Raw genomic sequence first — 56527 nt, forward strand, 5'->3', positions numbered from 1 at the left:
CTGCTGCCGCCCGACAACGCCACCGGCAATTTCACCAAGGTGGTGCAGCGGATTCCGGTCCGGATCCGGTTCGACAAGGGCCAGCCATTGCTCGAGCGGCTGCTGCCCGGCATGTCGGTCGTCACCCGCATCAACACCGGCGAGGCGGCCGCCAATGGCGGAAAGTGACGACCTCGATCGCGGCCCGGTCTCGCGCGGCGACGTTGCGCGCTATCCGCTGTTCGCCGTCGTCGCCGTGCTGCTCGGCGCATTCCTGGCGAATTTCGACAGCCGCCTGACCTCGGTCGGACTGCCCGATCTGCGTGGCGCGTTCTCGCTGACCTTCGACGAAGGCGCCTGGCTCTCGACGGCTGCGATCGGCTCGCAGATCTTCGTGGCGCCCGCGGTGGCCTGGCTCGCCACCGTGTTCGGGCTGCGCCGCGTGCTCGGGATCCCGAGCCTGCTCTACGCCGTGGTGTCGCTGGTCATCCCGTTCGTGCACGACTTCGCGCTGCTGATTCCCCTCAGCATCGTGCACGGCATGCTGCTCGGTACTTTCGTGCCGGCGACGCTGATGATCATCCTGCGCAACCTGCCGATCCGCTGGTGGTTGCCGGGGATCGCGATGTATTCGATCCGGGTCGGCTTCGCACTGGACTCGTCGAGCTCGCTGGTCGGGTTCTATGTCGAGCATCTCGGCTGGCAGTGGCTGTATTGGCAGGGCGTGGTGATCGCGCCGCTGATGGGCCTGATGGTCTATCTCGGCACCCCGAACGAGCCGGTCAATCGCGACCTGCTGCATCATGCCGATTGGGGTGGCATGCTGCTGCTCGGCGCCGGCGTGGCGATGGTCTATGCCGGCCTCGATCAGGGCAACCGGCTGGACTGGCTGTCGTCGGGCACCGTGATGGCGCTGTTGATCGGGGGCGGGCTGTTGATCATCGCCTTCATGATCAACGAGATGGTCGCGCCTCGGCCCTGGGCGCATTTCAACGTGCTGTTCTCGCGCAATGTCGGGCTCTCGCTGATCGTCATCCTGCTCTACACGCTGACCAGCCTGTCCAATTCGTCGCTGGTGCCGAATTTCCTCGGCACCGTCACCGCGCTGCGGCCGGAGCAATCGGGCGCGCTGCTGTTCATCTACGGCGCGCTGCCGATGTTCGTGCTGGTGCCGTTCTCGATCGTCCTGCTCCGGCATCTCGATCCGCGTGTCGTCGTCGTGCTCGGCTTCGCGGCATTCGCGGCGGCCAATCTCTGGGGCACCCAGCTGAGCCATGTCTGGGCGCGCGAGGACTTCGAAGGTATCGTGCTGCTGACATCGATCGGGCAGGCGTTCACGCTGCTGCCGATCATCGTGATGGCGTTGGCGAACGCCGATCCATCGCGGGCGACGGCTTTCGCGGCCTATATCCAGATCATGCGGCTCGGCGGCGCCGAGATCGGCATCGCGTTGATGGGGACCTGGCTGCGTGTCCGCGAGCAGATCCATTCGAACTATCTCGGACAGCATGTCCAGAACGGCGATGTCGATGTCGTCAACCTGCTGAAGCGGCTGGCGGGCGAGTTCTCCAGCCATGGCATGGGGACGGCAATGGGGCGCGCCGTCGGCATGCTCGCCGCGCTGGTGCAGCGCGAGGCCAATACGCTGGCCTATATCGACGGCTTCTGGCTGTGCTTCTGGTTCGCCATCCTGGCGCTGCTCCTGGTCGCCCTGATCACGCGCGCGCCGGAGGGCCCGCTGTCGCCGGTACCGCCTGGCGTCGTGAAGATCGTGATGCGCAGGCTCGGCCTCGCGTCGACCTGACGGCGCAAGTCCGCGCCGAGTCACCGCATCGAGATTTCCTGACGCCGGTTCGGTTCCATCAGTTCGCGGCGCGGGCCGGACAGCCGCTTGTACATGTGGACCATGAACGCCATGCCGAACAGCGGCGTCGCCAGGTTGACGATCGGGATCGAGACGAACGCTGCGATGAACAGGCCGGCGGTGAAGACCGTCGCCGCGTTCTCCTTGCGCATCGCCTTGGCATCATCAGGTGAGCGGAACCGCATCGCCGCGAGCTCGAAATATTCGCGGCCCAAGAGCCACGCGGTCGCGATGAAGAAGATGATGAAGCCCACGCCCGCGAACAGCACGAATGGCAGCGCAACCACGTAGACCAGGATCGTCAGCAGCGCCGTCTTGACGCCTTCGACGGTGGCGAGCGTGACCGGGAGCGCCACGCCGGGGTGGTCGGCCGGATAGTGCTCGCGCTCGACATGGTCGGCGACATCGTCGACAAACAGGCTCGCCACCAGCGAGGTGATCGCGGGCATCAGGAAGATGCCGCCGAGCACGACGCCGAGGCCCGCCGCGATCGAGATCACCCACGACAGCACATGCAGCATGGAATGGAAGCCGGGGCCGAGCATGCCCTCGGCCCAGACCTCGCCGGAGTCGGCAAACCAGCTCAGCAGCCGCTGCAATCCGATCGCCAGCACGGTGATCAGCACCAGCGCAAGCCCGATCGAGCGCCACAGGATGGTGCGCATCGGCGGCGACAGGATTTGCGAAAGCGCCTTGACGGCGGCGTCCAACATGATCGGGTTACCTCTAGCAAATGACGAGCGAGAGGTAGCCACCCAATATGGCTTCGGCAAGTGCCGTTTGTGCCGCGGTCAAAGCGTTTTCAACCGAAGCCTGTCCCGCACGTGATGCGGGACGGGCACCGGCTTCGCGCCAAGGAACGCGCGGGGGAACCTAGGCGTCGAGCGGCCTGCCGCGGACATTGGGTCCCCAGATGCCGATCGCCACGATCACGATGATCATTGCCGCGGTGATCAGGCCGAACACCCCGCCGACGCCGGCCTCCTTCAACATGAACGCCACGATGAAGCCGGAGAAGGTCGCGCTGAGCCGGCTCATCGAATAGACCAGCCCCGCCGCGCGCGCCCGGATCGCGGTCGGGAACACCTCGGTCTGGTAGGCGTGATAGGCGTAGGACAGCGTCATGTTGGCGCCGGTCACCAGCACGCCGCTCGCGATCAGCAGCACCGGCTCGGTGAGCTGCGCGAAGGCGAGGCCGAATACCGCGATCGCGGCGGCGGCGCCGCAGATGATCCATTTGCGCTCGAAGCGATCGGCGAAGGTTGCGGCCAACAGCGGTGCGAGCGGATAGGCGACCGCGATGATGAATGAGTATTGCAGGCTCTTGGTGACGTTGATGCCCTTCTCGACCAGCAACGCCGGAACCCAATTGGAGAAGCCGTAGACGCCGAACGCCTGGCAGAGATTGAAGATCATGAACAGCACGACGAGCGAGGCGTAGGGCGGCCTGAACAGGTCGGCATAGCCGGCCTCGGCCCGTGGGCGCGGCGGCGCCACCGCGGCCGCAACGATGGGGCGAGCCGCCGCGGGACCTGCGGCGGCTTCGAGCGTCCGCATGATCCTTTCGGCCTCGGCAGCGCGGCCATGACGAGCCAGCCAGAGCGGGCTCTCCGGCACGTAGAGCCGTAGCACCCAGATGATTATGCTGGCGGCCGCGCCGATCAGCACGACCCAGCGCCAGCCGTCGATGCCGTGCGGCGAGAGCGGCACCAGCCACCACGACAATGCGGCGACGATCGGCACCGCCGACAGCATCACCGCCTGGTTGATCGCAAAGGCCCGGCCGCGCATCCAGCTCGGCACCAGCTCGGTGATGTAGGCGTCGATGGTGATAACCTCGATGCCGATCCCGATTCCGGCGATGAAGCGCCACAGCAAGAGGCCGCTAGGGGTGGTCTGGCACGCCATGATGACCGACGCCGCGCTGTAGAACAGCAGCGACCAGGTGAACACCGCCTTGCGCCCGTAACGATCGGCGAGGAAGCCGAGGCAGAAGGTGCCGATGAACAGGCCGGCGAAGGTCGCCGCGACGAAGGCGCCGATCCCGGAGAAGCCGAAGAAGGCCTGGGTCGTCGTCGTCATCAGCCCGCTGCGGGCAAGGCCCGGCGCGATGTAACCGGTGAAGAACAGGTCGTAGATTTCGAAGCAGCCGCCGAGCGAGAGCAGGATCACCAGCCGCCAGACATAGGCGGATGCGGGCAGCGCCTCGAGCCGCCGTGAGATCTGGTCCGGTCCGCTGGTCGTGGTGGCGGGATCGGCAACCGAGCCGAGTTCGATGGCGCTCATGATGGTCCTCCCCGTGTGGTCCAGTGGCCGCCTTTCTTGCGAAGGCGTTCCGGTCGCGCATGTTTGGCAGCCGCAAGCCAGAAATCCAGACGAACATATCGAAGCAATCGTTCGATATTTTCGATCTCAGATCAGGAGCGTTGCTTCCCAGGCGCCGCGGCCGACCTGATCGGCGATCAGGGAGCGGATCAGCCGGCACATCTCCTCCATGACGTAGGTCATCGGGCGGTTGCGCAGGCGGCAGAGATAGAGCGTGCGGGTCAGTGTTGGCTCGACGACCTCGCGCGCGACCAGCAATCGCGCCTTCAACGGCTCGCTGACGAAATGCGTCGTCGCGATCGTGCAGCCGAGGCCCGCGGTCAGCGCGCCGATCATGCCGCTGGTCGAATTGAGATGCAGGATCGCATTGGCCTCCAGCCGCTTCAGCGGCACGGGATCATCCAGCAGCGCACGCGCCGACAGCCCGTGCCGCAACAGGATCAACGGCAGCCTTGCCACTTCCTCGAAGCTGATCGGGGCCTTCTTGCCGATCAGCTTCTCGGTGCCGACGCAGAACATCTGCTCTTCCAGCACCGGCTCGGCGATCAGGTCTTTTTCGGAAGGCGGATTGTAGACCAGCGCGAGGTCGACGTCGGAGCTCAGCAGGTGCAGCAGCGTCGCGCCCGACAGGCTCTCGGTCAGTGACAGTTTCAGGTTGGGATATTTGGTCAGCACGGTCCGCATCAGCGGCACGCCGATCGCCTTCATCCCGGAATTGGCCATGCCGATCGAGATGTCGCCCGCGATCTCGCTGCCGCCTTCCTTGATCTCGCGCTCGGCCGCTGCCATGGCGCGCAGGATGATGCGGGCATGCTCGTAGAGCCGCTCGCCCGCGGCGGTCGGTTCCATGCCGCGTGGCTTGCGCTCGAACAGCGGGGTGGCGAACTCAGCTTCGAGGTTGGCGATGTGGTGGCTGAGCGCGGATTGCGCGACATTGGCCTGGTCCGCCGCCCGCGACAGGTTGCGCTGCTCGTAGACGGCGATGAAATAGCGAAGCTGGCGCGAATCCATCGGGGTTCAGCGTTCTGGAATGACGAACACACTATTCGACAGATTATATTTTTCAGATAGCGTACGGAAGCCTAACCTGCGCCGATCAGGGAGCGTTTTCGCCCGACGAAAACGCGTCGAAGCCAGAGCGCAACGAGCACGGAGAAACCGATGACCGGGAGCGGACTGCCGCTGGAGGGCGTGAGGGTCGTCGAGATGACCCACATGGTGATGGGGCCGACCTGCGGCATGATCCTGGCGCAACTCGGCGCCGAGGTCATCAAGGTCGAACCTCCCGCCGGCGACAAGACGCGCTCGCTCGGCGGCATGGGCGTCTCGTTCTTTCCGCTGTTCAACCGTGGCAAGCGCAGCGTCGTGCTCGATCTGGCCAGGCCCGAGGATCGCGAGACGATGCACCTTCTGCTCGCCAGCGCCGATGTGTTCCTGGAGAATTTTCGCGACGGCCAGCTCGACAAGCAGGGGCTCGGGCCTGAAGAACTGCGCGCGAAATATCCGCATCTGATCATCGCCGGCCACAAGGGCTTTCTCTCCGGCCCCTATGATCATCGGCCGGCGCTCGACGAGGTCGTGCAGATGATGTCGGGGCTCGCCGCGATGACCGGCACGCGCGACAAGCCGCAGCGCGTCGGCTCCTCCGCCAACGACATCATGGGCGGCATGTTCGGGGTGATCTCGATCCTCGCCGCGCTCTATCAGAAGCGCGGCGGCAACCGGAACGGCGCCGATATCCGCATCGGCCTGTTCGAGAATTGCCTGTTCCTGGTCGCCCAGCACATGGTCGAATACGAGATGACCGGGCGCAAGCCGCGCTCGATGCCGGAGCGCGAGCATGCCTGGCCGATCTACGACATCTTCGATACCGCCGGCGGCGACCGCATCTTCATCGGCGTTGTCACCGAAGGTCACTGGCAGAGCTTCTGCCGCGAGTTTGGCCTGACCGAATTCGCCGACGATCCGACGCTGCGCACCACGACAGACCGCATCATGGCGCGCGACCGCATCATTCCGCGCGTCGCCGAGGTGATCAAGCGCTGGAACGTGGCCGACCTCTCGGCGCGGCTCGATGCGCTGAACATCTGCTTCTCGCCGATCAACCGGCCGGAGGATTTGTTGCAGGACCCGCACGTGCTGCGCCCCGGCGGGCTGGTCAACAATTTGAACGCCGACGGCAAGCCGTTCCGTGTCCCGGCGCTGCCGCTCGAATGGAACGGCCACAATATCGGCGAAGGCCTGAAGGTGCCGGTGCTCGGCGCCGATACCGAGGCGGTACGCGCCGAGCTCGACCAGCAGACCATTTCATCAACCGGCAACGCTGCGTGAGGCTGACATGACCCGCGTCCACGACATCTATCCCGACAACAGAGTGAGCCTGCGCGAGGTCGGCCTGCGCGACGGCCTGCAACTGGTGAAGAGTTTCCCGTCGACCGCGGCGAAGCAGCGCTGGGTGCGCGACGAATACGCCGCCGGCGTCCGGCATTTCGAGGTCGGCTCGTTCCTGCCGGCCAGGACCTTCCCGCAATTCGTCGATGTCCGCGACGTCGTCGCCACCATCGCGGCGCTGCCCAGCGCGCACGGCGTCGCGCTGGCGCTGAACGAGCGCGGCGTCAACGAGGCGCTGGCCTCCGGCGTCGCCGAGATCGCCTCGGTGGTGTCGGCGACCGAGGAGCACAGCCAGGCCAATGCCAACCGCTCGCGCGAATCGGCGATCGAGAACATCAAGCGGCTCTGCGAGCTGCGCGACGCCAGCGCGCACAAGCCGCTGGTCAATGCCGCGATCTCGATGGGGCTGGGTTGCTCGATCGTCGGTCCGGTCGATCCGAGCGAGGTGCTGCGCCTCACCGAGAAGCTCTACGAGGTCGGCGTCGACATGGTCGCGATCGCCGATACCGTCGGCTATGCCGGGCCGAAGGCGGTTGGCGAGCTGACGCGTGGTGCGGTGAAGATCGCGGGATCGAAGCCGGTCTGCGTCCATCTGCACGACACCCGCGGCATGGGCATCGCCAACGCCTCCGCCGCGCTCGATGAGGGCGCCCGCGTGCTCGACGGTTCGCTCGGCGGCCTCGGCGGCTGTCCGTTCGCGCCGGGCGCCACCGGCAATGTGGTGTTCGAGGATCTCGTCTTCCTGTGCGAAAGCAAGGGATTTCCGACCGGCATCGATCTCGACCGGTTGGTCGAGGTGCGATCGATCCTGAAAGCCGAGATGCCGGGCGAAGCGCTCTATGGCGGCCTCGCCCGTGCCGGCCTGCCGCGCGGCGCCAAAGCGAAGGCGGCGTGACTTTCTCCCTCGCCCCGCTCTTGTCCGCCGACGCCCGCCTTTGGGCGAAGGCGGATGCGGGGAGAGGTAGGCTTACTCAATCATGCGTATGTTTATGTCCCCGCTTGCGCGGCTTCTTGTCCGCCGCCGTCGGGATCATCACGACGCGGCCGTAACGCACGCCGCGCTCGGCGATGACATGGTCGGCGAGATGGCGGACCTCGCTGCTGGCGCCCTTCAGCGCGGTCACCTCCATGCAGCTGTCGTCGTCGAGATGGACATGCAGCGTGGCCAGTGACAGGTCGTGATGGCCGTGGAAACTCTGCACCAGGCGTTTCGACAGGTCGCGCGCGGCGTGATCATAGACATAGACCAGCGCTGCGACGCATTGCCCTGACGGGGTCGCCTCAGCGCCTTGCTGGAGACCGGCGCGCGTCAGGTCGCGGATGATCTCGGAGCGGTTCTGATAGCCGCGCGCTTCGGCGGCGGCGTCGATCTCCGCGAGCAGGTCATCCTCGATGGTGATGGTGATGCGTTGCATGGGCTATCCGTGTTGCTGAGCGCGAATATGATATATTTCTTGTAACGTCATACCGTGCTTGCTAGCGTTCGCTGGTCGGGATGGGTTGAAGCTGGTGCGGTCGTCGCGTGACTGTAACAGGTATCACGCGGGGGCATGGGTGTTGCGTCGTTCTGTATGGCGGATATTTCCCGCCGCCGCATCCATTGCAGCATTTGCACCGGCCGCCGAAGCGCAGACGGCTGCCGCCGCGCCCGGACAATTGCCACCGGTGACGGTGACGTCGCCCGATCAGACCTCGCCCAAGCGTGCCAGGCCATCGCAGCGCCCGCATCCTGTCGCCGCCCGCGTCCGCAGGCCGGCTGCGCCGCAAGCCAATCAATCCGCTTCTGCCGCCGGCGGCGTCACCGGCGGCTCTGCCACCATATCCGCCAATCTGCAACCGACCGCCGCGAGCGAGCGGCAGATCAGCGGCGAGGAATTGAATGCACGACCGGTGTCGCGCGTCGGCGAGGTTCTGGAGGCAGTGCCGGGCCTGATCGTTACCCAGCACTCCGGCGAGGGCAAAGCCAACCAGTATTTCCTGCGCGGCTTCAATCTCGATCACGGCACCGATCTCGCCATCACCGTCGACGGCATGCCGGTCAACATGCCGACCCATGGCCACGGCCAGGGCTATGCCGACATCAACTTCCTGATCCCCGAGCTGATCCAGTCGGTCGACGTCCGCAAGGGTCCGTATTTCGCGGACAAGGGCGATTTCGCATCCGCCGGCGCGGTCGACATCAACTATCTGAATGGGCTGCCGAAGAATATCGCCGAGATCACGGTCGGCAGCTTCGGCTATCAGCGCGCGATGGCCGCGGGCTCCACCAAGCTCGGCGACGGCACCTTGGTCGCGGCTTTCGAGGCCAACAAATACAACGGCCCGTGGGACGTGCCCGACAATATCCGCAAGCTGAACGGCGTGCTGCGGTACAGCCAGGGCACCGCGACCGACGGCTTCTCGCTGACCGCGATGGCCTACTCCAACGGCTGGAATTCGACCGACCAGGTGGCGCAGCGCGCGATCGACCAGGGTCTGATCGACCGCTACGGCTCGCTCGATCCGACCGACGGCGGCACCTCGAGCCGGTTCAGCCTGTCGGGCAATTGGGCGCAGTCGAGCGACTACGGCCAGACCAAGCTCAACGCCTATGTGATCCGCTCCTCGCTGCAACTCTACAACGACTTCACCTACTTCCTCGATGATCCCGTCAATGGCGACCAGTTCAGCCAGACCGACAGGCGTACCGTCTACGGTGTCGACGCCAGCCACGCCTTCGATGTCCGTGTTGCCGGGATCGATACCCAGACCCGGGTCGGCGTGCAGACCCGCTATGACGACATCAATGTCGGCCTGTTCAAGACCGCGCAGCGCGAGATCCTGTCCACCGTGCGCAACGATCAGGTGCAGGAGGGCAGCGTCGCGCTGTGGGCCGATACCACCGCGCGCTGGACCGACTGGCTGCGCACCACGGTCGGTATCCGCGAGGACTATTTCGCCGGGCATGTATTGAGCGACACGCCGCAGAATTCCGGCAACGCGCAGGCGGCGATGACGAGCCCGAAGGCCGGCATCGTGCTCGGTCCCTGGTACAAGACCGAGTTCTACGGCAATGCCGGCTTCGGCCTGCATTCCAACGATATCCGCGGTGCGACCATCACGGTCGATCCCAACGACAAGATCACGCCGCTCGAACGCGTGCCGCTATTGGTGCGCTCGAAGGGCGCCGAGCTCGGCATCCGCACCAAGGCGATCGACGGGCTGACCTCGTCGCTTGCCGTGTTCGTGCTCGACTTCGATTCCGAATTGCTGTTCGTCGGCGACGCCGGCACCACCGAGCCGAGCCGGCCGAGCCGGCGCGTCGGCGTCGAGTGGACCAACCAGTACAAGGTGCTGCCGTGGATGAGCTTCGATTTCGATCTCGCCTATACCCGCGCCCGCTTCACCGATTTTGATCCGGTCGGCAATTTCATTCCCGGTGCGCCGGCCTGGGTCGCCAGCGGCGGCGTCACCTTCGGCCGCGACACCGGCTGGTTCGGCAGCCTGCGCGCCCGCTATTTCGGTCCGCGCCCGCTGATCGAGGACGACAGCGTTCGCTCGCTGTCGTCATTCATCGTCAATGCCCGTGCCGGCTACAAATTCGACAACGGGATGCGGCTGCAACTCGACGTCCTCAATCTCTTCAACGCCCAGACCAACCAGATCGAATACTACTACCTGTCGCGGTTGCCGGGCGAGCCGATCGACGGCGTCGGCGACCGCCATGTGCATCCGGCCGAGCCGCTCGCCGTCCGGCTGACGCTGGCGGCGACGTTCTGATCAGTCATAGGCGCGACGGTTCGAGCTGAAATCCTCGACCTCGGGGTGGACGGCCGGCGTTGCGTCATACGGCGGCACGATCAGCATCACGACCCGTCGGGTCCGGCCGGGCCGGCCCAGCAGCATGGCCCGGGCATCGAACTCGGTGCGGATGACGTCGGTCGCGCGCAAGGTCGTGCGCGCCATCCAGCTCAGGCAATCCGGTTGGTCGGCGAAGCACAATGCGGCCCAGCCGCGATCGAGCGTGCTCTTGCGCGGCAAGCCCCAGGTGTATTGATAGGCAAACGGCCGCGAATAGAACGGATGGTCCGGACTGTAGAACGCAGCGGCGAAGGCCAGCGAATCGTCGCCGCTGACCGCCGTGAGCGGCGTTGTGGCGGCGTTGTGCCATCGTGTGGTGAGCTCCGCCGCGACGGCATGATAGAAGTCGCGGCCCTCGTCATAGCCGCGCGCGTTGCGATAGAGCGCGTGGAGCGGCGCTCCGACGACGACCGCGAGAACGGCGATCCCGGCGACCATCACCGTCAGGTTGACGACGTAGAAGCGCTCGATCGGATAGCTCGCTGCGCACACGATCAGAACGACGAACAGGAACAAGCCTTGCACCGCCCACAGCGATGGCAGGTCGGTGCCGACCACGAGCGAGACGAGGGCCGGAAACATGATGGTCCCGATCGCGATCAGCAGCAGCAGACGGAGCCCTGCATTCATCGCGCGAAAATCCGCCGGCCACCGCGCCAGTCGCGGGCCGGCAATGAACACCCAGGTCACCGCCGCGACCGAGAGCGCCGCGCTCAGTCCCATGATGAAGTAAGCGACCTCCCACAGCGCCGCGACGTGATCGGCGCCGGCATGCGCGAGTGCATAGTCGAATGTGGTCGCGCCCGTCGTGGCGAGCCAGTGCAGATGCGCTGCGAGCACGAGCGTCCCCGCCAGCGTCGAGATCCAGGGCGAGGCCGACAGCAAATAGCGGCGGCGGTCCGGATGCAGCATGGCGGCAAGGCCGAAGCTCGCGACCAGGAAGATCGAATAATACTTGCCGAGCATCGCGAGCGCGCAGGCCGCACCGGCCGCGATCGCCCAGCGCAGCTGCTTCGGCGCCTCGAACGCCCGCAGGAAGCAGTAGGTCGCCAGCGGCCAGGATGCCAGCAGCACCGTGTTGGCGTTGAAGCGCTGGGCGTGGAACTGATAGACCGGCAGCAGCATCAACAGCAGCAGCACGATCACCCGCTTCTCGCCGCGCACGAAGCGGCGCGAGATCAGGTCGACCGCCCAGAGCGCCACGGCTGCGTTGACCATCGCCATCAGTTGCAGCGACCAATCGGTCAGGGGGAAGATCGTGGTCCAGCCCCGCGCGATCCAGCCCATCAGCGGCGGATGCTTGGGATATCCCCATGCGAGGTGCCGGCCGAGCGTCCAGGTCTCGAGCACGTCGGGATGCAGGCCGGCGCCGAGATAGGCGATCACGAGATAGCCGGTCCAGATCGCGACGAAGAGCGCGAGCAGCAGCGGGATCGACCAGCCGGTCTCGATTCCCTCCAGCCATGTGATGAACGGACGGCGCCAGCGCGCCGGATCCTTGTCCGACGCCGCGGCCATCGCCGAGAAACTGATCAACGAAAACACCGTAAAACTACCGAAAGAAAATATGCCGAAGCGCGCGCACCCTAGTGATGCGTCCGCGAGAACTCAACGGCGAAGCCGGGCAATGAGACGGATTCCAGGCCGGGTTGACGGAACTGTCCGCATCGCGTGAGGGCCTTGCAGGCCTCTCGTTACGCCGGTGCGGTCTCGGCCGTCGTCACTTCTGTAGCCGGAAGCGCCGCCTCCTCGTCAATCGCTTCAGGAACAAGCGCCGGCGACTTGCATTCTGGAAACACACCGAATTCGCCGGCTACCTCCTGGAGCGGCTTCTGCTTGTCGGCCCAGTGCAGGGCCGTGTAGTCGAAACCGTGCACGATGGTGGGTTTGACGATTTCGAAATAGGGCGAGATGTCGAAATCGCGCGGCATGTAGAGCGAGGAATCGCGGATATGCAGGATCTCGCGGCGCGCCTTGCGGCTGGCGGCACGCGTGATCTTGGGCAGGATCGGATAACGCACGGCGTCGAACGCCTGCGCGATCAGCGCGGAGCAGATGATCTTGGTCGGATCGCCGGAGCCGAACGCGATCATGCGCCGCCGCCAGCGCTGCGGGATCGGCAGCGGAAACAGGTAGCGCGCCAGATCGACGATGTTCTTGGTGTCGTAACCGAAGCCGATGCGGTTGATGGCGTAGCGGCACACCGTGGTGCGGTCCTCGTAGGACAGCCCGACCGGCCGGCAGAGCCTGGTGTGATAGGTGAAATATTTCGACAGCGGCGCGGAGGTCACGCCTTCGCCGACATTGGCTTCGATCAGCACGTGCTGCTCGCCGTCAGGCTCGAATGCGCCATCGATCGGTCCGACGAACAGCGCGGCATGCGACCAGGTCGACTGCGTCAGGTATTTGATGATGCCGGAGATGCGGTTGTTGCCCTCGACCAGCAGGACATCGCCTTCCTGGATGATGCCACGCAGATGGTCGGGGTCGCTCGGCGTGAACGGCTCGTAGCCGGGCACTTCCTTCGACAAGTACCCCGCGATCCATTTACCGACGGTATCGAGCATTACGCCCATGGATTCCCCCCAGCGGTTCTATGACCGCTTGTCTTCACCTAATCATGGTCGCAAGCCGTTGCAATTTAGTTCATGCGATCGATCGATCAATCATGATTGATTTACCATGAGTGTTGCTGCGGTCGGTGAGATGCGGCACAGTTCGCGAAGCGTTCCCATTCCCTGCAAGTCCCCGGAAACCATGCCAGAAGCTATGTCATGCCAGTGACCCGCCGCGATTTCCTGTCGGCGTCCGCGGCTCTCGCGCTGGCGCCGGTGCTGGGCGGCCGGGCCGTTGCTGCGCCGCTGCCGCGCGAGGCCGACATCGTCGTGATCGGCGCAGGCGCCGCAGGCATCGCCGCGGCGCGACGGATCGCCGCCGCGAACCGCAAGGTGATCGTGGTGGAAGCGTCAAGCCAGCTCGGCGGCCGCTGCCAGACCGACGCAACGACATTCGACGTGCCGTTCGACCGCGGCGCGCGCTGGATGCACAATCCCGAAACCAATCCGATGATCCGGCTGGCACGCTCGGCGGGCCTCGACATCGTGACGGCGCCTGCGGGCCAGAAGATTCGCATCGGCCGGCGCTACGCCCGACCAGGCGAGACCGAGGAATTCCTGGCCGCCCTTGTGCGCGCCAATCGCGCCATCGACGATGCCTCGCGCAAGGCCGACATCGCCTGCGCCGCTGTCATGCCGAAAGACCTCGGCGATTGGGCCGGCACCGCCGAATTCCTGCTCGGCGCCAATTTCAGCGGCAAGGATCTGAAGGACCTCTCCGGCGTCGACAAGGTGCGCGCGCAGGATCGCAACTCCGCGATCGCCTGTCGGCAGGGCCTCGGCGCGCTGATCGCGAAGCTCGGCGAGGGGCTGCCGCTCGCGCTGTCGACGCCGGCGCAGCGCATCCTGTGGAGCAATCGCGACGTCACGGTCGAGACGGCCTCCGGCAAGATCGTCGCGCGCGCGGCCATCGTCACCGTGTCGAGCAACGTGCTGGCGAGCGGCAATCTCAAGTTTGCGCCCGAGCTTCCGAAGCGTTCGCTGGATGCCGCCGCCAAACTCAGCCTCGGCAGCTATGATCGCATCGCGCTGGAGATTCCCGGCAATCCGCTCGGGCTGTCGCGCGATGACGTCATCATCGAGCAGAGCAATTCGACCAAGACGGCACTGCTCTACGGCAACATCGCCGGCTCCTCGCTGTGCACGATCGACGTCGCGGGCTCGTTCGGCCGCGAGCTGTCGGCGCAGGGCGAGAAGGCGATGGCTGCGTTCGCGGTGGAATGGCTGACGCGGCTCTATGGCAGCGAGGTCGGTGCGTCCATCAAGAAGACCAGCGCGACGCGCTGGAATGCGTCGCCCTTCATCCTCGGTGCGATGTCGGCGGCGGCACCGGGCGCGCAGTTCTCCCGCCGGATCCTGACCGAGCCGATCGGCGCGATGTATCTCGCGGGCGAGGCCACCCACGAGACGCTGTGGGGGACGGTCGACGGCGCCTGGGAAAGCGGCGAGCGCGCCGCCGATGCTGCGCTGCGCAGGATCGGCGGGGCGAAGGAGGCTGCGCCGGAGACGCCGGCGCCTGCCGCCAAACACAAGCGCCGCACGCCGCGTCGATCGGCCGAGCCGATGAATTGAGCGTGGGGTGAAGTGACGTCCGAGCCGTGGTGTTCACAGCGATTGGTGTCAAGTGCTGTCGTATACTCGGGTGTCGTCCCGGCGAAGGACAGGACCCATACGCCGCAGCAGATGTTGCGATCGGGACCCGTCGTTCGAACGTCGTTCACCAATAACCGTCTGTGGTTATGGGTCCCTGCTTTCGCAGGGACGACATCGAATGTGTGGCATTGCCTGTGGCTCTTTCCTCCTCGTCATTCCGGAGCTCGCGAAGCGAGAGCCCGGAATCCATTTATCTACGATGCACGCGGCCCGATGGATTCCGGGCTCGACGCTACGCGTCGCCCCGGAATGACGTAGCAAGCCTCACACCGGCAGCTTCAGCTCCATCAGGTCCTTTGCCACCACGATGCGGCCCTTGAAGTTCGTCTTCACGTCCCGGGTCCAGTCGTCGTCAGTGACGTCGGGATCGTCGCCGGGAACGAAGTGGCTCAGCACCAGCGTCTTGACACCGGCGGCGGCTGCGATGCGGCCGACGTCCTCGGTCGAGGTGTGGCTGTCGAGCAGATGCTTCTTCAGCGTCGCGCCGTTCCTGGTCTTTGCCACCAGTCGATCGACCGCGGGGATATAGAGGCATTCGTGCACCAGCACGTCGGCTCCCTTGGCGAACTCGGCGAGCTTCGGATTGTAGGCGGTGTCGCTGGAGAACACGACGGTGCCATCCGGCGTCTCGAATTTGTAGGCAAAGTTGTCCGTGATCGGCGGATGCGGCGTGCGGAACGCGGTGACGGTGACGTCCGCTGTCTTCAGCACCACGCCATCGTCGGTGATGTCTTTCGCGACCAGGAGCTTGCGCGGGTCGGGGCGGCCTTCGTCCGCGATCCGGGTCTCGACGTCGAACTTGTTCAGCTCCCAATATTCCTTCGTCATCGCCTCGATGCCCTTGGGACCGAACGAATGGATCGGCGTCGAAAGGCCTGCTGCCCAGGCGTTGTAGAACAGATTGCCGTATTCGAGATTGTGATCGGAATGATGGTGGCTGATGAAGATGTACTTCACCGACGGGATCGGCACGCCGGCGTTGACCAGCTGCCGGCTGACGCCCATGCCGCAATCGATCACGATCGGCGTGTCGTTGACGACCAGCAGATTGGCCGGATTGGAAGCGCCGATGCCGACGCGCGGGCCACCCTTGGTGCCGAGGAACACGATGCGCGTGCGCGGCTTCGTGGCTTGCGCGTGCACGCTGGGCGCCGCGAACAAGGCGGCGCTGCCGAGCGCCAGTTTTAAGGTATTGCGGCGATCGATCATCGGTTCATCCCTGAACTCTTCGAGGCGACCCTACCCGCCACGCAAAATGCCATCAAGCGCCGGCAGGCCGACGATGACGGCGGCGGCGATCAGCGCGTAGCAGATCGCGCGAAACACCTGCTCGCTGGCCTTGCCGAACAGCGAGGCGCCGAACCAGACGCCGATGCCGTAGATCGGGCCTATGATCAGCGAGAACTTGACCGATTCGATCGTGATCAGTCCGGTGAACCAGTAGCTGACCAGCGAGAAGAAATCCGAGGCGCCGAAGAACAGCACGATGTTGGCGCGCGAGATCACCGACGAGATCGGGCGTCCCAGCCAGTAGGCGACGATCGGCGGGCCGCCGGTCTGCGCCAGGCCGCTGCAAAAGCCGGAGAGGCCGCCGACGCCGATCGAGAGCGCGGCGTGATCCTTGCCGTGGTAGCGCCAGCCCGACAGCAGCAGAACCAGCAGCGCCGCGACGAAGCCGGAGATGATCCAGCGTGTGGTCACCGGATCGAGCACGGTGAGGAAATAGGTGCCGATCGGAACGCCGACCAGCGCACCTGCGACCATGACAGCGGTCGCCTTGCGGTCGGCGTGGGTCCAGGCATTGGGCAGCATCGGCGTGGCCGCGATGAAATCGATGATCAGCAGCAGCGCCGCCACCAGCCGCGGCGCCGCGACGCTGCTCGCCAACGGCATGAAGATCAGCGCCGAGCCGAACCCGGAGAACCCGCGCGCGGTGCCCGACACGAAGGCGATCGCGCAGATCGCCAGCGCGATGTTGGTCGAGATGTCGGAGGGGATGAGGGAGAGGGAGGTCATGAGCGAGAATGTTCAATCAGTTAGCCGGCAAACGAGCTCAGGTCTTGAGACAAGCGCCCGCATCTCAGACCCGTCATCCTGAGGTGCGAGCGGAGCGAGCCTCGAAGGATGAATCGGCCACAGTCGGGCCGTCGACCCTTCGAGACGGCGGCTACGCGGCCTCCTCAGGGTGACGGTGACAAGCTTTCCCCCGCGAGCGAGAGGGCGAGCAGCGCATCGCGCGCGGCCCGATCACGCCCGCAGCGTGCCGCCGGTCTTCTTCGTCACTTCGGCGACGACCTTGGCCGCGACGGCGTCGATCTCCTGGTCGGTCATGGTCTTCTCGCGCGGCTGGATCGTCACCGCGATCGCGACCGACTTCTTGTCCGGATCGATGCCCTTGCCCTCGTAGACGTCGAACACGGTCACGTCGGTGATCAGCTTCTTGTCGATATTCTGGGCCGCGCGGACGATGTCGCCGGCCTTGACGCCGCGGTCGACGATGAAAGCGAAGTCACGCGACACCGGCTGGAACGCCGAGAGCTCCAGCACCGGCTTGGCGCGCGTCGCGCGCTGCTTGCCCTGCGGGATGCGATCGAGGATCACCTCGAACACGATCATCGGTCCGTCTGCGCCCAGCGCCTCGGCGGCGCGCGGATGCAACTCGCCGAACCAGCCGAGCACGTTCTGCGGACCGATCTGGATGGTGCCGGAACGTCCCGGGTGCAGCCACGCGGGGCCGCCCGGCACGATCTGGAGTGCCTGCATCGGCGCGCCGGCAGCCGCCAGCACGGCGAAGGCGTCGGCCTTGCCATCCATTGCATCCGCCGTCGTCGAGCCGGTCCAGTGCCGTCCGATGCCCTTCGACGACGCGTAGCCATGGCGCACGCCCGAAGCTGCAATGAGCTGGTCCTCGGGTCTGTCGCCGCGGAATACCTGGCCGACCTCGAACAGCGCCACGTCGGGCGTGCCGCGGTTGATATTGGCCTGCACGGCGCCGACCAGGCCGGGCAGCAGGCTCGGCCGCATGTCGGAGAGATCGGCCGCGATCGGATTGGCGAGCACCAGCTCGCTCTGGCCGCCGCCGAACAGTTTTGCTGCGTCGCTGGTGATGAACGACCAGGTCACGGCCTCCACCATGCCGCGCGCGCCGAGCCCGCGCTTGGCGCGGCGGGTGCGCAGCTGCATCGGTGTCAGCACCGGCTTGCGCGGCTCCTCGCCACGCTCGAACGGCGTCATCGGCACCTTGTCGACGCCGACGATGCGCACGATCTCCTCGACGATGTCGGCCTTGCCCTGCACGTCGGTGCGCCAGGACGGCACCGCGATCTTCACCACCGGGCCGTTGCCGGCCAGCATGAAGCCGAGCCGCGTGAGGATCAGCTTCACCTCGACCAACGGCACCTCGATGCCGGCGAGCCGCTTCACCTCGCTGAGCGGGAAGTCGATGATGCGATCCTCGCCGAACTGCTTGCCGACCACGACGTTCTCGGACGGCGTGCCGCCGCACAGCTCCAGCACCAGTCTGGTCGCGAGCTCGAGGCCCGGCACCATGAAGGCCGGATCGACGCCGCGCTCGAAGCGATAGCGCGCGTCCGAATTGATGCCGAGCTTGCGGCCGCTCTGCGCGATGTTGATCTCGTTCCACAGCGCCGATTCGATCAGCACGTCGGTGGTGTCCTCATCGCAACCCGAGGCCTCGCCGCCCATGATGCCGGCGAGTGATTCGACGCCGTGCTCGTCCGCGATCACGCAGACATTGCTGTCGAGCGTGTAGGTGCGGCCGTCGAGCGCGAGCAGGGTCTCGCCATCCTTCGCGCGACGTACGGTGAGGTTGCCCTTCACCTTCTTGGCGTCGAACACGTGCAGCGGGCGGGCGCGGTCATAGGTCATGAAGTTGGTGATGTCGACCAGCGCGTTGATCGGGCGCAGGCCGATCGAGGTCAGCCGCTTTTGCAGCCATTCCGGCGACGGCCCGTTCTTCACGCCGCGCACCAGCCGCAGCGCGAAGCCCGGGCACAGCGCGGCGTCCTCCACCGTCACCTGGACCGGGCAGGGGAATTCGCCCTTGATCTGCTTGATCCCGGGATCCTTGAACTTGCCCATGTCGGCGGCGGCGAGGTCGCGCGCGATGCCGTGCACGCCGGTGCAGTCCTGCCGGTTCGGCGTCAGGTTGATCTCGATCATGGGATCGCCGAGCCCGGCCCAGTCGGCATAGCCCTTGCCGAGCGGCGCATCGGCCGGCAGCTCCATGATGCCGTCATGGTCTTCCGAAATCTGCAACTCGGCCGCCGAGCACAGCATGCCGCGGCTCTCGACGCCGCGGATGGTGCCGATGCCGAGCGTGATGTCCTTGCCGGGGATATAGGTGCCGGGCGGCGAGAACACACTGATCAGGCCTGCGCGCGCGTTCGGCGCGCCGCACACCACCTGCACCGGCGCGCCACCGTCACCGGTGTCGACCATGCAGACGCGCAGCCGGTCGGCATTCGGATGCTGCTCGGCCGAGATCACGCGCGCGATGGTGAACGGCGAAAGCTGCTTCGCCTTGTCCTCGATATGCTCGACCTCGAGCCCGATCATGGTGAGCTTGTCGGCGAGCTTCTCGAGCGGTTCGTCGGTCTCGAGATGTTCCTTCAGCCAGGAGAGGGTGAACTTCATGACGCCAACCTATTGTCCAAAACTTCAATCAGACGGAAGCGCTCGCAGATCAGCAGCATGTCGTCGCTGAACTTGCCCTGCCGGCCGAAATAATCGCGGTGGGCGCGGCGCCAGTAGTCGAGGCTGCGGTCGCCTTCGCCTTCGCCTTCGTCGTGGGCGAAGCCCGCATCGACCTCGCCGAAACGACGGGCGGTTACCTCGGTGGTTTCGATCACGCAGGCCGGTGTGCCGCGGCCGTCGAGCACGACCCAGCGCTCGCCCGGCGCCGACAGGTTCGGCTCGTCCGGCGTGCAGCAGGTCGCGGTCTTGACACCGCGGATCACGAGATCGAGCAGCTCGTCGGCGAGCTCCGGCCCGTCGCCGAATGCGAATGACCGCAGGCCATGATATTTGCCGGGCACGGCAACCGAATTCACGAGCTCAATCCCCCTGCGATCGTCGGGATATCGAGCGGCTTGAAGCCGTAATGGTTGAGCCAGCGCACGTCGTTTTCAAATAGCTGGCGCAGATCGGCGATGCCGTATTTCAGCATCGTGATGCGGTCGAGGCCCATGCCCCAGGCGAAGCCCTGGTAGACGTCGGGATCGATGCCGCAGGCGCGCAGCACGTTCGGGTGCACCATGCCGCAGCCGAGGATCTCCATCCAGTCCTCGCCCTCGCCGAAGCGGATCTCGCCCTTGTCGCGGCGGCACTGGATGTCGACCTCGAGCGACGGCTCGGTGAACGGGAAGAACGACGGCCGAAACCGCATGTTGATGTGGTCGACCTCGAAGAACGCCTTGCAGAACTCGTGCAGGATCCATTTCAGGTGGCCGAGATGCGACCCCTTGTCGATCACGAGGCCTTCGACCTGGTGGAATTGCGGCGTATGCGTCGCATCGGAATCGATGCGATAGGTGCGGCCGGGGCAGATGATGCGGATCGGCGGCTTCTGGGTCAGCATCGTGCGCACCTGCACCGGCGAGGTGTGGGTGCGCAACAGCATGCGCGAACCATCGTCCTTCGGATTGAAGAAGAAGGTGTCGTGCATCTCCCGCGCCGGATGGCCTTCGGGGAAGTTCAGCTTGGTGAAGTTGTAATCGTCGGTCTCGATATCGGGACCTTCGGCGATCGCAAATCCCATGTCGGCGAAGATGGTGTTGACCTCATCGAACACCTGGCTCAGCGGATGGATGCGGCCGGTCTCCGCCGGCGCCTCGCGCAACGGCAGCGTGACGTCGATGGTCTCGGCGGCGAGGCGCGCATCGAGCGCGGCTGCCTTCAGCACGTCGCGCCTGGCCGCCAGCGCCTGCGTTACCGCATCCTTGGCGAGGTTGATCTTCGCGCCCTCGGTCTTGCGCTCGTCCGGCGACATCTTGCCGAGGGTGGCGAGCAAGGCCGAGATCGAGCCCTTCTTGCCGAGGGCCGAGACGCGCACGGCCTCGAGGGCAGCCTCGTCGGCGGCGGCGGCGATCTGGTCGAGGATGGACTTTTCGAGCGTTGCGAGGTCGGACACGGTCAATTCCTGCGCTTGAGCGGTGCCTGATCTGGCGGGAAGAACCGGGGCTCCCGTCGCGGACCATGCACCAAAAATGCGGCTGGGTTGTCGCCGCCCGAAGGCCGTAACGTCAAGCAAAAAGCCGGTCATTCCGGGCCGATGGCCGGCAGCATTGAACCCCGCGCAAAGGCCGGGTTACCCAAGGGGAGCTCGAGGAGGCCCATGCGATGTTGCTGCGAACTTATCTGGCCGTGCCAGCGGTCCTGCTAACGCTCGGCGCGACGCATGCCGCGGCCGAGGAATGTCCCGCCAAATCGACCCAGATGGACGACATCATTGCAGTGCTGGAGAAGGCGCCGAGCTGCAACCGCGCGATGAAGATCTTCGGGGCGTGCGAATACGGCGCCAGCGGAGACGTCCAGTTCGGCGAAGTGGTCGAGAAGAAGTGCGAGGCGGACTTCCTGTCCGGCCTCGGCGCAGGGCAGAAGCGAGCTTATGCCCACGAACTCAAGCGCTGCGACGACAAATACGCCAACGAGAGCGGTACCATGTACCGCTCGTTCACCGCATTCTGCCGGGCAGAGGTTTCGCAGCGCCATTCGCAGAAGGCGCTGAAAGCGGGCCCGAAAGCCCGCTAGAATTACGCAGCCAGCGCGGCCTTGGCCTTCTCGGCGATCGCCTGGAACGCCACCGGCTCGTGGATCGCGAGATCGGACAGCACCTTGCGGTCGACGACGACACCCGACTTGGACAGGCCGTTGATGAACACGCTGTAGGTCATGCCGAACGGACGGACGGCGGCGTTGATGCGCTGGATCCAGAGCGCGCGGAAGGTGCGCTTCTTGCGCTTGCGGTCGCGGAAGGCGTACTGGCCGGCCTTTTCGACCGCCTGCTTGGCAACGCGGATGGTGTTCTTGCGGCGGCCGTAATAGCCCTTGGCGGCCTTGTAGACTTTCTTGTGCTTGGCGTGAGCGGTCACACCGCGTTTGACGCGAGACATGACGGAAATCCTTGATCTGGAAGAGACGGGTCGCCGCGCGAGGGGCGGCAGGGTTCAAGCGAAGGAGCGCGATCAGGCGTTCGGCAAGAAGTACTTCTTGACGTTGTCGCCGTCGGTCTTGAACAGCACGCGGGTGCCGCGGAGCTGACGGATCTGCTTCTTCGTCCGCTTGATCATGCCGTGGCGCTTGCCGCGCTGGGCGTGCATGACCTTGCCAGTGGCGGTCACCTTGAAGCGCTTTTTAGCGCCCGACTTGGTCTTCAACTTGGGCATTTAGCTCTCCTGTCGCACAGCACGAAAATCGCCCCGAGAGGCGTCCGGCCGGCTAAAATGCTCGTTAGAGCGTTGAAAGTGCTGAGGTTTTTCCCGAATTGAAAGAACCTGCACTGAACGTCGCCACGGCAGCCCTTGATCAGCCGGGCGGCGAAGGCCCGGCTTATGACAGAGGATCGGCGGTTTTGCAACGTTTGAAGCGGGAAATCGGGGTCGGAACCGGTCCCGTAGCCCTGATGGAGCCCAACCGGGCGGGCATTCGCGCGACCCGATGGCTCCATCCGCGGTACCAAAACAGAAACGGCCCGTCAGATCGCCTGACAGGCCATTTCATCGCGACTACAAACTAATTCGAATTAGCGCGGCGCCAGCACCATTACGACCTGGCGGCCTTCGAACTTGGCGTCCTGCTCGACCTTGGCGAACTCGGCGACGTCGGCCTTCACCTTGTCGAGCAGCTTGGTACCGATCTCCTGGTGCGCCATCTCACGACCGCGGTAGCGCAAGGTGATCTTGACCTTGTCGCCTTCCTCGAAGAAGCGCTGCATCGCGCGCATCTTCACGTCATAGTCGTGATCGTCGATCATCGGGCGGAGCTTGATCTCCTTGATCTCGACGACCTTCTGCTTCTTGCGGGCCTCGGCGGCCTTTTTCTGCGCGGAATATTTGTACTTGCCGTAGTCCATGATCTTGCAGACCGGAGGACTGACGTTCGGCGAAATCTCGACCAGGTCCATGCCGGCTTCCATGGCCATCTTGATGGCAACCATGGTCTCGACGGTGCCCTTGTTGACACCATCGGCATCGATCAGCTGGATCTGCGCGTTGCGAATCTCATCATTGGTGCGCGGCCCGTCTTTTGCGACTGTGGGCGGGGCTCTATTGGGACGGCGAATGGGTAACTCTCCAAAGTTGTGAAAGGGAAGGCGGATATTTTGAAGCAAGACGCTGCGCCGGGCAAGCGAACTCGCGTTCTATGCGGCAAAACCGTCAAATGCGAGGCATTTTCGCCACGCACGGCACATATAGCGGGCGCGTCTGCTCCGCAAGGCTCGGGAGGCTTGAAGGCTCGGCGCGCTGCCGTTGACCGACGCCGCGCGACGATTGAAAACCAGATCTCTGACATGCGAGTGACCGAACCATGAGCCAAACCGCCGCATCCGAACAGGAACCCGCGTTCATCGAGGTTGGCAAAGCCGACGCCCGGCGCCGGATCGCGGTCCGCGCCCGAACCGGCGGCGGTCCGGGCCTGTTCTGGCTCGGTGGCTTCAAGTCCGACATGGCCGGCACCAGGGCGATCGCGCTCGACGCCTGGGCTGCGGAGCACGGCCGCGGCTGCGTCCGGTTCGACTATTCCGGCCACGGCGAAAGTGGCGGCGAATTCGTCGACGGCACGATCGGCCGCTGGCTCGAGGAGAGCCTGGCGGTGTTCTCGCAGTTCTGCAACGGGCCGCAGGTCGTGATCGGTTCCTCGATGGGCGGCTGGATGGCGCTGCTGTTGGCGCGTGAGATCGCCCGGCGTGGCAAAGCCGGCGGCGGCCGGTCACAGCTCGCCGGCCTGGTGCTGATCGCGCCGGCGCCCGACTTTACCGAAGAGCTGATGTGGAAGGGATTTCCGCCGGAGGTGCGGCAGGAGATCGAGACCAAGGGCATGTGGCTGAGGCCATCGGAATATGGCGACGGCTCGCCCTATCCGATCACCCGCAATTTGATCGAGGACGGCCGCAATCATCTGCTGCTCGGAGCCAAGATCGATGTCGGCTGTCCGGTGCGCATCCTGCAGGGCGCGCAGGATCCCGATGTGCCGTGGAAGCATGCGTTCGCATTGGTGCACCGGCTGCCGGCCGAGGATGTGGTGCTGACCATGATCCAGGACGGCGATCACCGGCTGTCGCGGCCGCAGGACATCGCGCGGATCATCGCCGCGGTGGCGGAGATCTAACCACGCCGCCGCCCCTTCGAGACGGCCGCTTCGCGGCCTCCTCAGGGTGACGGCTACGGATAAAGGCGTCATCCTGAGGTGCGAGCGCTAGCGAGCCTCGAAGGATGTGCCGCGCGCACGAAGGGGAGACGTCGAATGGATACAATAACGATGCTGCGCGCGTTCTGCGACGCGGTCGAGCAGCGCAACGGCAAGGCTTTCGCTGATCTCTTCACCGAGGACGGCGTCTATCACGACGTGTTCTATGGCGCCTTCGCGGGCCATGCCAAAATCGCCGAGATGATCGACGACTGGTTCTATAGGACCGCGACCGATTTCCGCTGGGTCATGCATGATCCCGTCAGCGACGGCACGACGGTCTATGCGCGCTACACGTTCAGCTATCGCTCGACCCTGCCCGAGGCCAAGGGAGCGCGTGCGATGTTCGAGGGCGTCGCGATCATGCGGCTGCGCGACGGCAGGATCACGGAGTACCACGAGGTCGCCAACACCGCGCCGGCCTTCGTCGACCTGAACTTCGCGCCGGAACGGATCGCCAAGATCGTCGGCAAGCAGGGCACGGCGCTGAAGGCGCGGCCGGAGATGAAGCGGCATTTGGCGTAAGTTGCGACCGGATCTATCCCCCGTCATTCCGGGGCGCGCGAAGCGCGAGCCCGGAATCCATCGGGCCGCATGCGCTGACGAGGAATGGATTCCGGGCTCGCGCTACGCGCGCCCCGGAATGACGATGGCGAAAGCCTACGGCGGCGGCGGGTTGCTCATCGGCTTGCGCTGGGCGAGCGCCGCCACGGTCGAGGTGCCGATCGGGCCCTTTTCGTCATAGAGCCAGCATTCGCCGATCGCGATGCCGTCGGTGGCGTGGTGATTGACGACCTCGAAGCCGATCCAGTTGGTCACCGGCAAACGGTGCAGGTAGATCGTGACGTCGCTGTTGATGTAGCCAAGGCCCTGGTCGCCGGCGTTCGCAAAGGGGCTGGCGAAATCGGCGCCGGTCGCGACATGGACGAACGGCGTCATCTTCACGCCGGCGACGAGCTCCCGCACCTCGCTCATCCAGAGCCTGCGTTCGCCGAGCGAACCCATGCGGCCGGTGATCGGCCGCGTCTCCCATTTGCCGTTCATGCTGAGCCTCGGATCAACCGGCTTCGGAATCTCCGCGGGCGCCGGCACCTGCCAGTTCGGCGGCGACCACACATTGCCCGGTGCATTTTCCGTCCGGCGCAACAATTGGCAGGAGGCGCGCGCCATGCTGGTGCCGCCGGAGATGAACTCGGCCTCGATCACCTTGATGCGGAGCCCGTCGCGCACGAGCCTGGTCGTTACCTCGACCGGCGTCGTGATGTTGGGCAGCCGGAACATGTCGACGGTTAGCCGTGCGGGCACGAAATCGTCGGAGCCGTGGCGCTCCTCGATGACGAAGCCGAGCAGGCCGATCACGACGCGGCCGTGCATCGATTCCGGGCTCCAGGGACCGTTGGCAACCGATGTCGGCATGAAGCCGTCGCCGTGCCGGGTGAAGAAAGGCTGGTTTGTCATGGCGGGCGACCATGACGGGAACGGCGCGATGAAATCAAGAGGCGGCCGCCGTGCGCCACTCCTGCTGCACCGTGATGTCGGGCTCGCCGTCGGCCCGCGATGCCAGTGCCGCGAACGCATCGCGCTCGATCAGTTGCGACAGCGCCCACACCGCCGCGCCGCGCACCAGCGGGCTTGTGTCGTCGAGCAGGCGCCGCGCCTCGCCGGCGAGACCGGCGTCGCCGGAATTGCCGATCGCAACCAGCACATTGCGGATGAAGCGGTCGCGGCCGATGCGCTTGACCGGCGACCTGGTGAACAGCGCGCGGAACGCCGGATCGTCGAGCCGCGCGAGATCGGCGAGATCGGGCGCCCGCAACGCATCGCGCGCGGCGAGCTTCTGCTCGCGCCCCTCTTGCGCGAACTTGTTCCACGGGCACACCGCGAGACAATCGTCGCAGCCATAGATGCGGTTGCCGATGCTCTTGCGGAATTCGTGCGGGATCGGGCCCTTGTTCTCGATCGTCAGATACGAGATGCAGCGCCGCGCATCGAGCTTGTAGGGCGCGGGAAACGCCGCCGTCGGGCAGATCTCCTGGCAGGCGCGACAGCTGCCGCAACGGTCGGTGTCGGCCTCATCGCGCGGCAATTCGGTCGCGGAATAGATCGCGCCGAGAAACAGCCAGGAGCCGAATTCGCGCGAGACGAGATTGGTGTGCTTGCCCTGCCAGCCGATCCCCGCCGCCTGCGCCAACGGCTTCTCCATCACGGCCGCGGTGTCGACGAACACCTTCACCTCGTCGCCGGTGGTCGCGGCAAGCCAGCGCGCCAGCACCTTCAGCCGCTTCTTGATAACGTCGTGATAGTCGTCGCCCTGCGCATAGACCGAGATCGCGCCCTGCGACCGGCGCGCCAGCAGCTTCAGCGGATCATCGTCTGGCCCGTAATTGACGCCGAGCATGACGATCGAGCGCACGCCATCCCACAGCACGCGCGGATCGGCGCGGCGCTCCGGATTGGCGGCGAGCCAGTCCATGTCGCCATGGCCGCCGGAGCCGAGAAACTCCAAAAAATACTTGCCGGCCTCGCTGGTCGCATCAGGCCCGGTGATGCCGATACTGTCGAAGCCGAGCGCCCGCGCCTCGCGTTGCAGCGCTGCCTTGAGATCGGAGGGAGAGAGCCTGACCGCCGGGTTCAGAAGTCGAGGTCCACATAGGTGCGCGATGCAGGCACCCCCGCCAGCCACTCGCTGAGCAGCGGGCGGAACGACGGACGGGACTTCACCCGCGCGTACCACGACTTTGCCGCGTCGTCCTCGCTCCATGGCACGTCGCCCAGATAGTCGATCGCCGAGAGATGTGCCGCGGCGGCGAGATCCGCGTAGGTGAGGCGGTCGCCGGCGAGATAGTTCCGCGTCTTCGCCAGCCAGCCGATATAGCTCAGATGATAGCGCACATTGACCTTGGCGGCGCGCATGATGTCGGGCGCCGGCGGACCGCCGCCATTGTCCTCGCTCATGAAGCGCTTGTAGATCCGCTCGGTCACCAGCGGGTTGGAGGCTTCCTCGAAGAACTTTTCGTTGAACCATGCCATCAGCCGGCGCACCTCGACGCGCTCGGCCGAAGAGGTCGGCAACAGTCGCCGCTCGCCGGCGTCGAGGCCGTGCGTCTCGTCGACATATTCGGCGATGATGGGTGCACCCGGAATCGGCGGAAAGCCCTCGGCGATCAGCACCGGCGTGGTCGCCGCCGGATTGAGTGCCAAGAACGCCTCGCGCCGCTCCCAGACCCGTTCCTCCACCAGGCGCAGATCGAGGCCATACTCGCCGAGCACGAGGCGGATGAATCGCGAATGCGGACAGAACGGGTGATGATACAGCGTATACATGAAGCCCTTGGTAGTTTCGCGGCGCTTAAGAAACCATCAACCTGTGCGACCTGGACCGGTGATTTGGCCAGACTGGCCCCGATCGTCTCTATGTCGCGTCGGCACGCAAAGCGGTAGCTGCTCCCGCGGATGGCGCGGGTCACAAAAACGCTATAGCCCAGCAAATCGGCCGGGTAACCCATTGTTTGACGATTTTTTGCGATTGCGGCCAATGTGCGAATAAGCGAGAAGAATCCGGTTTTCCACACAGGGCAGATCAGATCATGATGACGGATATGCTGCGGGCGGTGATTCTCGGCATCGTCGAGGGCGTCACCGAGTTCCTGCCGGTTTCTTCGACAGGCCACCTGCTGCTCGCGGAGCGCTTCTTCAATCTCGGCGAAGGCAATTTCTGGAAGAGCTTCGCGATCCTGATCCAGCTCGGTGCGATCCTCGCGATCCTCGTGCTCTACTTCAACCGATTGTGGCGCGTCGCGCTCGGCATGTTCTCCAATCCCGACGACCGCCGTTTCGTGATCGGTGTGCTGGTGGCGTTCCTGCCGGCGGTCGTGATCGGCTTGATCGCCGGCAAATACATCAAGGAATTCCTGTTCAATCCGTGGGTGGTCTGCTTCACGCTGATCGTCGGCGGCGCCGTCCTGCTGTGGGTCGATCAGCTCGATCTGAAAGTATACGAGGACGATGCGACCCGGTTCCCGCTGCTGATGTATTTCTGGATCGGCGTCGCGCAGTGCCTGGCGATGGTCCCCGGCGTATCGCGCTCCGGTGCCAGCATCGTCGCCGCGATGATGCTCGGCGCCGACAAGCGCTCGGCGGCGGAGTTCTCGTTCTTCCTGGCGATCCCGACCATGGTCGGTGCGTTCGTCTATGACTTCTACAAGAACCGCGCCGACTTCACCTCCGACAATCTCAGCGTGATCGCGGTCGGCTTCGTGGTGTCGTTCATCACCGCGATGATCGTGGTGCGGGCATTCCTCAACTTCGTGACCCGCCGCGGCTTCACCTTCTTCGCCTGGTGGCGCGTGATCGTCGGCACGCTCGGCCTGATCGCGCTGGCGCTGGGAAGGTAGGGACGATCTATCCGTCGTCCCTGCGGGGACCCATAACCACAGCCTTCTCGGTGGCGCAGGGCTGTGGCCCCGGCGTCCTGCATCTCGGGCATTTGTGGTTATGGGTCCCGGCTCAAGGCCGGGACGACAGGTGGAGAGAGCGGCTTACGCGCTCTTCTTCTGGAACTGGCCCGTCGCGCGGAACCGCCAGAGATATTGCGGGGCGACCGCTTCCATCGAGTCCGGCGTGATGCCGAGGCCGGCGAAGGTCAGGCCGGCGGCCTTGGCGGCGTCGGACACCACATTGTCCACGCGCAGCATCGCGACCTGGTCGGGCGTGAGCGTGAACGGCCCCGGCGCGAATTGCAGGAAGTAGGATTTGAGCTTGGCGAGGCCGAACGGCAGCGGCATCAGCATGCGGTCGCGCTGGGTGATCTCGAGGATGATCTGCATCACCTCGCGCATGGTCAGCACCTCAGGGCCGCCGAGCTCGTAGGTCGCGCCGGCCTTGGCCTTGCCGTCGACCGCATCGGCCACGGCGTCCGCGACGTCGGCGACATAGGCCGGCTGCACCGTGTTGACGCCACCGCCGACCAGCGGCAGCACCGGCGAGATGCGCGCCAGCGCCGCGAAGCGGTTGGTGAACTGATCCTCGGGTCCGAACAGCAGCGACGGCCGCATGATGGTGGCCGACGGCAGCGCCGCCTGCACCGCGGTTTCGCCTGCCGCCTTGGCGCGGAAATAACCCGACAGCGAATCCGCATCGGCCCCGATCGCCGAGACATGGACCATCCGTCCGCCGCTCGCAGCCGCCGCCTTGGCGACGGTCTCGGCGCCCTTCACCTGCACGGCATCGAAACTCTGCCCGCCGCCTTCGGCCAGGATGCCGACCAGGTTGATGGCGACCTGCGAATCACGCATCGCCGCCTCGACCGAGGCCGGGTAGCGCACATTGGCCTGCACGGCATGGATCTGCCCGACCCGGCCGAGCGGCTGAAGATGGCCGGCCAGTTCGGGCCGCCGCACGGCAACACGGACCCGGTAATCGCGCTTGCAGAGCGCCCGGACCACGTTCCGCCCCAGAAACCCCGATCCGCCGAAGACCGTGACTGTGGTGTCCAGGTTCGATGCCATGGGAGGATTCCTGTCGGATTCGGGAGTTATTGACGTGGGTTAGCCATCTGGCGATACGCCATCGACCCCACCATGTACAGGGTATTCGATTTTTCGTTTCGTGAATTTGACAAGCGCGTAACCGAACCTTACTAACGCGCCCACGCCCAGGTGGTGGAATTGGTAGACGCGCTGGCTTCAGGTGCCAGTGGCTTAACGGCCGTGAAGGTTCGAGTCCTTTCCTGGGCACCACCCCTCTTGAATCATCTTGTCCTTCAATAAGATGCACGCCCCTATCGGGGCGTTGCGCCAACGCTGGGCGACGCTGCTGTCCGTGCGGCCTCATTGAGGCGTGATCGGCCCCGACGGAGGTATGCGGCAAGGCGGTCAACGCCTCGGTCAGGCCGCTCCGCAACGACATGAATCCATCACTGCGACGCCTCAAGCCCAGGCAAGGGCGACCTCAATACCGCCGGCCCCGGACGTCTGCTGGGTGTGCCCTTCATCGCGCGGATTGCTGACGCTGCGGCATCGCGCCGAGTGAACGTGCGGGGGCATTTGCCGGTGGGTCGGGGTCCCGGAAAATCCGGACTGGCGGAATTGGCAGCTAGTGATACTATCATTAGATAAACTGTATAATAGGATGATGTAATGTCGGTTTCCCGCTTTGCCGTCACCGCCCTGGCGGCCGCATTGGCCGCGATTGGACTTGCATCGTCTGTTGCAGCCCAGCCGGTCGATCATCACGTGCGAGTGACGCTCGTGGGTACCGGCGGCCCCGAGATCAATCCGACACGATACGGATATTCGACGTTCATCGAAGCCGGCGGGCAGCGACTGCTCTTCGATGCGGGAAGAGGTGTCGTGCAAAGGCTCTACGAGTCTCGCGTCAATCCGCGTGACGTCACCAAGATTTTCCTGACGCATCTCCACAACGATCACATCGAAGGATTGCCGACGTTGTGGATCACGCCATGGTTTCTACTCGCGCGTGACAAGCCGCTGGAAGTCTGGGGACCGCCAGGCACGCTCAAAATGATCAAGGGAATGCGTGCAATGTTCAGCGATGTTGAGAAGCGGGGAGGCGTCAATGGCTTCAACAAGATCGAATACATGGACGTGAAAACCACGGAGATCACCGACGGACAGGTCTATGATCAGGACGGACTGAAAGTCAGCGCCTTCAAGGTGTCGCATGGGGATGGCGATCCGGCCGTCGGTTACAAGATCGAGTACGGCCATCGCGTCGTCGTTCTGTCGGGTGACACGGTCTACAGTCCCAACGTCGTGACCGCGGCGAGAGGTGCGGACTTGCTGGTCCACAACGTTGTCGGATTCAGCGATGAATGGATGGCGCGCCCAGAGGCGGAAAAGCACCGAGCTGCGGTGGCGTCGAAGCTCGCCTCACCTGAACAGGCAGCCCGTGCATTCTCTGAATCGAAACCGCGCCTCGCCGTCCTTTCGCACATCGTGAAGAAGGATCTGTCGGGTAAGGCGGGTGACGAAATCATCGTGAAGCAAATCCGCCAGGCTGGTTACACCGGCCCGATGCTGATGGGCGAAGATCGCACGGTCATTGACATCGATGACGACGGCGTCAAAGTTACGCCACCTCGCCCAACCGAGAAACTTCCCGACCTCGACAACAAGAATGTCAAGCTGGACGACGTTCAATGAAGCCCGAGCCGGTTGATATGAGACCGTGAGCCGTTGGGACTCTCGGCAACGGCTGCGGCGTCATGACCTAACGCGACTGATCCGGCATCGCCAAGACTACGCGGGCGAGGTGGTCACGCCACTGCACCAACCGATCTGCGCCGGCAAAGCGACCGGCAGCAGCTCGGCAAACCTCGACACAAGCCCTCACACGATCCGCCGCCCCGCGCGCCGCGCGATCGGCCGCTGCACGAAATACATCGCGATCATCGAGAACAACGAGCTCGCCACGACGACGTAGCCGATCCGGTCGAAATGCAGCAGCGAGCCGTCCGGGTTCTCGGCGACGATCGCGGCTGCGACCACCGAGCCCAGCCCGCCCGAGAGTTGCTGCACCGAGGCGGAGACGGCGCTGAACGATCCGCGCTGGCTGGCGTCGGGGATCGCCGACATCAGCGCCTGCGACGGGATCATGCGCGAGAAGATGCCGACGAACATCAGCACGTTGACCACGATCGCGGTCAGCAGCGAGACGTGGCCGAGATTGGTGTAGGTCAGCACCATGATCACGGTCACCACGCAGCCGAACACGAAGGTCGGATATTTGCCGAACCTGTCGGCGGCGCGGCCGACCAGCGGCCCCATGATGATGCTGAACAGGCCCGAGACCAGATAGATCGTCGGCAAATGCGCGATGTCGATGCCGAGATTGTGCACGGTGAAGGCGCTGCCGAACGGCATCAGCATGAAGCCGCCGGTCGCCAGCAGCGTCGTCACCAGGAAGGCCAGCGTGTAGCGCGGCTGGCCCACGGTCGCGATCAGGTGGCGGAACGGGTTGCCGTCGTGTTGCAGCTTGAGGTGTCCGTCGACCGGCTCCATGAACAGCACAATGGCGGCGATCGCCACGATCGACAGGCCGACGATAGCCACGAAGCAGATGTGCCAGTTCCAGTGATTGGCCAGGAAAAGTCCGGCCGGGACGCCGAGCACCTGGCTCGCGGCGAACGCGGTTTGCAGCACGCCCATCGCGCGGCCGCGCTGTTGCAGCGGAAACAGGTCGGTGACGATGGCGAGCACGACCGAGCCGATCACGCCGCCGAACAGGCCGGTGACGATGCGGCCAAGCAACAGCACGTGGAAATTCTGCGCCAGCGCGCACAGCACGGTGCCGGACATGAAGCCGACATAGAAGAACAGCAGCAGCCGCTTGCGGTCGAAGCGATCGGCGAAGCCGGCGGCGAGGATGCCGGAAATGCCGGCAGCGAACGCATAGGCGGAGACCGCGACGCCGAACTGCCCGGCCGTGATGTTGAGCGACGGCATCAGGATGGCGCCGAGCGGCGACATGATGATGAAGTCGAGGATCAAATTGAACTGCGTGAAGGCGAGCAGCGCGATCAGGAACGATTGATAGCGCGTGAAGCCGCGCACCTGCTGATCGTCGATCGGCGCGGCGATGGTCTGTTCCGACATGAGGCTCTTTTCATTGGGCGGATACGGGCTGGCAACAGATAGGGACGGCGCAGGCCGATTTCACGGGGTGGCGGATCACAAGTTCCGTCGAAATCGGTTTCGCGAAAGCGCGGAGCGCTCGCCGTCGGACGGCGGCGACGCAGGCCTGCGCCTGCGACGCGCCTGCTCTGTACATCACCGACGCGGAAGCGTATGCACGCAAGGGATGTGAACAAGGAGCGCACATCCAAAGGTTCCGTCTGTGGCGACCGCGCAACAGGTCGCCGCAAATCGTTTCCAGCTCGAATGGAGCGAATCAGCCGACGCTGAGAGCGGGGCAGGGGGAAGCAGGAGCGCGAGCCGGAGCTTCGCGCCGAAGGTGGAGAAGGGCATGGTTTCATCGCGGCTCGCGGCGATCCTGTCGTGCACTCTGGGTGGCGGTTATCTCCTGTCGGCCTCGCAGGCGCTTGCCGCTTGCGACAATCTCGCGCCGGTGAGCGGTCAGACGGTGACCTGCTCGACCGCGGCACCAAACCCCTCCCCCGCAGGCGTGCAGGCCGCGGCCGGCAGCTCGAACGTCACGGTGAACGTGTTGCAGGGCGCGGGTATCACGCCCGGCGCCGGTGCAACCGCCGTCGGCCTCGTCACCGGCAGCACCGCCACCAACAACGGCACGCTGACCATCAGCGGCGGCGGCACTGGAATCTTCGGCAGCGGTGACGGCAATGTCTTCACCAACGGCGCGTCGGGCGTGATCACGACCAGCGGCGCCGGCAGCAATGCCATCGCCGACAGCGGCAACGGCAATACGCTGGTGAACAACGGCACCATCACGACGCAGAACGGCGCCTCGCGCGGCCTCGCCATCACCGGTCTCTCGCCGAGCAGCGGCAACACGCTGATCAACACCGGAACGATAACGACCCAGGGACCGCAGTCGCACGGGCTCTACGTGCAGACCGGCGACAACAGCACGTTCAACAACAGCGGCACCATCACCACGGCGGGCGCGGGCGCGCGTGCGATCTATTCGGTCGGCCAACTCGCCAACATCACAAACACGGGCACGCTGCTCACCACCGGCGGCCCTGCGAGCGGGATCGCGAACAACACCGTCTTCATGCAGGGCAATGGCGCCGTCCTGACCAACAGCGGGACCATCGAGGCGCGCGGCGTCAACTCCGACGGCGTATTCTCCAACACCGTGGGATCGTCGTTTACCGCGACGATCCAGAACCTCGCCGGTGGCCAGATCATCAGCCAGGCGGGCCCCGCGATCCGCACGCTCAACGGCGTCACCACCATCGTCAATGCCGGCCTGATCGCCGGCAACAGCGGCAGCGCGATCGCGGGCGGCAACGGCAATATGACGCTCGTCTTGCAGACCGGCTCGCAGATATCAGGCCTCGCCGATGGCGGCAGCGGCAACAATCAGGTCCGTCTGCAGGGCAGCGGCACAGCCGACAATGCGTTCACGCGCTTCCAGACGCTGACGATGGAAGGCAGCGACTGGACTTGGGCAGGCACCGGCACCTTCGCCAACACCTTCATCAACAGCGGCACGCTGACGCTACAGACCTCGCTGACCGGCAATGTGTCGATTGCGGCCGGCACCAGCCTTCAGGCGGGCAACGGCGCGAATCCGTCGATTACGCCGTTTCCGGGCGGACCGCCGATCACCGTTACCAATGCCGGCGTCATCAATCTCACCAATGGCGGTGCCGTGGCGGCGAACAGCCTGACCATCGTCGGCAACTATGTCGGCAACGGCGGCGGCCTTTATCTGCACAGCGTGCTCGGCAGCGATGGTTCGCCATCGGATCGGCTCGTGATCTCCGGCGGCAATGCCTCGGGCACGACGGCGATGACCGTGATCAATGCCGGCGGCGCCGGCGCGCAGACCACCGCCGACGGCATCCTGGTGGTGCAGGCGATCAACGGCGGCACCACGTCCGCCGCCGCGTTCGGTCTCTCCAATGCGGTGGTTGCGGGCGCGCACGAATACATGTTGTTCCGAGGCGGCGTATCGGCCGGCAGCGCCGACAACTGGTATCTGCGCTCGGAATTGCTGCCGGGTACCAACCCGCCGGTGCCGCCCGTTCCGCCGGTCCCGCCGCCTCCCGGCGTGACGCCGCCGCCGCTCCCTCCCGATCCCGTGACGCCAACACCGCCGCCGGATGGCTCGGAGCCGATCCAGCTCTATCGGCCTGAAGCCGCGGTCTATTCGGCGCTGCCGCAGGTGGCGCAGAAACTCGGGCTCGCGACGCTCGGCACCTTCCATCAGCGCCAGGGCGATCAGGCCCTGCTGACCAGCGGCGGTGACCAGCCGGCCGCATGGGCGCGCGCATATGGCTCGCACAGCTCGCAAAGCTGGGCCGGCACGGTCAGCCCTTCGTTCGACGGCACCATGGCCGGCGTGCAGGTCGGCGTCGACATCCTGCGCTTTCAGTCCGCGCCGGAGCATCATGATCGTGCCGGCTTCTTCTATGCCTATGGCTGGGCCAACGGCACCGTCAATGGCTTCGCGCTCGGCATGAACGACATCCGCACCGGCACGCTCTCGATCGACAGCCAGAACATCGGCGGCTACTGGACCCATATCGGTCCGTCGGGCTGGTACGTCGACGCGGTGCTGATGGGCAGCTTCTACGGGGCAAGTCCGCAATCGGAACGCCAGGTCGGCGCGCGGGTGTCCGGCACCGGCGTCGCGGCGTCGCTCGAAGCCGGCGTGCCGATCCCGCTGAACCGGTTCATCGCGATCGAGCCGCAGGCGCAACTGATCTGGCAACGCCAGGCGTTCGACAGCTTCAACGACATCTTCTCCAGCGTGGCGCCCGGCAGCGCCGATACGCTGACCGGCCGGCTCGGCGTGCGTATTCCCTCGACCTTCACCGTCGGCACTGCCGAATTGCGTCCCTATCTCGAGGCCAATCTCTGGCACACCGCCGCGAACGATCGCAGCATCGCCTTCGCCACCACCGACCTGATCGGCGTGCAGAGCCGCGGCACCGCCGTCGAGATCGGCGCCGGCGTCTCCGCGCAGATCAATCGCGCGGTCAGCGCCTATGCGAGCGCGGGCTACACCACCTCGGTGGACAGCACCCATCGCGAGGACATCACCGGGCGGTTCGGCCTCCGGGTCAGCTGGCAATAGCGACGCCGGGTCGCGACCGGCGAGCCAAGCCATTGTCTCCGTTGCACAATGGCGCTACACCCCGAGCCGGCCGTGCCGGCGGAATGAGGGACGGGCGTCCTCCCCCTTTTGATGCCCGCTCGCCTGCCGGCGAATAGAACGATAGCTTGTTCCAAGAGCGATTCGACGAGGTTTTTGACAGCATGACCATCCGCCTGCATCGCGGCGACCTGCCCGATCTCTCGCGCTACACCGATTCCGTTGCGATCGACACCGAGACCATGGGGCTGCATCCGCATCGCGACCGGCTCTGCGTGGTGCAGATGTCGAACGGCGACGGCACCGCCGACGTGATCCAGATTCCGAAGGGTCACTCCGATGCGCCGAACCTGAAGGCGCTGCTCGCCAATCCTGCGATCACCAAGATCTTCCATTTCGCGCGCTTCGACGTCGCGGTGCTCTACAACACTTTCGGCGTGATGCCGGCGCCGGTCTATTGCACCAAGATCGCGTCGCGGCTGTCGCGCACCTATACCGACCGCCACGGCCTGAAGGATCTGGTGCGCGAGGTGCTGAACGTCGAATTGTCGAAGCAGCAGCAGTCGAGCGACTGGGGCGCGCAAAGCCTCAGCGAGGCCCAGCTCGCCTATGCCGCCTCCGACGTGCTGCACCTGCACGCGCTGCGCGACAAGCTGAACGTCATGCTGGCGCGCGAGGGACGCACCGAGCTGGCGCAGGCCTGCTTCGATTTCCTGCCGACGCGGGCCCGGCTGGACCTCGACGGCTGGGAGGCCGAGGACATCTTCGCCCATTCGTGATTTCGCCCGTTCATGATCGGGCGCGAATTCGTCGCGGCGGAACCGGTTCCGCCCCGTTTCGGCCAAACTGTTCACGCGTGGTCTCCCGCAGGGGCGCGACGCGAGGTCCGGGCTGCATAATTGGGCGGCTCCGGCTAGAATAGGGGCAATTTCGTGCCTCTGGAGCTCAGGTGAATTCGGTTCAGAATCCAGCCTATGTGACGGGCCTCGAGGCGCGCTTTGCCGCCGCCGCGCGGCACAGCCGCATGGTGCGGATCCTGCGCGTTGCGGTGCCGGCCGTGGTGGGAGTGGCGATGGCCTCGATCATCTTCGTCTCGGTCTACAATCCATTCCGCGAAATCATCCCCAAGCTGCCGGTCGAGATGGACAACCTCGTGGTGTCCGGCACCAAGATCACGATGGAATCGCCGCACATCGCCGGTTTCTCGACCGACGGGAGACCCTACGAGATGTGGGCCAAGGCGGCGATCCAGGACGTCACCGATCCTGATCATGTCGAACTCAAGACGATCCGCGCCAAGGTCGCGCAGCAGGATGAGTCGACCGTGACGATGGATGCGCGCACCGGCTTCTTCGACAACAAGAAGCAACTGCTCGACCTGCGCCAGGATATCTTCCTGCAATCGTCCACCGGCTATGAAGCCAGGCTGACGCAGGCCTTCGTCGACATCAACAAGGGCAATGTGTCGTCGGACGAGCATGTCGACGTCAAATTGCTCCAGGGCACGCTGACATCCGACAGGCTCCGAATCTACAACAGCGGCGAGCTCGTGCGGTTCGAAGGCAATGTCGTAATGTATCTCGACAAGCTCGGCGACAACAATGCGAGCCCGCCCGCCGAGGCCGCGCCACCACCACCTCCTCCGGCGCCGCCGAAGGCGCGCAAATCCGCCAACACGAAATGATTTCGATGATGAGACGCTTCCCGCACGGCATCGCAATTGCGGCCTTCCTGCTCGCGCTGTTCGCAGTGCATGCCGCGTTCGCGCAGGGCTCGATGTCCGGTGTTCCGAACGCCATGCAGGGCTTTTCGCAGAACCGTGACCAGCCGATCCAGATCGAGGCCGCCGCGCTCGAGATGCGCGACAAGAAGAAGGAGGCGACCTTCTCCGGCAATGTGAAGGTCGTGCAGGGCGACACCACCATGACCTCGAAGATCCTGGTGGTGTTCTACGAGGATAAATCGACCCAGACGCCCGCGCCTGCGCCGGCCGGCACCAAGGCGGCGGCCGCGGCCAAGGGCGCGCCGATGCAATCGGCCACGCCCGGCCCCGGCGGCGCATCCTCGATCAAGCGGCTCGAGGCCAAGGGCAATGTCGTGGTGACCCAGAAGGACCAGGTGGTCACCGGCGAGACCGCGATCTTCGACACCAAGACCAATCTGATCACGATGCTCGGCGGCGGTGGCGGCCAGGTGGTGCTGACCCAGTGCCAGAACGTGCTGCGCGGCGACCGCCTGCTGGTCGACATGACCACCGGCGTCTCGCGGGTCGAATCCGACAGCGGCAAGGTGCAGGGACTGTTCATCCAGTCCCAGGGCGGACAGAACGGCAAGGGCGGCTGCGGGACGCCGGCCACCCCTGGCGCCGCCCCGGCGGCGCCGTCGCCGCTTCAGCTCCTGCCGGGCAGCAAATCGAAATAGTGCGACCACTAAGCTTCACGTAAGGTCAAGCAAAATCAATTAGTTAGGTAGTATTTTGCGGCTGCGAGGTTGAAGCGCGGGAGGTGAGACTGTATCTACTGCTGCGGTTTGGCCGAACGATGCGTCTCCGAGAGGGAATCATGACGGCCGGGGCGGGGGCATCCACTCATCCAGGGCGCGGGTGACCGCGCTTTGCCGTATTATTCGAACATGATCTACGCCAACGCGTCCGCGTTTGTCGCGCGGGAAGGCCGGTATCCGGTTTTCCAGTTCATGTTCGCAGGTTGGCGTGCGAATCGATTGGTCCGCAGGCAAAGTCGCGGGATCACCGTGAAAGGTTGAAGCGAAGCGGGGATGGTGGATTTATTCGGCATGTTCCGGCGGCGCCCTGCGAAACGCAGCACCGGATTTGCGCGCGCGCATGACGACATCACGTCGCTCGGCGAGCCCTTCGGCGAGATGCTGGCGAGCCCGGTGCGCGACGCGCCGCCGATGGCGCGCGCCGCGCCCGTCCCCGGCGTCGAGCTGCAACGCTCGCAGCCGGCCGCTGCGACGGCACGCCCGCGGCCTGCCAAGGCTCCGTCGAGGAGCGGCGCTGCGGCCGCGCCACAGCTGATCAAGCGGCCGGGCTATCTGGCTGTGCATAGCGTGGAAAAGAGTTTTGGCAGCCGGCAGGTCGTGCGCGGCGTCAGCATCTATGTACGCCGCGGCGAGGCGGTCGGCCTGCTCGGGCCGAACGGCGCCGGCAAGACCACCGTGTTCTACATGATCACCGGGCTGATCAAGGCCGATCGCGGCGCGATCGAACTCGATGGCCACGACGTGACCAAGCTGCCGATGTACCAGCGTGCGCGCCTCGGCATCGGCTATCTGCCGCAGGAAGCCTCGATCTTCCGCGGCCTGACGGTCGAGCAGAACATCCGCGCGGTGCTCGAAGTGGTCGAGCCCTCGCGGAAGAAGCGCGAGCACGAACTCGACTCGCTGCTCGACGAGTTCAACATCACGCGGCTGCGCAAGAGCCCGTCGATCGCGTTGTCCGGCGGCGAGCGGCGCCGCGTCGAGATCGCGCGCGCGCTGGCGACGCGCCCGAATTACATGCTGCTCGACGAGCCGTTCGCCGGCATCGATCCGATCGCAGTGGGCGACATTCAGGACCTGGTCCGCCACCTCACCAACCGCGGCATCGGCGTGCTCATCACCGACCACAATGTCCGCGAGACGCTCGGCCTGACCGACCGTGCCTACATCGTCTATGCTGGTGAGATCTTGACCGAGGGAAGCCCGGAGGAGATCGTTAATGATCCCGATGTACGCCGGCTTTACCTTGGCGAGGAATTCCGCCTGTAGCGCTTTTTTCCTATCCGTCAAGCCGTGTACAAGGGCTTCAGACTAAGATAAGCAAGAATCGAGCCAACTTCTGGAATCGATCTTGCCTCCATGGCGCTGACGCAAAGACTAGAGTTCCGCCAGTCGCAGTCGCTGGTGATGACGCCGCAGCTGATGCAGGCGATCAAGCTGCTGCAACTGTCGAACCTGGACCTGTCCGCCTTCGTCGAGGAGGAGCTGGAGCGCAATCCGCTGCTCGAGCGCGCTGCCGACGGCCCGGAGCCGCCGGTGGCGGGCGAGCCGGCCATCGAGCGGTCCGACTACGGCGACTCCAGCAGCTACGGGGACGATGGTGACCACTCCGACATCGCCGCCGGTTCGAGCGGCGAGGCCGCGTTCGAGCCCGGCCAGGAGGAATGGCTGAATCGCGACCTCGGCACCCGCGCCGAGATCGAGCAGACGCTCGATTCCGGCCTTGAGAACGTGTTCTCCGAGGAGCCGGCGGAGGCCGCCGCGCGCGCCGCACAGGACGCGCCGCCGTCGGTCTACACCGAATGGGGCGGCGGCGCCTCCAGCGACGACGAATACAATCTCGAAGCCTTCGTGGCCGCCGAGCTGACGCTCGCCGACCATCTCGCCGAACAGCTCGCGGTGGCCTTCTCGGCGCCGGCGCAGCGCATGATCGGGCAGTACCTGATCGACCTGGTCGACGATGCCGGCTACCTGCCGGCCGATCTCGGCCAGGCCGCGGAGCGGCTCGGAGCGTCGCAGCAAGCGGTCGACGAGGTCGTCGCGGTGTTGCAGAAATTCGATCCGCCGGGCGTGTGCGCGCGAAACCTGAGCGAATGCCTGGCGATCCAGCTTCGCGAACTCGATCGCTACGACCCGGCGATGCAGGCGCTGGTCGAGCATCTCGATCTGCTCGCCAAGCGCGACATCGCAGGCTTGCGAAAGCTCTGTGGTGTCGACGACGAAGACATCACCGACATGATCGCGGAGATCCGAAGGCTCGATCCGAAGCCCGGTTTGAAGTTCGGCACTTCGCGGACGCAGACCATGGTGCCCGACGTCTATGTCCGTCCCGGTCCGGACGGCGGCTGGCATGTCGAGCTCAACAGCGACACTCTGCCGCGTGTGCTGGTCAACCAGACCTATTACGCTGAGCTGTCGAAGACGATTCGCAAGGACGGTGACAAGTCGTACTTCACCGACTGCCTGCAGAACGCGACCTGGCTGGTGCGCGCGCTCGATCAGCGCGCCCGCACCATCCTGAAGGTGGCGACCGAGATCGTCCGTCAGCAGGACGGCTTCTTCACCTATGGGGTCGCGCATCTGCGGCCGCTCAATCTGAAAGCGGTGGCGGACGCGATCCAGATGCACGAATCGACGGTGTCGCGCGTCACCGCCAACAAATACATGGCGACCAATCGCGGCAGTTTTGAATTGAAGTATTTTTTCACCGCGTCGATCGCGTCTGCCGACGGCGGCGAGGCGCATTCGGCCGAAGCCGTGCGTCACCACATCAAGCAGCTGATCGACGGCGAAGCGCCGTCAGCGATCCTGTCCGACGACACGATCGTGGAACGTTTGCGCGCGTCGGGCATTGATATTGCCCGCCGCACCGTCGCGAAGTACCGCGAAGCGATGCGGATACCATCTTCGGTGCAACGCCGCCGTGACAAACAAAGCATGCTTGGCAACGCGCTTTCGGCTCCCGCTTCCTCCTCCGACCGGTCGCGCGATACAGCTCCCGTTTAGGTTACTTTTTGAGCATGACCCCGTCCGAGTACGGACCGCTCCAAGCGCTCGTTGCGTTCGCGTCAAATCGCGATAGTCTCAGCCTTTCCTGATCAAGCGTCGTCCAGAAAGGAAGGTCACCGGAAACCCAGCAAGCATCCGCAGGAGTGATCGAGGCATCCAGCAATTGAGGCATCAAATGACCCTTCGAATCTCGGGAAAGAGCATCAGCATCGGCGAGGCGCTTCGGGCGCGCGTCAGCGACCGCACCGACGAGGTCCTGCGAAAGTATTTTGATGGCAACTATTCCGGTCACATCACGCTGAGCAAGGATGGCTTCGGCTTCCGCACCGACTGCGCGTTGCATCTGGATTCCGGCATCACGCTGGAAGCCGAATCCAACGCCGCCGACGCCTATGCCAGCGCCGATGCCGCGCTGCTGATGATCGAGAAGCGGCTGCGCCGCTACAAGAGCCGGCTCAAGGATCGCTCTGCGCGCAAGGCCTATGCCGCGAGCGCCGCGCTTGCCGAACTGAATGGCGTCGGGCTCGACGCGCCGAGCTACGTCATCGAGGCGCCCGAGAACGACGACGAGGTCACCGAATACAGCCCGGTGATCATTGCCGAGGCAACCACCGCGCTGAAGCGCTTGTCGGTCAGCGAAGCCGTCATGGAGCTCGATCTGTCCGGGGCCTCGTGCCTGGTGTTCCAGCATGGCGGCAGCGGCCGGGTGAACATCATTTACCGCCGGACGGACGGCAATGTCGGCTGGGTCGATCCACCCGCGGTGAGCCCTTGAGGATAGTTGCCAGATGGCATTGACGTTCGAAGCCAGCCCTGCTTATGGTCCGCCGCCTCCAGCAATAAGGGGGGCGGAACAGGGTTCGCAGGTGTTGGCACCGCCGATACGTTGGAGTAGAAGCCCTGCCAGCTGGACCCGGGCTAAGCCCGCATCCCACCTCATCTTCTTGACGCCGCCGCTGTAAAGCCTATTTCGCAACCTGACGGTCATTCACCTCGGAACGTCCCAATGCCGATTACTGATTTGGTCGCACCCGAGGCGATTCTCCCGGCTTTGAAAGTCATCAGCAAGAAGCAGGCGTTGCAGGAACTTGCCGCGCGCGCTTCCGCGCTCACCGGGCAGAACGAACGCGCGATCTTCGAAGTGCTGCTGCAACGCGAGAAGCTCGGCACCACGGCGGTCGGCTATGGCGTCGCCATCCCGCACGGCAAGCTGCCGAAGCTGGAGAAGCTGTTCGGCTTCTTCGCCCGCCTGGAGCGCCCGATCGATTTCGAGGCAATGGACGGCCAGCCGGTCGATCTGATCTTCCTGCTGCTGGCGCCCGAAGGCGCCGGCGCCGACCACCTCAAGGCGCTGGCGCGGATCGCCCGCCTGCTGCGCGACCAGGACGTCGCCAAGAAGTTGCGCGCCTCGCGCGACGCGCAGGCGATCTACTCGGTGCTCGCGCTGCCGCCGGCGAGCGCGGCATAATCACTCAGCGCGCACGACGCTCATTCGCGCAACTGTCATCAGGACATAGTCTGTTCGTCACGCGATGACGCATGCCGATGCGCTTCATCCGCGCTACGAAGCTTTCGTATCGCTTCAGCAGATCGTCGGCAGCAGGCGGCGGACTTCGACGAGCAGATCGGAGACCGCTTTCTCGTCGCCGGCGAGGTGCCTGAGCAACGCGCTTTGGAACAGGCCGTCGAACAGCGCGTAGAGCGCGGCTGGAGATGACGCCGGCTGTTTGTTGCCGAGCTCGGCGTAGCGCGTGGCGATGCGCCAGATCATCGCTTCCAGGCTCTTGTCGATCTCGAGCACGTCCTTGCGAAACGCCGGCTCGAACATCGCCTGCGAGCGCAGATCGTACCAGAGCCGGTGCATGCGCGCTTCGTTCTCGAGCGTCGCCGCGAGCTTGGCGAGGAAGCCTTCGGTCAGTTCGGCGCGGCTACGCGCCGTCGTCACCACTTCGTCATAGCGCGTCACGCACTTTGCCTTGTAGTGCCGCACGCAGCAGCAGATCAGATCGAGCTTGTCGCTGAAATAATAGTGAAACACGCCGTGCGTGAACGCGGAGTTCTGCGCGATCTCGCGCAGGCTGGTGCGCGCGAAGCCGAGCTCGCCAAGCGTCTCCAGTGCGGCCTCCGCAAGCTCGACGCGCCGGGCGTTGAACTTCTCGTCGCGCAGCGCCTCGGCCGCTACCGCCACGCGTTGGGCCGCTCCTGTCGCATGCCGCGCCATCCGGTGCCTTTCCTCGGTCTCTTCCCTGAACATCTTTATACCGCGCGGACCGCGGCGCACTCCATCCCTTCACATCATCATCCTTGACACTTGTCAAATTCGGACTTGACAAGTGTCAAGTTCCTGGACGAGGGTTGGTCAAATAATTTGGACAACCGTCAAGACGGCTGACCAATCGACAAACAGGAGGAAATGCACCGCCCGGGGCGCGCCATGCCGCGCCCCGCCGATGCCGGCCGCGACCATCCATGCGCTCAGAATGCGCAAGCCCGCCGGCCCGCACTGCCGATCTCCGCAGCACCAGAAATCAGCAAGCAAAGGCAAGCAAAGGGAGGACTACGTCATGAGTGGGAAGAGCCTTGAAGGCAGGAAAGCCCTGATCACCGGCGGCGCCCGGGGGATTGGCGCGGCGATCGCACAGGCACTGGCGCGCTCCGGTGCCGCGATCATGATCGGCGATATTCTCGATGATGCGGGCAAGGCCAGCGCCGCCGAGATCGCCAAGGCCGGGGTGAAGACCGGCTTCGTCAAGCTCGACGTCACCGACGACGCGCAATGGGAGCGGGCCGCCGCCGTCACCGTCGAGACCCTCGGCGGCTTCGACATCCTGATCAACAATGCCGGCATCGAGATCACCTCGCTGGTCGCCGACATCAAGGCCGAGGACGCGCGCCGCATGTGCGAGGTCAACATCGTCGGCACCGTGCTCGGCATGAAGCACGCGTTCCGTGCGATGCGGCCGGGCGGAGCCGCAGGCAAGGGCGGTGCCGTCGTCAACATCGCCTCGGTGGCGGCGACGATCGCGTTCCCGAGCATCGCGGTCTACTCCGGCACCAAGTCCGCGGTCGATCGCATGACCCGCGTCGGCGCGATGGAGGCCGGCAAGCTCGGCTACGGCGTGCGCGTCAACTGCATCTATCCCGGCCTGATCCCGACCGACATGGGCATGCAACTCGCCAATGACATCGTGAAGATCGGCCTTGCGCCCGACATCAACGCCGCGGTCGGCTCGGTGGTGGAGCAGACGCCGCTCGGCAAGCTCGCCGAGGTCTCCGACATCGCCGACGCCGCGGTGTTCCTGTGCTCGAACGATGCCCGCTTCATCACCGGCATCGGCCTGCCGGTCGACGGCGGCATGGGCATGTAGCAACAGCGCCGACAACAAACATTTCGGAGGATCGCAATGAGCGAGAAGAAACCCGTCATCGTCTATGGCGCGTCCGGCTATACCGGCCGGCTGGTCTGCGAATATCTGCGCGAGTACAACATCCCCTTCATCGCCGCCGGCCGCAGCGCCGAGAAGCTCAACGCCGCGATGAAGTCGAACGTGGCCGGCATCGAGACCGCCGACTACGAGGTGGTGACGGTGCCGCACACCGTGGCCGCGCTGACTGAACTGTTCAAGGGCGCCTCGGTGGTGCTCAACACCGTGGGCCCGTTCGCCAAGTTCGGCGTCGAGGTGGTGCAGGCTTGCCTCGCTGCCAAGTGCCACTACACCGACACGACCGGCGAACAGGACTGGCTGATCACGCTAGAGCAAGAGTTCGGCACCAAGTTCGGCAATGCCGGCCTGCTGCTGGCGCCGGGCATCGCGCAGATGTACACGACAGGCGAAATCGCCGCGCAGCTCTGTCTGGAAACGCCCGGCCTCGACACGCTCGATATCGCCGTGTTCTGGGGCGGCAGCCCGACCATCGCCTCGACGCAGACCATCCTGGTCAACGCCGCGATGGGCAAAGCCTACTATCTGGAGCAGAACAAGTACGTCGAGCATCAGCCCGATGCCGGCCTCTACAACCTCGTCATCCCCGGCCAGCATGAACTGGCGCTGGCGCTGCCCTGGGGCGGCACCTCGCATCCGGTGTGGTTCAAGCGCGATCCGCGGGTCGCCAACGTGAAGGTGCTGGGCGGCGTGTTCAACCGTGCGCTGATGCTGGGCGTGCCGCAGATCGTCGCCGCAGCGCTCGACGCAACCAAGGACATGAAGCCCGACGAGCGCTATGCCGCGCTGGTGCAGACCGCCGCCAGCGTGATGAACACCATGCCGCCGCGCGAGAACCCGCGCGTCAACAAGTCGATGGATTCGGTGTATGCCTCCGGCCCCCTGGGGCGCGCGCACTGCGTCATCAATGGCAACAGCAACTACAAGCAGACCGGCTTGCTTCAGGCCTATGCTGCCGCGCATCTGGTGCAGCAGCCGCCCAAGCGCGTCGGCTTCGCCTCCGGTTGCCAGGCGTTCGGCCATCACGAACTGCTCGGGCAATTGCGCAGCTTCGGCCTGGTCAGCAAGCCGGTGCTGACCGTGCAAGATTGAGCTCGAGCCCCGATCGGATCGGGGCTCGGCCCTTCGTTCCCTGAAGCGTTTTCGTCAAGCGGACCGGTGTCCGCTTGCTCGAAAACGCACGATCCGCGGGTGACGCAGTCGCGCGTCACCCGTCTCCCTCCCGCGAGGTCAGCCATGCGCTTCATCGATTACCTCGACAAGGGTGCTTCACTCGGCCCCGACGCGCCGTGTCTCACGATGGACGGCCGCGACCTCAGCTACGGCGAGGTACAAGGGCTGAGCTACCGGATCGCGCGCGGGCTCGAACGGTCCGCCATCGCTCCCGGCGAGAAGGTCGCGATCCTGTCCGGCAACGATCCGATCGCGTTCGCCTGCGTGTTCGGCATCTCGCGCGCCGCCGCCGTGTGGTGCCCGATCAATCCGCGCAACGAGGCGACCGAGAACAAGTTCATCCTCGACCAGTTCGATTGCAGCCTGCTGCTGTTTCATTCCAGCTTTGCGCCGATGGTCGAGGCCGTCAGGCGGGATCTGCCCAAGCTGCGCACGCTGGTCTGCCTCGATACCGAGCTGCCGTTCGCGCCGTCATTCGATCATTGGCTCGGCGGTCTCGCCGACGATCCCTACCAGCGCGACACGATCGACGACCTCGCGATGATCCCCGGCACCGGCGGCACCACCGGCAAGCCCAAGGGCGTGATGCTGTCGGGGCGCAACATCGAGGCGATGACCGCGCTGACCCTGATGGGCTACCCGTTCAAGGGCCGCCCGGTCTATCTCGCGCTGGCGCCGCTGACCCATGCCGCCGGTGTGCTGTGTTTTCCGATCATGACGCTCGGTGGCCGCGTCGTGATCATGCACCATCCCGACATCGAAGAGTTCCTCGCCCTGATCGCCTACCACCGCGTCACGCACACGTTCCTGCCGCCGACCGTGATCTACATGCTGCTCGATCATCCCGGCCTCGATCGCGCCAGTCTCGGTTCGCTGCAATGCTTCTGGTATGGCGCCGCGCCGATCTCGGCGACGCGGCTCGCGGAAGCGTTGAAGCGGATCGGGCCGATGGCGCAGCTGTTCGGTCAGACCGAGGCGCCGATGATGATCTCGATGATGCCGCCTGCCGATCACTACAATGCCGACGGCACGATCGCGATGGAGCGGCTGTCTTCCGCCGGGCGGATCGGCCCGCTGGTGCAGGCCGGCATCATGGATGGCGACGGCAAGCTGCTGCCTGCGGGATCGCGCGGCGAGATCGTGGTGCGGGGCTCGCTGGTCATGGACGGCTACTACAAGAACCCGGAGGCGACGCGCGAGGCCTCGGTGCATGGCTGGCACCACACCGGCGATATCGGCTACATCGACGGTGACGGCTATCTCTATATCGTCGACCGCGCCAAGGACATGATCATCACCGGCGGCTTCAACGTCTATTCGATCGAGGTCGAGAATGCGTTGCGTGCCCATGAGGCGGTGCAGGATTGCGCCGTGATCGGGTTGCCCGACGACAAATGGGGCGAGCGCATCGTCGCCGTCGTGCAGCCGCGCGCGGGCCAAACCGTCGATGCGACGGCGCTTGCGGCCTTCGTCAAGCAACAGATCGGCAGCATCAAGACGCCGAAGCAGATCGAGGTCTGGAACGATCTGCCGCGTTCCAAGGTCGGCAAGGTGCTGAAGCCCGACATCCGCGCGCGGCTGGCCTGAACGTGTATTGACAACCCGCCGCTGAGGCCAGAAGACGGTCGTGCGCAACAATGCGCGTGCGAACCAGGGATGGTTGATGTCCCGCGATTTTCGCCTTGATCGAGTTCCCATCGACGTTCTCGCCTACGAGCTTGCCGAGGAGCGGGCGAGCGCGCTCGGACGCATGGGCCGGGCGCTGGAACAGGCGCTCGCCAGGCTGCGCGAATTCGATGCCGATCAACCGCGCGCCGAGGCGCCTGCGCAACAGGCGCGCCGTGTCCTGGTGCGAGAGGCCGGTCATGCGCTCTGGATGTTCGTGGTGCAGCGTGAGGCGTGCGGGCTGCGCAACACTCGCTCGCTGATGCGCGACTACAGCGTTCCCGGCGAGGTGCAGCTCAGCATGAGCCCGATGCTCCCCGCATTGAAGCCTGATTGAAGGTTTGTGAGCCATTTCGGCCAGCGGTTGCTGGCGGCCTAGAGCTTGATCCGGAAAGATCATGCGCAAACAAGATGCGAGAGCGCGATGACGATTCAACCTGACCTCATCGTGCTCTAGCTGCGAGACCCGCCTTCGAGCGGCGGTGGAACGGCCCGCGCGTTTGCCAACGCCACTTTCGCTCCGACGAGAAAGCCGACGATCACAACTGGCAGGAACGCAGTGGGCAGCAGGACATAAACGCCCTGCCGTCCTTGCAGCGCCGGAACCAGTCCGTTCGCCACCCAGGACGCGTACGGCACCAGCACCCCCAGCGAAAGCAGGCCTCCCAGGAGCGCATAACTGAGCGTGGATGCCTCGATGCGATGCCTGCTGAGCGCGATGATGACGCCGACCAGGCCGAACAGAACGCCGCCGACGAGGCCGCCCATGATGGTGACGGCGGGCACGAACATCACCAGCAACATGATCAAGCTGCCGGCGCCCGACCTACTCGACCAGGTCAGGGTGAGAAGGAGGGCCACGACAAGCGCGGCCAACCCACCGAAGCAGAGACCCCAGCTGGACGATCGACTGATCATGAGCATCGTGCACCGCAGGCAACGGATCAGCGAGGTTACCGCGGACTTCGTTAATGGATCGGCCGAAGCGCAATTGTGGCGCACCGCCTGGTCGCCATAAAAAATGCGCGGGCCGCCTCGGTGTCGAGGCATGCCCGCGCATCTGAACTCGCGGATGTCGCGTCAGCAGCGTGTCAGTGGACGCTGACGGCCTGCAACTCGTTGCTCCAGGCGTTGGCGATCGCGGCTTCGCGGCTGTCAGTCAGCATGATCGGCGTGCCGTCGGCGGCATGCAATGCGAACAGCTTGAGGCCCGGCGCGATCTTCGGCGCCTGCGGAAAGAGGTCGGGCACGTCCTCGGAACGGACCTGCTTCACATAGGCGATATGACCCTCACCCAGATGGGCCAGCGCTTCCGGCGTCACGCTGTCGGATTGGAAGATGATGTTTGCTTCACTCATGGTCTCGACTCCTCAGTCAGACAAGCGGTCGAGTCCGCTCCTTGTTGCTATTATTCGTGCTCATTGATAGCGATTGTCTTAATGACCCGTTCAGGTTCCGGCCTGGCCAGGTCGATCGACAACAACCCGTTCTTCAGATCCGCGCCCAGCACCTGCATCCCCTCCGCCAGCACGAAGGTGCGCTGGAAGTGGCGCGCGGCGATGCCGCGATGGATGTATTGCCGAGCCTTGTCGTCCTGCTGGCGGCCGCGGATGACGAGCTGATTTTCCTCAATCGTTACATCGAGTTGGTCGCGGGTGAAGCCCGCTACCGCCAACGTGATGCGAAGTCGCTCAGGCTGGCCGTTGGACCGGTCGCACCGTTCGATGTTGTAGGGAGGATAGCCGTCAGCGCCCTTCACGACGCGGTCGAGCGCACGCTCGATCTCGTCGAATCCCAGAAGGAACGGACTGGACAACGATGGAACACGAGACATTACAAAGTCCTCTCGAAGCGACTTTGAGGGGCCCTTGCGGCGCCCCATGCAACCGGCGGGCCGTCTGGCCTCCGGTCAGTGAGGGATATGGGGGCGATCTGGATAGCGTTCAAGCAGCCCCGAAACCAGCCTAAACGCCCGCAACATGGGAGCAAAATCTTCCTGATCGGTTACCCCGCGACCCGCTTGCGGCCGTCGGCGGTAAATAGATGCAGTTTGTCGCGCGGCGCGACCGCCCGGATCCGCTCGCCGATGGCAGGGCCGGTGGCGCCGGGAACCCGGACGATGACCTCCCCCGGCGGCAGTTCGCCTGGATTGGCGGCAATGCCCTGTTCCGCGCGCTGGCGGCTGCCATAGACGAAGGTCTCGGCGCCGACATGCTCGATCGCCTCGACGGTCAGGCCAAGCGCGACGCCGTCCGGTACGGCCTCGCTGGAGATCACGAAATCCTCCGGCCGGATACCGACGATACCGGCACCATCGGCACCCGTGATCTGGGACGTCAGCTCGTCCGAACGCAGCGGCATCAGGTTCATCGGCGGGGCGCCGATGAAGGAGGCGACGAAGGTGGTCGCCGGCTTCTGGTAGATCTCCAGCGGATTGCCGATCTGCTCGACCTGGCCGCCATTCATCACCACCAGGATGTCGGCCAGCGTCATCGCCTCGAGCTGGTCGTGGGTGACGTAGATCGAGGTGGTGTTGAGCCGGCGTTGCAGCTTGCGGATCTCGACCCGCATCGCGATGCGCAGCTTGGCGTCGAGGTTCGACAGCGGCTCGTCGAACAGGAACACTTTCGGCTGGCGCACGATGGCGCGGCCCATCGCGACGCGCTGGCGCTGGCCGCCGGAAAGCTGCCGCGGCTTGCGCTCCAGCATCGGCGACAGCTCGAGCACGCGCGCGGCTTCCTCGACCCGGGTCTTGATCTCGGCCTCGGCCATGCCGCGGTTGCGCAGGCCGTAGGCCATGTTGTTGTAGACGCTCATATGCGGATAGAGCGCATAGTTCTGGAACACCATCGCGATGTCGCGATCGGCGGGCTCGACCTGGTTGACGACGCGGCCGCCGATGTCGATCTCGCCGCCGGTGATGGTCTCGAGCCCGGCGACCATGCGCAGCAGCGTGGACTTGCCGCAGCCGGAAGGGCCGACCAGCACGCAGAACTGGCCGTCGCCGACGTCGACATCGACGCCCTTGATGGCCTCGAAGCCGCCGGGATAGGTCTTGCGGACGCTGCGCAGCGTGACGTTGGCCATTACTTTTCCGTCTCCACCAATCCGCGCACGAACAGTTTCTGCATCACGACGACGACGAACACCGGCGGCAGCATCGCGAGCAGCGCGGTCGCCATCACGATCGGCCATTCGGTCAGCGCATCGGTCGTGGTGATCATCTTGCGGATGCCGACCTGGATGGTCTGCATGTCGTCGCGCGTGGTGATCAACAGCGGCCAGAGATATTGATTCCAGCCGAGAATGAACAGGATCACGAACAGCGCGGCCATGTTGGTGCGCGACAGCGGCAATAGCGTATCCCAGAAGAAGCGGAACGGGCCCGCGCCGTCGATCCGCGAGGCCTCCAGCAATTCATCCGGCACCGTCATGAAGAACTGCCGGAACAAGAGCGTTGCGGTGGCGGAGGCGATCAGCGGCAGCGACAGGCCGGCGTAACTATCGAGCAGATGCAGGTCGGCGACGATCTTGTAGGTCGGATAGATGCGCACCTCGACCGGCAGCATCAGGGTGATGAAGATGATCCAGAAGATCGCCATCCGGAACGGAAACCGGAAATACACGATCGCATAGGCCGAGATGATCGAGATCGCGATTTTGCCGACCGCGATCAAGAGCGCCATGATCAGCGAATTCAGCATCATGTTGAGCACCGGCTCGCGGGTCGATCCGCTCGTGCCGACGAACAGCGTCTGGTAGTAGGTCTCGAAGAAATGGCCGCCGGGCAACAGCGACATCTGGCCGTTGGCGATGACGGCATTGTCCTGGGTCGAGGCGACGATCGCCAGATAGACCGGGAAGGCGACGATCACGATCCCGATCCACAGGATGATGTGAGCCAGATAGCGCTGGAAGCCCTCTTCCTCGACCATCAGTAGGTCACCTTGCGTTCGACGAAGCGGAACTGGATTCCAGTCAGCACGATCACGATCACCATCAGGATGACCGATTGCGCCGCCGACGAGCCGAGATTGCCGCCGATCAGGCCGTCCGAATAGACCTTGTAGACCAGCGTTTCGGTCGACTTGCCGGGGCCGCCGCGGGTCATCGTGTCGATGATGCCGAAGGTGTCGAAGAAGGCGTAGACGATGTTGATGACCAGCAGGAAGAAGATGGTCGGCGACAGCAGCGGGAAGATCACGGTCCAGAACCGCCGCATCGGGCGGGCGCCGTCGATCGCGGCGGCCTCGATCACGCTCCTCGGGATGCTCTGGAGGCCGGCGAGGAAGAACAGGAAATTGTAGGAGATCTGCTTCCAAGCCGCGGCGAGGATGATCAGCGTCGCGGCCTGGTCGCCGTTGAGCAACGGATTCCAGTCAACGCCCATGGCGCGCAGATAGCGCGACAGCACGCCGAGCGAGGGATGCAGCATGAACACCCAGAGCACGCCGACCACGGGCGGCGCCACCGCATAGGGCCAGATCAGCAGCGTGCGGTACAGCGTCGAGCCGCGCAGCGGCTTGTCGGCCATGACGGCGAGCAGAAGTGCGAACGACAGCGACGACACCGCGATCGCGAACGAGAACGCGAAGGTCCTGACGATCGTGGCGAAATAGGCCGGGTCCTTGAACAGCTCGAGATAGTTCTCGAACCAGACGAAGCTGGTGGACAGGCCGAAAGCGTCTTGCAGCAGGAAGGACTGGATCACCGCCTGCGCGGCCGGCCAGTAGAAAAAGATCAGGACGATCGCGAGTTGCGGGGCAACCAGCGCGTAAGGCAACAGCTTTGATTGGAAAATCGCTTGCTTTTGCATGGTCTCTAAGAAAGTGGCAGGCCGCTCGTCGCGGCCTGCCGGTTGATGACATCAAACCATCATGTCAGCGGACGGCGGTCTTTTCAAACTGCCGCAGCATCTGGTTGCTGCGCTCGACGGCCGAGTCCAGCGCCTGCTTGGCAGTCTTCTTGCCGGCCAGCGCCTGCTCGATTTCCTCCGACCACACGTCGCGCAGCTGCACCATGTTGCCGAGGCGCAGACCGCGGGAATTCTCGGTCGGCGGCTTGTTGGTGAGCTCGAGCAGCGGGGTCTCGAGATAGGGCTGGTCCTTGTAGAAGCCCTCTTCCTTGGCCTTGGCGTAGGCCGCCTTGGTGATCGGCAGGTAGCCCGAGGCCTTGTGGATCCAGACCTGGCGGTCGGTGTCCGACAGGAACGTCAGGAACTTGGCCACGCCCTTGTATTCCTCGGCCGACTTGCCGCCCATCACCCACAGCGAGGCGCCGCCGATGATCGAGTTCTGCGGCGCACCCTTGACGTCTGGATAGTACGGCATCGGCGCAGCGGTGAAGTTGAACTTGGCCTGCGCCTTGACGTTGCCGAAGAAGGCCGACGAGGTCAGGTAGATCGGGCACTCGCCCGAGGTGAAGCGGCCTTCGCCGGTGTTGGTGCGGCCGGCATAGTCGTAGGTCTTGTCCTTTTGCAGCTCGACCAGGTTCTCGAGATGCTTGACCTGTAGCGGGCCGTTGAATTCGAGCACGGTGTCGAAGCCGTCGAGGCCGTTGGCCTTGCTGGCGAGCGGCACGTTGTGCCAGGCCGAGAGCTGCTCGAGATTGACCCAGGTGACCCACGAGCCGGAGAAGCCGCAGGTGGTGTAGCCGGCCGCCTTCAGCTTCTTGGCGTCCTCGAACACCTGCGGCCAGGTCTTCGGGATCTCGGCGATGTTGGCCTTCTTCAGCGCGTCGAGATTGACCCACATCACGGTCGACGACGAGTTGAAGGGGAACGACAGCATCTCGCCCTTCGAGGTCGAGTAGTAGCCGGTGATCGCGGGTAGATAGACGCTCGGATCGAACTTCTCGCCGGCGTCGGCCATCAGCTTGTAGACCGGTTTGACGGCGCCGGTGGCGGCCATCATGGTCGCGGTGCCGACTTCGAACACCTGCATGATGGCCGGCGCGTTGCCGGCGCGGAACGCGGCGATGCCGGCATTCATGGTGTCGGCGTAGCCGCCCTTGTAGGTCGGGATCACCTTGTAGTCGGACTGCGAGGCGTTGAAGTCGTTGGCCAGCTTGACGATGACGTCATTGTTGGCGCCGGTCATCGCGTGCCACCACTGGATCTCGGTCACCGCAAATGCAGGCGACGCGAATGCAAGCGTAGCAGCGGCTACCGCAGCAGCGCCAAGTCGTCGGAAAATCATCAAAGCCCCTCCCGGTTGGAACAACATCTTTCGTTGCGCGCGTTATCAGCGCCGGATGACGTTCAAATGACCGTATAAACGAAAGCCATCGTAGGGGGGAAGCCGCGACAAAGGGAAGCGGTAAAAAAGGCGGAGATTGCCGCCGGCGCCTCGCGGTGCAACGCCGAACGCGACGTTGCACCGCAGGGTGATGTGATCACGCCGGTTCGATACGAACCGACGCTCTCTCATTCTGACGCGTTTTCTTGACGCGAACCGGTGCCCACTTCGCTCGAAAACGCTTTTAGCGCTTGCGCTGGGGACCGCAGACCACGCCCTTGTCGACCAGGCCGTTGATCTCATCCCTAGAGTAGCCGAACTCGCCCAGCACCTCCGCTGCGTGCTGACTGAACTTCGGCGGCGTGCGGCGCAGGTTCGGCTTGGTGCGTTCGAGCCGGATCGGCGAGGCGACGCCCTTGTACCAATCCTTCTCGATGACGTCGCCGCGATGGATGGTGTGCGGGTTGGTCAGCGCCTGGTCGATCTTCTGCACCGGGCCGGCCGGAAGGCCGGCGGCGAGCAGCCGGTTGCACAGCGGCTCGGCCTCGTGCTGGCTGAACACCGCGGCAAGCTCGACGCGCAGCGCATCGCGGTTGGCGATGCGATCCTTGTTGCGGGCAAAGCGTGGATCGGTGCCGAGCTCGGGCTTGCCGATCTCCTTCGCCAGCTTGCGGAAGGTGCCGTCATTGCCGACGCCGATGAAGATGTTGTCGGTCTTGGTCGGGAAGATCGCGTAAGGCACGAGGTTCGGATGCTCGTTGCCGGTCAGCGACGGCGGCTTGCCATGCATGAAATAGTTCGCGGTGTGCGGATGCATGATCGCAAGCCCGGTTTCGTACAGCGTGGTCTCGAGGAACTGGCCGAGCCCGGAGCGCTGCCGCTCCGACAATGCCATCAGGATGCCGATCGCCGCATAGAGGCCGGTGGTGATGTCGACCAGCGGCACGCCGATCCGCATCGGGCCGCTCTCCGGCGAGCCGGTGGCCGCGATCATGCCGGTCATCGCCTGGATGATCGCGTCATAGCCGGGATTGCCGCCGCGCGGGCCGTCGGCGCCGAAGCCGGAGATCCGGCAATGCACCAGGCGCGGAAATTTTTCGCGTAACACGTCGTTGCCGATGCCCCATTTGTCGAGCGTGCCCGGCTTGAAATTCTCGATCAGCACGTCGGCGGTCTCGAGCATCTTCATCAGCACCGCGCGTCCGCCTTCGGAGGCGAGGTCGAGGCCGATCGAGCGCTTGTTGCGGTTGATGCCGACGAAATAGGCCGCATCTTCTTCATGGAACGGAGGGCCCCAGTCGCGCACCTCGTCGCCGGCGGGCGGCTCGACCTTGATCACGTCGGCGCCGTGGTCGGCGAGGATCTGGGTGCAATACGGACCGCCGAGCACGCGCGTCAGATCGATCACGCGCAGGCCGGTCATCGCGCCCGTAGCCGCAGGGGTATTCATGGAAACAACCTTCGCTCAGTTGGGATCGGAAATACGAGGATCCCAGAGCTAGCGGTCTTCAGCCGGGGCAGCAATGCTTCCCTCGGCGCAGGCCCATGCAGCAGGCGGCGCGCGTTCGCTCAACGAATCGCAAGACGCGAACTGGCATCTCGAATGCAAACAAATAGTCCGCCACGCGGGAAGGCGTGGCGGACCATTGGCGAGAACTGAATTAGACGACGGTCAGCTTGACGTCGACATTGCCGCGGGTCGCGTTGGAATAGGGGCACACCTGGTGGGCCTTCTCGACCAGCGCCTCGGCGTCGGCGCGGGACAGGCCGGGCAGCGAAACGGCGAGGTCGACGGCAAGGCCGAAGCCACCTTCCGAGCGCGGGCCGATTCCGACCGTCGAGGTCACCGCGGCGTCGGCGGGAACCTTGGGGCCGCCCTGCGAGGCCACGAACTTCATGGCGCCGATGAAGCAGGCGGCATAGCCGGCCGCGAACAGCTGCTCCGGATTGTTGCCGGCGCCACCGCCGCCGCCGAGCTCCTTCGGGGTGGTGAGCTTGACGTCGAGCGCGCCGTCGAGCGTTGCCGCATGGCCGTCGCGGCCGCCGGTTGCCTTGGCGCTGGTCTTGTAGAGCACGTTCACTGACATGGTCGTCTCTCCCTCGGGTTTGAATTCGACGATCGATCTATCGCATACAATTGAATTGTACACAATGCAAAATGCGCAGCCTCACATTTAATTGTTCGCAATTGAATTCGCGGTCCCGCGAGCCCAGAATGACCCGGAAACGGGATGGATTCGATCGGAATCATGGTCAGGAAACAGACGGCGGCCGATCAGGCGCTGCGGCTCGACAACCAGATCTGCTTTGCGGTCTATTCGACCGCGCACGCCTTCAACCGCGTCTACAAGCCGCTGCTCGACCGGCTCGGGCTGACCTATCCGCAGTATCTGGTGATGCTGGCGCTGTGGGAGCGCGACGACGTGCCGGTGAAGGACCTCGGCGAGCGCCTGTTCCTGGATTCCGGCACCCTGACGCCACTGCTGAAGCGGCTGGAGGCGGCGGCGTTGATCAAGCGGACCCGCAGCACCGCGGACGAGCGGGTGGTGCTGATCGCGCTGACCGCGCAGGGCCACGCGCTGCGCGAGAAAGCCAAGGCCGTCCCGCAATCGATCCTGGCGGCGTCGGACTGCTCGGTCGGGG

The 56527-nt window shown here is 64.9% G+C and carries 52 protein-coding genes, 1 tRNA gene and 1 pseudogene (1 of these 54 running past the window's edge); 25 read left to right on the forward strand and 29 right to left on the reverse strand.

What is annotated here, in order from left to right; translation table 11 throughout:
- Both B2W55_RS21350 and B2W55_RS21355 read left to right on the forward strand, forming a co-directional pair.
- A pseudogene (locus B2W55_RS21350) lies at positions 1–168 on the forward strand (HlyD family secretion protein); the annotation flags it as partial.
- Complete coding sequence (locus tag B2W55_RS21355) at positions 155–1783, forward strand: MFS transporter (RefSeq protein ID WP_024584276.1); 1629 nt, start codon at positions 155–157, stop codon at positions 1781–1783. The pseudogene B2W55_RS21350 and the gene B2W55_RS21355, both read left to right, overlap by 14 nt.
- 20 nt (positions 1784–1803) lie before the next feature.
- On the opposite strand, the gene B2W55_RS21360 is transcribed toward B2W55_RS21355, so the two are convergent.
- The 3 genes from B2W55_RS21360 to B2W55_RS21370 all read right to left on the reverse strand — a co-directional run bounded on the left by B2W55_RS21360 (position 1804) and on the right by B2W55_RS21370 (position 5179).
- Positions 1804–2556, reverse strand: coding sequence for a sulfate transporter family protein (locus B2W55_RS21360; RefSeq protein WP_024584277.1), 753 nt, complete (start codon positions 2554–2556; stop codon positions 1804–1806).
- A gap of 160 nt (positions 2557–2716) precedes the next feature.
- Positions 2717–4129, reverse strand: coding sequence for an MFS transporter (locus tag B2W55_RS21365; protein ID WP_024584278.1), 1413 nt, complete (start codon positions 4127–4129; stop codon positions 2717–2719).
- Positions 4130–4255: 126 nt separating this feature from the next.
- Entirely contained in the window at positions 4256–5179 is a 924-nt protein-coding gene (locus tag B2W55_RS21370) for a LysR family transcriptional regulator (RefSeq protein WP_024584279.1), read from the reverse strand.
- Positions 5180–5329: 150 nt separating this feature from the next.
- Between B2W55_RS21370 and B2W55_RS21375 the strand changes: the two genes are divergently transcribed.
- Both B2W55_RS21375 and B2W55_RS21380 read left to right on the forward strand, forming a co-directional pair.
- Positions 5330–6499, forward strand: a complete 1170-nt coding sequence (locus B2W55_RS21375) for a CaiB/BaiF CoA transferase family protein (protein WP_024584280.1) — start codon at positions 5330–5332, stop codon at positions 6497–6499.
- A gap of 7 nt (positions 6500–6506) precedes the next feature.
- Positions 6507–7454 (forward strand): hydroxymethylglutaryl-CoA lyase, encoded by a 948-nt coding sequence (locus B2W55_RS21380; RefSeq protein WP_024584281.1) that lies wholly within the window; start codon positions 6507–6509, stop codon positions 7452–7454.
- A gap of 76 nt (positions 7455–7530) precedes the next feature.
- Here the strand turns inward: B2W55_RS21380 and nikR are convergent, their stop codons facing one another.
- Positions 7531–7974: a nickel-responsive transcriptional regulator NikR gene (nikR, locus tag B2W55_RS21385; protein ID WP_024584282.1), complete on the reverse strand. Its 444-nt coding sequence runs from the start codon at positions 7972–7974 to the stop codon at positions 7531–7533.
- Positions 7975–8230: 256 nt separating this feature from the next.
- Here nikR and B2W55_RS21390 point away from each other — a divergent pair, with 256 nt between their 5' ends.
- Positions 8231–10318 (forward strand): TonB-dependent receptor, encoded by a 2088-nt coding sequence (locus tag B2W55_RS21390; RefSeq protein ID WP_414631655.1) that lies wholly within the window; start codon positions 8231–8233, stop codon positions 10316–10318.
- Here the strand turns inward: B2W55_RS21390 and B2W55_RS21395 are convergent, their stop codons facing one another.
- On the reverse strand, positions 10319–11917 hold the full coding sequence (locus B2W55_RS21395) for a glycosyltransferase family 39 protein (protein WP_029880001.1): 1599 nt from the start codon (positions 11915–11917) through the stop codon (positions 10319–10321). It abuts the gene before it with no gap.
- A gap of 176 nt (positions 11918–12093) precedes the next feature.
- Positions 12094–12975, reverse strand: a complete 882-nt coding sequence (locus tag B2W55_RS21400) for a YiiX/YebB-like N1pC/P60 family cysteine hydrolase (protein WP_024584285.1) — start codon at positions 12973–12975, stop codon at positions 12094–12096.
- Positions 12976–13173: 198 nt separating this feature from the next.
- Between B2W55_RS21400 and B2W55_RS21405 the strand changes: the two genes are divergently transcribed.
- Entirely contained in the window at positions 13174–14586 is a 1413-nt protein-coding gene (locus tag B2W55_RS21405; RefSeq protein WP_024584286.1) for a flavin monoamine oxidase family protein, read from the forward strand.
- Between the two features lie 345 nt (positions 14587–14931).
- Here B2W55_RS21405 and B2W55_RS21410 read toward each other — a convergent pair whose 3' ends face one another.
- The 5 genes from B2W55_RS21410 to pheS form a co-directional block, all read right to left on the reverse strand.
- Positions 14932–15876 (reverse strand): MBL fold metallo-hydrolase, encoded by a 945-nt coding sequence (locus B2W55_RS21410; protein ID WP_024584287.1) that lies wholly within the window; start codon positions 15874–15876, stop codon positions 14932–14934.
- Positions 15877–15906: 30 nt separating this feature from the next.
- Positions 15907–16683: a sulfite exporter TauE/SafE family protein gene (locus tag B2W55_RS21415; RefSeq protein WP_024584288.1), complete on the reverse strand. Its 777-nt coding sequence runs from the start codon at positions 16681–16683 to the stop codon at positions 15907–15909.
- A gap of 231 nt (positions 16684–16914) precedes the next feature.
- The gene (pheT, locus tag B2W55_RS21420) at positions 16915–19323 is read right to left on the reverse strand and encodes a phenylalanine--tRNA ligase subunit beta (protein ID WP_024584289.1); all 2409 of its coding nucleotides are present in this window, start codon (positions 19321–19323) and stop codon (positions 16915–16917) included.
- A complete protein-coding gene (locus B2W55_RS21425) occupies positions 19320–19739 on the reverse strand; it encodes an ASCH domain-containing protein (RefSeq protein WP_024584290.1) in 420 nt (139 codons plus the stop codon). Before B2W55_RS21425 ends, pheT begins: the two co-directional genes overlap by 4 nt.
- Positions 19736–20818, reverse strand: coding sequence for a phenylalanine--tRNA ligase subunit alpha (gene pheS / locus B2W55_RS21430; protein WP_024584291.1), 1083 nt, complete (start codon positions 20816–20818; stop codon positions 19736–19738). Before pheS ends, B2W55_RS21425 begins: the two co-directional genes overlap by 4 nt.
- Before the next feature lie 209 nt (positions 20819–21027).
- On the opposite strand from pheS, the gene B2W55_RS21435 reads away from it, so the two are divergent.
- Positions 21028–21438, forward strand: coding sequence for a hypothetical protein (locus tag B2W55_RS21435; protein ID WP_024584292.1), 411 nt, complete (start codon positions 21028–21030; stop codon positions 21436–21438).
- A gap of 2 nt (positions 21439–21440) precedes the next feature.
- On the opposite strand, the gene rplT is transcribed toward B2W55_RS21435, so the two are convergent.
- The 3 genes from rplT to infC form a co-directional block, all read right to left on the reverse strand.
- Entirely contained in the window at positions 21441–21800 is a 360-nt protein-coding gene (gene rplT / locus B2W55_RS21440) for a 50S ribosomal protein L20 (protein ID WP_018269297.1), read from the reverse strand.
- A 72-nt stretch (positions 21801–21872) separates the two neighbouring features.
- Positions 21873–22073, reverse strand: a complete 201-nt coding sequence (rpmI, locus tag B2W55_RS21445; protein WP_008539890.1) for a 50S ribosomal protein L35 — start codon at positions 22071–22073, stop codon at positions 21873–21875.
- A 356-nt stretch (positions 22074–22429) separates the two neighbouring features.
- Positions 22430–22969 (reverse strand): translation initiation factor IF-3, encoded by a 540-nt coding sequence (gene infC, locus B2W55_RS21450; protein ID WP_024584293.1) that lies wholly within the window; start codon positions 22967–22969, stop codon positions 22430–22432.
- 245 nt (positions 22970–23214) lie between these two features.
- Here infC and B2W55_RS21455 point away from each other — a divergent pair, with 245 nt between their 5' ends.
- Together B2W55_RS21455 and B2W55_RS21460 are read left to right on the forward strand one after the other, a co-directional pair.
- Positions 23215–24015, forward strand: a complete 801-nt coding sequence (locus B2W55_RS21455; protein WP_024584294.1) for an alpha/beta hydrolase — start codon at positions 23215–23217, stop codon at positions 24013–24015.
- A 135-nt stretch (positions 24016–24150) separates the two neighbouring features.
- A complete protein-coding gene (locus B2W55_RS21460) occupies positions 24151–24618 on the forward strand; it encodes a nuclear transport factor 2 family protein (RefSeq protein ID WP_024584295.1) in 468 nt (155 codons plus the stop codon).
- A 135-nt stretch (positions 24619–24753) separates the two neighbouring features.
- Here the strand turns inward: B2W55_RS21460 and B2W55_RS21465 are convergent, their stop codons facing one another.
- Genes B2W55_RS21465 through B2W55_RS21475 form a run of 3 tightly spaced genes read right to left on the reverse strand, consistent with a single transcriptional unit; the run spans position 24754 to position 27417 of the window.
- Positions 24754–25551 carry an acyl-CoA thioesterase domain-containing protein gene (locus B2W55_RS21465; protein WP_024584296.1) on the reverse strand — a complete coding sequence of 266 codons (798 nt, stop codon included), beginning with the start codon at positions 25549–25551 and terminating at the stop codon, positions 24754–24756.
- A gap of 34 nt (positions 25552–25585) precedes the next feature.
- Complete coding sequence (queG, locus tag B2W55_RS21470) at positions 25586–26776, reverse strand: tRNA epoxyqueuosine(34) reductase QueG (protein WP_024584297.1); 1191 nt, start codon at positions 26774–26776, stop codon at positions 25586–25588.
- Positions 26725–27417: a glutathione S-transferase family protein gene (locus tag B2W55_RS21475; RefSeq protein ID WP_024584298.1), complete on the reverse strand. Its 693-nt coding sequence runs from the start codon at positions 27415–27417 to the stop codon at positions 26725–26727. Before B2W55_RS21475 ends, queG begins: the two co-directional genes overlap by 52 nt.
- A 263-nt stretch (positions 27418–27680) precedes the next feature.
- Here B2W55_RS21475 and B2W55_RS21480 point away from each other — a divergent pair, with 263 nt between their 5' ends.
- On the forward strand, positions 27681–28487 hold the full coding sequence (locus B2W55_RS21480; protein WP_024584299.1) for an undecaprenyl-diphosphate phosphatase: 807 nt from the start codon (positions 27681–27683) through the stop codon (positions 28485–28487).
- 144 nt (positions 28488–28631) lie between these two features.
- On the opposite strand, the gene B2W55_RS21485 is transcribed toward B2W55_RS21480, so the two are convergent.
- Positions 28632–29600, reverse strand: a complete 969-nt coding sequence (locus tag B2W55_RS21485) for a complex I NDUFA9 subunit family protein (protein ID WP_024584300.1) — start codon at positions 29598–29600, stop codon at positions 28632–28634.
- 144 nt (positions 29601–29744) lie between these two features.
- Here B2W55_RS21485 and B2W55_RS21490 point away from each other — a divergent pair.
- A tRNA-Leu gene (locus B2W55_RS21490) sits at positions 29745–29831 on the forward strand.
- A gap of 399 nt (positions 29832–30230) precedes the next feature.
- Positions 30231–31256, forward strand: coding sequence for an MBL fold metallo-hydrolase (locus B2W55_RS21495; protein ID WP_024584301.1), 1026 nt, complete (start codon positions 30231–30233; stop codon positions 31254–31256).
- Between the two features lie 186 nt (positions 31257–31442).
- Here the strand turns inward: B2W55_RS21495 and B2W55_RS21500 are convergent, their stop codons facing one another.
- Positions 31443–32708 (reverse strand): MFS transporter, encoded by a 1266-nt coding sequence (locus tag B2W55_RS21500; RefSeq protein WP_024584302.1) that lies wholly within the window; start codon positions 32706–32708, stop codon positions 31443–31445.
- Positions 32709–33078: 370 nt separating this feature from the next.
- Here B2W55_RS21500 and B2W55_RS21505 point away from each other — a divergent pair, with 370 nt between their 5' ends.
- The 8 genes from B2W55_RS21505 (at position 33079) to ptsN (ending at position 42835) form a co-directional block, all read left to right on the forward strand.
- Positions 33079–35841 carry an autotransporter outer membrane beta-barrel domain-containing protein gene (locus tag B2W55_RS21505; RefSeq protein WP_024584303.1) on the forward strand — a complete coding sequence of 921 codons (2763 nt, stop codon included), beginning with the start codon at positions 33079–33081 and terminating at the stop codon, positions 35839–35841.
- 182 nt (positions 35842–36023) lie between these two features.
- Positions 36024–36638, forward strand: a complete 615-nt coding sequence (locus tag B2W55_RS21510) for a ribonuclease D (protein WP_024584304.1) — start codon at positions 36024–36026, stop codon at positions 36636–36638.
- Positions 36639–36808: 170 nt separating this feature from the next.
- The gene (gene lptC / locus B2W55_RS21515) at positions 36809–37543 is read left to right on the forward strand and encodes an LPS export ABC transporter periplasmic protein LptC (protein WP_024584305.1); all 735 of its coding nucleotides are present in this window, start codon (positions 36809–36811) and stop codon (positions 37541–37543) included.
- A gap of 5 nt (positions 37544–37548) precedes the next feature.
- Positions 37549–38280 (forward strand): LptA/OstA family protein, encoded by a 732-nt coding sequence (locus B2W55_RS21520; protein WP_024584306.1) that lies wholly within the window; start codon positions 37549–37551, stop codon positions 38278–38280.
- Between the two features lie 354 nt (positions 38281–38634).
- A complete protein-coding gene (gene lptB, locus B2W55_RS21525; RefSeq protein WP_024584307.1) occupies positions 38635–39627 on the forward strand; it encodes an LPS export ABC transporter ATP-binding protein in 993 nt (330 codons plus the stop codon).
- A 90-nt stretch (positions 39628–39717) separates the two neighbouring features.
- Positions 39718–41364 carry an RNA polymerase factor sigma-54 gene (rpoN, locus tag B2W55_RS21530; protein WP_024584308.1) on the forward strand — a complete coding sequence of 549 codons (1647 nt, stop codon included), beginning with the start codon at positions 39718–39720 and terminating at the stop codon, positions 41362–41364.
- Positions 41365–41542: 178 nt separating this feature from the next.
- Entirely contained in the window at positions 41543–42142 is a 600-nt protein-coding gene (gene hpf / locus B2W55_RS21535) for a ribosome hibernation-promoting factor, HPF/YfiA family (protein WP_024584309.1), read from the forward strand.
- A gap of 231 nt (positions 42143–42373) precedes the next feature.
- Positions 42374–42835 carry a PTS IIA-like nitrogen regulatory protein PtsN gene (gene ptsN / locus B2W55_RS21540; protein ID WP_016843543.1) on the forward strand — a complete coding sequence of 154 codons (462 nt, stop codon included), beginning with the start codon at positions 42374–42376 and terminating at the stop codon, positions 42833–42835.
- A gap of 114 nt (positions 42836–42949) precedes the next feature.
- On the opposite strand, the gene B2W55_RS21545 is transcribed toward ptsN, so the two are convergent.
- Positions 42950–43648 (reverse strand): TetR/AcrR family transcriptional regulator, encoded by a 699-nt coding sequence (locus B2W55_RS21545; RefSeq protein WP_291532282.1) that lies wholly within the window; start codon positions 43646–43648, stop codon positions 42950–42952.
- Positions 43649–43931: 283 nt separating this feature from the next.
- Here B2W55_RS21545 and B2W55_RS21550 point away from each other — a divergent pair, with 283 nt between their 5' ends.
- The 4 genes from B2W55_RS21550 (at position 43932) to B2W55_RS21565 (ending at position 47985) form a co-directional block, all read left to right on the forward strand.
- The gene (locus tag B2W55_RS21550) at positions 43932–44735 is read left to right on the forward strand and encodes an SDR family NAD(P)-dependent oxidoreductase (protein ID WP_024584311.1); all 804 of its coding nucleotides are present in this window, start codon (positions 43932–43934) and stop codon (positions 44733–44735) included.
- Positions 44736–44771: 36 nt separating this feature from the next.
- Entirely contained in the window at positions 44772–45902 is a 1131-nt protein-coding gene (locus tag B2W55_RS21555; RefSeq protein WP_024584312.1) for a DUF5938 domain-containing protein, read from the forward strand.
- A gap of 144 nt (positions 45903–46046) precedes the next feature.
- Positions 46047–47570 carry an AMP-binding protein gene (locus B2W55_RS21560; RefSeq protein WP_024584313.1) on the forward strand — a complete coding sequence of 508 codons (1524 nt, stop codon included), beginning with the start codon at positions 46047–46049 and terminating at the stop codon, positions 47568–47570.
- A 76-nt stretch (positions 47571–47646) separates the two neighbouring features.
- A complete protein-coding gene (locus B2W55_RS21565) occupies positions 47647–47985 on the forward strand; it encodes a DUF6665 family protein (protein WP_024584314.1) in 339 nt (112 codons plus the stop codon).
- Between the two features lie 116 nt (positions 47986–48101).
- On the opposite strand, the gene B2W55_RS21570 is transcribed toward B2W55_RS21565, so the two are convergent.
- The 9 genes from B2W55_RS21570 to B2W55_RS21610 all read right to left on the reverse strand — a co-directional run bounded on the left by B2W55_RS21570 (position 48102) and on the right by B2W55_RS21610 (position 55971).
- Complete coding sequence (locus B2W55_RS21570; protein ID WP_145987125.1) at positions 48102–48458, reverse strand: hypothetical protein; 357 nt, start codon at positions 48456–48458, stop codon at positions 48102–48104.
- A gap of 281 nt (positions 48459–48739) precedes the next feature.
- Positions 48740–49006 carry a DUF1150 family protein gene (locus B2W55_RS21575; protein WP_024584317.1) on the reverse strand — a complete coding sequence of 89 codons (267 nt, stop codon included), beginning with the start codon at positions 49004–49006 and terminating at the stop codon, positions 48740–48742.
- Between the two features lie 50 nt (positions 49007–49056).
- On the reverse strand, positions 49057–49482 hold the full coding sequence (locus B2W55_RS21580; RefSeq protein ID WP_024584318.1) for an Hsp20 family protein: 426 nt from the start codon (positions 49480–49482) through the stop codon (positions 49057–49059).
- 170 nt (positions 49483–49652) lie between these two features.
- A complete protein-coding gene (locus B2W55_RS21585; protein ID WP_024584319.1) occupies positions 49653–50735 on the reverse strand; it encodes a sn-glycerol-3-phosphate import ATP-binding protein UgpC in 1083 nt (360 codons plus the stop codon).
- On the reverse strand, positions 50735–51583 hold the full coding sequence (gene ugpE, locus B2W55_RS21590) for a sn-glycerol-3-phosphate ABC transporter permease UgpE (RefSeq protein WP_024584320.1): 849 nt from the start codon (positions 51581–51583) through the stop codon (positions 50735–50737). The genes B2W55_RS21585 and ugpE overlap by 1 nt, the downstream gene beginning before the upstream one ends.
- On the reverse strand, positions 51583–52464 hold the full coding sequence (gene ugpA / locus B2W55_RS21595; protein ID WP_024584321.1) for a sn-glycerol-3-phosphate ABC transporter permease UgpA: 882 nt from the start codon (positions 52462–52464) through the stop codon (positions 51583–51585). The genes ugpE and ugpA overlap by 1 nt, the downstream gene beginning before the upstream one ends.
- 64 nt (positions 52465–52528) lie before the next feature.
- On the reverse strand, positions 52529–53845 hold the full coding sequence (gene ugpB / locus B2W55_RS21600; protein ID WP_024584322.1) for a sn-glycerol-3-phosphate ABC transporter substrate-binding protein UgpB: 1317 nt from the start codon (positions 53843–53845) through the stop codon (positions 52529–52531).
- 283 nt (positions 53846–54128) lie between these two features.
- Entirely contained in the window at positions 54129–55334 is a 1206-nt protein-coding gene (locus B2W55_RS21605) for a CaiB/BaiF CoA transferase family protein (protein WP_024584323.1), read from the reverse strand.
- 211 nt (positions 55335–55545) lie between these two features.
- On the reverse strand, positions 55546–55971 hold the full coding sequence (locus B2W55_RS21610; RefSeq protein WP_024584324.1) for an organic hydroperoxide resistance protein: 426 nt from the start codon (positions 55969–55971) through the stop codon (positions 55546–55548).
- A gap of 162 nt (positions 55972–56133) precedes the next feature.
- On the opposite strand from B2W55_RS21610, the gene B2W55_RS21615 reads away from it, so the two are divergent.
- Positions 56134–56527 carry the 5' portion of a MarR family winged helix-turn-helix transcriptional regulator gene (locus tag B2W55_RS21615; protein ID WP_024584325.1) on the forward strand. It continues 68 nt past the right edge of the window, so 394 of the gene's 462 nt are visible here — the first part of the coding sequence; its start codon is at positions 56134–56136; its stop codon lies beyond the right edge, outside the window.

The organism is Bradyrhizobium sp. UBA2491, from assembly GCF_002341725.1.
Lineage (GTDB): Bacteria > Pseudomonadota > Alphaproteobacteria > Rhizobiales > Xanthobacteraceae > Bradyrhizobium.

Excerpts from the sequence above, each read along its gene's own strand:
- B2W55_RS21585 (WP_024584319.1), bottom strand. The coding sequence starts at position 50,735 with ATGGCCAACGTCACGCTGCGCAGCGTCCGCAAGACCTATCCCGGCGGC.
- B2W55_RS21485 (WP_024584300.1), bottom strand. The coding sequence starts at position 29,600 with ATGGCATCGAACCTGGACACCACAGTCACGGTCTTCGGCGGATCGGGG.
- ugpE (WP_024584320.1), bottom strand. The coding sequence starts at position 51,583 with ATGGTCGAGGAAGAGGGCTTCCAGCGCTATCTGGCTCACATCATCCTG.
- ugpA (WP_024584321.1), bottom strand. The coding sequence starts at position 52,464 with ATGCAAAAGCAAGCGATTTTCCAATCAAAGCTGTTGCCTTACGCGCTG.
- B2W55_RS21605 (WP_024584323.1), bottom strand. The coding sequence starts at position 55,334 with ATGAATACCCCTGCGGCTACGGGCGCGATGACCGGCCTGCGCGTGATC.
- ugpB (WP_024584322.1), bottom strand. The coding sequence starts at position 53,845 with ATGATTTTCCGACGACTTGGCGCTGCTGCGGTAGCCGCTGCTACGCTT.
- B2W55_RS21370 (WP_024584279.1), bottom strand. The coding sequence starts at position 5,179 with ATGGATTCGCGCCAGCTTCGCTATTTCATCGCCGTCTACGAGCAGCGC.
- B2W55_RS21550 (WP_024584311.1), top strand. The coding sequence starts at position 43,932 with ATGAGTGGGAAGAGCCTTGAAGGCAGGAAAGCCCTGATCACCGGCGGC.
- B2W55_RS21375 (WP_024584280.1), top strand. The coding sequence starts at position 5,330 with ATGACCGGGAGCGGACTGCCGCTGGAGGGCGTGAGGGTCGTCGAGATG.
- B2W55_RS21395 (WP_029880001.1), bottom strand. The coding sequence starts at position 11,917 with ATGGCCGCGGCGTCGGACAAGGATCCGGCGCGCTGGCGCCGTCCGTTC.
- B2W55_RS21475 (WP_024584298.1), bottom strand. The coding sequence starts at position 27,417 with ATGTATACGCTGTATCATCACCCGTTCTGTCCGCATTCGCGATTCATC.
- B2W55_RS21435 (WP_024584292.1), top strand. The coding sequence starts at position 21,028 with ATGTTGCTGCGAACTTATCTGGCCGTGCCAGCGGTCCTGCTAACGCTC.
- B2W55_RS21580 (WP_024584318.1), bottom strand. The coding sequence starts at position 49,482 with ATGTCTCGTGTTCCATCGTTGTCCAGTCCGTTCCTTCTGGGATTCGAC.
- B2W55_RS21575 (WP_024584317.1), bottom strand. The coding sequence starts at position 49,006 with ATGAGTGAAGCAAACATCATCTTCCAATCCGACAGCGTGACGCCGGAA.
- rpoN (WP_024584308.1), top strand. The coding sequence starts at position 39,718 with ATGGCGCTGACGCAAAGACTAGAGTTCCGCCAGTCGCAGTCGCTGGTG.
- B2W55_RS21360 (WP_024584277.1), bottom strand. The coding sequence starts at position 2,556 with ATGTTGGACGCCGCCGTCAAGGCGCTTTCGCAAATCCTGTCGCCGCCG.
- rplT (WP_018269297.1), bottom strand. The coding sequence starts at position 21,800 with ATGTCTCGCGTCAAACGCGGTGTGACCGCTCACGCCAAGCACAAGAAA.
- B2W55_RS21480 (WP_024584299.1), top strand. The coding sequence starts at position 27,681 with ATGATGACGGATATGCTGCGGGCGGTGATTCTCGGCATCGTCGAGGGC.
- B2W55_RS21520 (WP_024584306.1), top strand. The coding sequence starts at position 37,549 with ATGATGAGACGCTTCCCGCACGGCATCGCAATTGCGGCCTTCCTGCTC.
- B2W55_RS21400 (WP_024584285.1), bottom strand. The coding sequence starts at position 12,975 with ATGGGCGTAATGCTCGATACCGTCGGTAAATGGATCGCGGGGTACTTG.
- B2W55_RS21410 (WP_024584287.1), bottom strand. The coding sequence starts at position 15,876 with ATGATCGATCGCCGCAATACCTTAAAACTGGCGCTCGGCAGCGCCGCC.
- rpmI (WP_008539890.1), bottom strand. The coding sequence starts at position 22,073 with ATGCCCAAGTTGAAGACCAAGTCGGGCGCTAAAAAGCGCTTCAAGGTG.
- nikR (WP_024584282.1), bottom strand. The coding sequence starts at position 7,974 with ATGCAACGCATCACCATCACCATCGAGGATGACCTGCTCGCGGAGATC.
- B2W55_RS21405 (WP_024584286.1), top strand. The coding sequence starts at position 13,174 with ATGCCAGTGACCCGCCGCGATTTCCTGTCGGCGTCCGCGGCTCTCGCG.
- B2W55_RS21565 (WP_024584314.1), top strand. The coding sequence starts at position 47,647 with ATGTCCCGCGATTTTCGCCTTGATCGAGTTCCCATCGACGTTCTCGCC.
- B2W55_RS21380 (WP_024584281.1), top strand. The coding sequence starts at position 6,507 with ATGACCCGCGTCCACGACATCTATCCCGACAACAGAGTGAGCCTGCGC.
- B2W55_RS21455 (WP_024584294.1), top strand. The coding sequence starts at position 23,215 with ATGAGCCAAACCGCCGCATCCGAACAGGAACCCGCGTTCATCGAGGTT.
- B2W55_RS21510 (WP_024584304.1), top strand. The coding sequence starts at position 36,024 with ATGACCATCCGCCTGCATCGCGGCGACCTGCCCGATCTCTCGCGCTAC.
- B2W55_RS21460 (WP_024584295.1), top strand. The coding sequence starts at position 24,151 with ATGGATACAATAACGATGCTGCGCGCGTTCTGCGACGCGGTCGAGCAG.
- B2W55_RS21555 (WP_024584312.1), top strand. The coding sequence starts at position 44,772 with ATGAGCGAGAAGAAACCCGTCATCGTCTATGGCGCGTCCGGCTATACC.
- B2W55_RS21560 (WP_024584313.1), top strand. The coding sequence starts at position 46,047 with ATGCGCTTCATCGATTACCTCGACAAGGGTGCTTCACTCGGCCCCGAC.
- B2W55_RS21505 (WP_024584303.1), top strand. The coding sequence starts at position 33,079 with ATGGTTTCATCGCGGCTCGCGGCGATCCTGTCGTGCACTCTGGGTGGC.
- B2W55_RS21495 (WP_024584301.1), top strand. The coding sequence starts at position 30,231 with ATGTCGGTTTCCCGCTTTGCCGTCACCGCCCTGGCGGCCGCATTGGCC.
- ptsN (WP_016843543.1), top strand. The coding sequence starts at position 42,374 with ATGCCGATTACTGATTTGGTCGCACCCGAGGCGATTCTCCCGGCTTTG.
- B2W55_RS21465 (WP_024584296.1), bottom strand. The coding sequence starts at position 25,551 with ATGACAAACCAGCCTTTCTTCACCCGGCACGGCGACGGCTTCATGCCG.
- B2W55_RS21365 (WP_024584278.1), bottom strand. The coding sequence starts at position 4,129 with ATGAGCGCCATCGAACTCGGCTCGGTTGCCGATCCCGCCACCACGACC.
- hpf (WP_024584309.1), top strand. The coding sequence starts at position 41,543 with ATGACCCTTCGAATCTCGGGAAAGAGCATCAGCATCGGCGAGGCGCTT.
- B2W55_RS21610 (WP_024584324.1), bottom strand. The coding sequence starts at position 55,971 with ATGTCAGTGAACGTGCTCTACAAGACCAGCGCCAAGGCAACCGGCGGC.
- lptB (WP_024584307.1), top strand. The coding sequence starts at position 38,635 with ATGGTGGATTTATTCGGCATGTTCCGGCGGCGCCCTGCGAAACGCAGC.
- B2W55_RS21415 (WP_024584288.1), bottom strand. The coding sequence starts at position 16,683 with ATGACCTCCCTCTCCCTCATCCCCTCCGACATCTCGACCAACATCGCG.
- B2W55_RS21355 (WP_024584276.1), top strand. The coding sequence starts at position 155 with ATGGCGGAAAGTGACGACCTCGATCGCGGCCCGGTCTCGCGCGGCGAC.
- pheT (WP_024584289.1), bottom strand. The coding sequence starts at position 19,323 with ATGAAGTTCACCCTCTCCTGGCTGAAGGAACATCTCGAGACCGACGAA.
- B2W55_RS21500 (WP_024584302.1), bottom strand. The coding sequence starts at position 32,708 with ATGTCGGAACAGACCATCGCCGCGCCGATCGACGATCAGCAGGTGCGC.